Origin of the sequence: Pelistega indica (assembly GCF_000506865.1) — a bacterium.
Classification (GTDB): Bacteria; Pseudomonadota; Gammaproteobacteria; order Burkholderiales; family Burkholderiaceae_B; genus Taylorella; species Taylorella indica.
The window spans coordinates 1-53,560 of the sequence record NZ_AYSV01000100.1 but is presented as its reverse complement, the minus strand read 5'-3'; the positions used below and the strand labels follow the sequence as shown (position 1 = coordinate 53,560).

44 protein-coding genes and 9 pseudogenes are annotated in these 53,560 nt (G+C 39.3%); 22 read left to right on the top strand and 31 right to left on the bottom strand.

Going from position 1 to position 53,560, the window contains the following annotated elements; genetic code table 11:
- Positions 1 to 88 precede the first annotated feature (88 nt).
- The 5 genes and pseudogenes from ilvD to ispB all read right to left on the bottom strand — a co-directional run bounded on the left by ilvD (position 89) and on the right by ispB (position 5,374).
- A pseudogene (ilvD, locus tag V757_RS24475) lies at positions 89 to 1,955 on the bottom strand (dihydroxy-acid dehydratase).
- Positions 1,956 to 1,994: 39 nt separating this feature from the next.
- Complete coding sequence (gene glnQ / locus V757_RS24470) at positions 1,995 to 2,732, bottom strand: glutamine ABC transporter ATP-binding protein GlnQ (protein WP_023952160.1); 738 nt, start codon at positions 2,730 to 2,732, stop codon at positions 1,995 to 1,997.
- Positions 2,729 to 3,439 carry an ABC transporter permease subunit gene (locus tag V757_RS24465; RefSeq protein ID WP_023952158.1) on the bottom strand — a complete coding sequence of 237 codons (711 nt, stop codon included), beginning with the start codon at positions 3,437 to 3,439 and terminating at the stop codon, positions 2,729 to 2,731. Before V757_RS24465 ends, glnQ begins: the two co-directional genes overlap by 4 nt.
- A 93-nt stretch (positions 3,440 to 3,532) precedes the next feature.
- Positions 3,533 to 4,285, bottom strand: a complete 753-nt coding sequence (glnH, locus tag V757_RS24460; RefSeq protein ID WP_031274759.1) for a glutamine ABC transporter substrate-binding protein GlnH — start codon at positions 4,283 to 4,285, stop codon at positions 3,533 to 3,535.
- Between the two features lie 123 nt (positions 4,286 to 4,408).
- Positions 4,409 to 5,374 (bottom strand): octaprenyl diphosphate synthase, encoded by a 966-nt coding sequence (gene ispB, locus V757_RS24455; protein WP_023952155.1) that lies wholly within the window; start codon positions 5,372 to 5,374, stop codon positions 4,409 to 4,411.
- A 155-nt stretch (positions 5,375 to 5,529) separates the two neighbouring features.
- Between ispB and V757_RS24450 the strand changes: the two are divergent.
- Positions 5,530 to 6,393 (top strand): annotated as a pseudogene (locus V757_RS24450) (ATP-binding protein); the annotation flags it as partial.
- Between the two features lie 110 nt (positions 6,394 to 6,503).
- Positions 6,504 to 7,457, top strand: a complete 954-nt coding sequence (locus V757_RS24445; RefSeq protein WP_023952151.1) for a Nudix family hydrolase — start codon at positions 6,504 to 6,506, stop codon at positions 7,455 to 7,457.
- A 34-nt stretch (positions 7,458 to 7,491) separates the two neighbouring features.
- Here the strand turns inward: V757_RS24445 and epsC are convergent, their stop codons facing one another.
- From epsC to V757_RS24370, 15 genes and pseudogenes are all read right to left on the bottom strand, one after another.
- On the bottom strand, positions 7,492 to 8,433 hold the full coding sequence (gene epsC / locus V757_RS24440) for a serine O-acetyltransferase EpsC (protein WP_023952149.1): 942 nt from the start codon (positions 8,431 to 8,433) through the stop codon (positions 7,492 to 7,494).
- Between the two features lie 14 nt (positions 8,434 to 8,447).
- Positions 8,448 to 9,869: an efflux transporter outer membrane subunit gene (locus V757_RS24435; protein WP_023952147.1), complete on the bottom strand. Its 1,422-nt coding sequence runs from the start codon at positions 9,867 to 9,869 to the stop codon at positions 8,448 to 8,450.
- Positions 9,870 to 9,891: 22 nt separating this feature from the next.
- Positions 9,892 to 12,977: pseudogene (locus V757_RS24430) on the bottom strand (efflux RND transporter permease subunit).
- Positions 12,974 to 16,052, bottom strand: a pseudogene (locus tag V757_RS24425) (efflux RND transporter permease subunit). The pseudogenes V757_RS24430 and V757_RS24425 overlap by 4 nt, the downstream one beginning before the upstream one ends.
- Positions 16,049 to 17,284 carry an efflux RND transporter periplasmic adaptor subunit gene (locus tag V757_RS24420; RefSeq protein WP_023952145.1) on the bottom strand — a complete coding sequence of 412 codons (1,236 nt, stop codon included), beginning with the start codon at positions 17,282 to 17,284 and terminating at the stop codon, positions 16,049 to 16,051. The pseudogene V757_RS24425 and the gene V757_RS24420 overlap by 4 nt, the downstream one beginning before the upstream one ends.
- A 129-nt stretch (positions 17,285 to 17,413) precedes the next feature.
- Entirely contained in the window at positions 17,414 to 18,169 is a 756-nt protein-coding gene (gene zapD / locus V757_RS24415; RefSeq protein WP_031274757.1) for a cell division protein ZapD, read from the bottom strand.
- 33 nt (positions 18,170 to 18,202) lie between these two features.
- On the bottom strand, positions 18,203 to 18,823 hold the full coding sequence (gene coaE, locus V757_RS24410) for a dephospho-CoA kinase (RefSeq protein WP_023952140.1): 621 nt from the start codon (positions 18,821 to 18,823) through the stop codon (positions 18,203 to 18,205).
- A gap of 8 nt (positions 18,824 to 18,831) precedes the next feature.
- Complete coding sequence (locus V757_RS24405) at positions 18,832 to 19,494, bottom strand: prepilin peptidase (RefSeq protein WP_023952138.1); 663 nt, start codon at positions 19,492 to 19,494, stop codon at positions 18,832 to 18,834.
- Between the two features lie 82 nt (positions 19,495 to 19,576).
- The gene (locus tag V757_RS24400; protein WP_023952136.1) at positions 19,577 to 19,825 is read right to left on the bottom strand and encodes a response regulator transcription factor; all 249 of its coding nucleotides are present in this window, start codon (positions 19,823 to 19,825) and stop codon (positions 19,577 to 19,579) included.
- 95 nt (positions 19,826 to 19,920) lie between these two features.
- Positions 19,921 to 20,764, bottom strand: a pseudogene (panC, locus tag V757_RS24395) (pantoate--beta-alanine ligase).
- Positions 20,765 to 20,775: 11 nt separating this feature from the next.
- The gene (locus tag V757_RS24390) at positions 20,776 to 21,648 is read right to left on the bottom strand and encodes a segregation and condensation protein A (RefSeq protein WP_023952134.1); all 873 of its coding nucleotides are present in this window, start codon (positions 21,646 to 21,648) and stop codon (positions 20,776 to 20,778) included.
- A complete protein-coding gene (locus V757_RS24385; protein ID WP_023952132.1) occupies positions 21,648 to 21,836 on the bottom strand; it encodes a DUF3460 family protein in 189 nt (62 codons plus the stop codon). Before V757_RS24385 ends, V757_RS24390 begins: the two co-directional genes overlap by 1 nt.
- A 60-nt stretch (positions 21,837 to 21,896) precedes the next feature.
- Complete coding sequence (locus V757_RS24380) at positions 21,897 to 22,634, bottom strand: amino acid ABC transporter ATP-binding protein (protein WP_023952130.1); 738 nt, start codon at positions 22,632 to 22,634, stop codon at positions 21,897 to 21,899.
- 13 nt (positions 22,635 to 22,647) lie between these two features.
- Positions 22,648 to 23,740 (bottom strand): annotated as a pseudogene (locus tag V757_RS24375) (amino acid ABC transporter permease).
- Position 23,741: 1 nt separating this feature from the next.
- Positions 23,742 to 24,905, bottom strand: a complete 1,164-nt coding sequence (locus tag V757_RS24370; protein ID WP_023952128.1) for an amino acid ABC transporter permease — start codon at positions 24,903 to 24,905, stop codon at positions 23,742 to 23,744.
- A gap of 312 nt (positions 24,906 to 25,217) precedes the next feature.
- Here V757_RS24370 and V757_RS24365 point away from each other — a divergent pair, with 312 nt between their 5' ends.
- Genes V757_RS24365 through mutY form a run of 3 tightly spaced genes read left to right on the top strand, consistent with a single transcriptional unit; the run spans position 25,218 to position 27,897 of the window.
- Positions 25,218 to 25,883 carry a cell division ATP-binding protein FtsE gene (locus V757_RS24365; protein ID WP_023952126.1) on the top strand — a complete coding sequence of 222 codons (666 nt, stop codon included), beginning with the start codon at positions 25,218 to 25,220 and terminating at the stop codon, positions 25,881 to 25,883.
- A complete protein-coding gene (locus tag V757_RS24360) occupies positions 25,883 to 26,788 on the top strand; it encodes a cell division protein FtsX (protein ID WP_023952124.1) in 906 nt (301 codons plus the stop codon). Before V757_RS24365 ends, V757_RS24360 begins: the two co-directional genes overlap by 1 nt.
- A complete protein-coding gene (gene mutY / locus V757_RS24355) occupies positions 26,788 to 27,897 on the top strand; it encodes an A/G-specific adenine glycosylase (protein WP_023952122.1) in 1,110 nt (369 codons plus the stop codon). The genes V757_RS24360 and mutY overlap by 1 nt, the downstream gene beginning before the upstream one ends.
- Positions 27,898 to 27,934: 37 nt before the next feature.
- Here mutY and rodA read toward each other — a convergent pair whose 3' ends face one another.
- The 5 genes and pseudogenes from rodA to V757_RS24330 form a co-directional block, all read right to left on the bottom strand.
- Positions 27,935 to 29,080 carry a rod shape-determining protein RodA gene (gene rodA / locus V757_RS24350; RefSeq protein WP_023952120.1) on the bottom strand — a complete coding sequence of 382 codons (1,146 nt, stop codon included), beginning with the start codon at positions 29,078 to 29,080 and terminating at the stop codon, positions 27,935 to 27,937.
- Positions 29,081 to 29,086: 6 nt separating this feature from the next.
- A pseudogene (mrdA, locus tag V757_RS24345) lies at positions 29,087 to 31,160 on the bottom strand (penicillin-binding protein 2).
- Between the two features lie 65 nt (positions 31,161 to 31,225).
- Entirely contained in the window at positions 31,226 to 31,717 is a 492-nt protein-coding gene (gene mreD, locus V757_RS24340) for a rod shape-determining protein MreD (protein ID WP_245587034.1), read from the bottom strand.
- On the bottom strand, positions 31,707 to 32,600 hold the full coding sequence (gene mreC, locus V757_RS24335) for a rod shape-determining protein MreC (RefSeq protein ID WP_023952118.1): 894 nt from the start codon (positions 32,598 to 32,600) through the stop codon (positions 31,707 to 31,709). The genes mreD and mreC overlap by 11 nt, the downstream gene beginning before the upstream one ends.
- A 98-nt stretch (positions 32,601 to 32,698) precedes the next feature.
- Positions 32,699 to 33,739: a rod shape-determining protein gene (locus V757_RS24330; RefSeq protein WP_023952116.1), complete on the bottom strand. Its 1,041-nt coding sequence runs from the start codon at positions 33,737 to 33,739 to the stop codon at positions 32,699 to 32,701.
- Positions 33,740 to 33,926: 187 nt separating this feature from the next.
- Between V757_RS24330 and gatC the strand changes: the two genes are divergently transcribed.
- From gatC to xerC, 6 genes are read left to right on the top strand one after another with little or no spacing between them, the layout of a single operon-like run.
- Entirely contained in the window at positions 33,927 to 34,235 is a 309-nt protein-coding gene (gatC, locus tag V757_RS24325; protein ID WP_023952114.1) for an Asp-tRNA(Asn)/Glu-tRNA(Gln) amidotransferase subunit GatC, read from the top strand.
- A gap of 2 nt (positions 34,236 to 34,237) precedes the next feature.
- Positions 34,238 to 35,752, top strand: coding sequence for an Asp-tRNA(Asn)/Glu-tRNA(Gln) amidotransferase subunit GatA (gatA, locus tag V757_RS24320; protein ID WP_023952112.1), 1,515 nt, complete (start codon positions 34,238 to 34,240; stop codon positions 35,750 to 35,752).
- The gene (gene gatB, locus V757_RS24315; RefSeq protein WP_023952110.1) at positions 35,752 to 37,206 is read left to right on the top strand and encodes an Asp-tRNA(Asn)/Glu-tRNA(Gln) amidotransferase subunit GatB; all 1,455 of its coding nucleotides are present in this window, start codon (positions 35,752 to 35,754) and stop codon (positions 37,204 to 37,206) included. Before gatA ends, gatB begins: the two co-directional genes overlap by 1 nt.
- 11 nt (positions 37,207 to 37,217) lie before the next feature.
- Complete coding sequence (gene dapF, locus V757_RS24310; protein ID WP_023952108.1) at positions 37,218 to 38,108, top strand: diaminopimelate epimerase; 891 nt, start codon at positions 37,218 to 37,220, stop codon at positions 38,106 to 38,108.
- Positions 38,105 to 38,857 (top strand): DUF484 family protein, encoded by a 753-nt coding sequence (locus V757_RS24305; RefSeq protein ID WP_023952106.1) that lies wholly within the window; start codon positions 38,105 to 38,107, stop codon positions 38,855 to 38,857. Before dapF ends, V757_RS24305 begins: the two co-directional genes overlap by 4 nt.
- Before the next feature lie 24 nt (positions 38,858 to 38,881).
- The gene (gene xerC / locus V757_RS24300; protein WP_023952104.1) at positions 38,882 to 39,838 is read left to right on the top strand and encodes a tyrosine recombinase XerC; all 957 of its coding nucleotides are present in this window, start codon (positions 38,882 to 38,884) and stop codon (positions 39,836 to 39,838) included.
- Between the two features lie 140 nt (positions 39,839 to 39,978).
- Here xerC and V757_RS24295 read toward each other — a convergent pair whose 3' ends face one another.
- The 4 genes from V757_RS24295 to V757_RS24280 are packed head-to-tail and all read right to left on the bottom strand — an operon-like array spanning position 39,979 to position 42,789.
- The gene (locus V757_RS24295) at positions 39,979 to 41,022 is read right to left on the bottom strand and encodes a metal ABC transporter solute-binding protein, Zn/Mn family (RefSeq protein ID WP_023952102.1); all 1,044 of its coding nucleotides are present in this window, start codon (positions 41,020 to 41,022) and stop codon (positions 39,979 to 39,981) included.
- Between the two features lie 2 nt (positions 41,023 to 41,024).
- A complete protein-coding gene (locus V757_RS24290; RefSeq protein WP_023952100.1) occupies positions 41,025 to 41,879 on the bottom strand; it encodes a metal ABC transporter permease in 855 nt (284 codons plus the stop codon).
- 1 nt (position 41,880) lies between these two features.
- Positions 41,881 to 42,597 carry a metal ABC transporter ATP-binding protein gene (locus tag V757_RS24285; RefSeq protein WP_023952098.1) on the bottom strand — a complete coding sequence of 239 codons (717 nt, stop codon included), beginning with the start codon at positions 42,595 to 42,597 and terminating at the stop codon, positions 41,881 to 41,883.
- A complete protein-coding gene (locus V757_RS24280; protein ID WP_143000516.1) occupies positions 42,598 to 42,789 on the bottom strand; it encodes a hypothetical protein in 192 nt (63 codons plus the stop codon).
- 80 nt (positions 42,790 to 42,869) lie between these two features.
- Between V757_RS24280 and V757_RS24275 the strand changes: the two genes are divergently transcribed.
- The 9 genes and pseudogenes from V757_RS24275 to V757_RS24240 all read left to right on the top strand — a co-directional run bounded on the left by V757_RS24275 (position 42,870) and on the right by V757_RS24240 (position 51,595).
- A complete protein-coding gene (locus tag V757_RS24275) occupies positions 42,870 to 43,361 on the top strand; it encodes a Fur family transcriptional regulator (protein ID WP_023952094.1) in 492 nt (163 codons plus the stop codon).
- Positions 43,362 to 43,548: 187 nt separating this feature from the next.
- A complete protein-coding gene (locus V757_RS24270; protein ID WP_023952092.1) occupies positions 43,549 to 44,649 on the top strand; it encodes a CobW family GTP-binding protein in 1,101 nt (366 codons plus the stop codon).
- Between the two features lie 111 nt (positions 44,650 to 44,760).
- Complete coding sequence (dksA, locus tag V757_RS0114695; protein WP_245587035.1) at positions 44,761 to 45,147, top strand: RNA polymerase-binding protein DksA; 387 nt, start codon at positions 44,761 to 44,763, stop codon at positions 45,145 to 45,147.
- A gap of 190 nt (positions 45,148 to 45,337) precedes the next feature.
- On the top strand, positions 45,338 to 45,871 hold the full coding sequence (gene hslV / locus V757_RS24265; RefSeq protein WP_023952090.1) for an ATP-dependent protease subunit HslV: 534 nt from the start codon (positions 45,338 to 45,340) through the stop codon (positions 45,869 to 45,871).
- A gap of 16 nt (positions 45,872 to 45,887) precedes the next feature.
- A pseudogene (gene hslU / locus V757_RS24260) lies at positions 45,888 to 47,232 on the top strand (ATP-dependent protease ATPase subunit HslU).
- 216 nt (positions 47,233 to 47,448) lie between these two features.
- A pseudogene (locus tag V757_RS24255) lies at positions 47,449 to 48,457 on the top strand (TRAP transporter substrate-binding protein).
- Positions 48,458 to 48,599: 142 nt separating this feature from the next.
- Positions 48,600 to 49,595, top strand: coding sequence for a TRAP transporter substrate-binding protein (locus V757_RS24250; RefSeq protein ID WP_023952088.1), 996 nt, complete (start codon positions 48,600 to 48,602; stop codon positions 49,593 to 49,595).
- Between the two features lie 85 nt (positions 49,596 to 49,680).
- Complete coding sequence (locus V757_RS24245; protein ID WP_023952086.1) at positions 49,681 to 50,307, top strand: TRAP transporter small permease; 627 nt, start codon at positions 49,681 to 49,683, stop codon at positions 50,305 to 50,307.
- Between the two features lie 4 nt (positions 50,308 to 50,311).
- Complete coding sequence (locus tag V757_RS24240) at positions 50,312 to 51,595, top strand: TRAP transporter large permease (RefSeq protein ID WP_023952084.1); 1,284 nt, start codon at positions 50,312 to 50,314, stop codon at positions 51,593 to 51,595.
- 136 nt (positions 51,596 to 51,731) lie between these two features.
- Here V757_RS24240 and V757_RS24235 read toward each other — a convergent pair whose 3' ends face one another.
- Positions 51,732 to 52,025, bottom strand: coding sequence for a copper-binding protein (locus tag V757_RS24235; protein ID WP_023952082.1), 294 nt, complete (start codon positions 52,023 to 52,025; stop codon positions 51,732 to 51,734).
- A 194-nt stretch (positions 52,026 to 52,219) separates the two neighbouring features.
- On the opposite strand from V757_RS24235, the gene V757_RS24230 reads away from it, so the two are divergent.
- Both V757_RS24230 and V757_RS24225 read left to right on the top strand, forming a co-directional pair.
- A complete protein-coding gene (locus tag V757_RS24230) occupies positions 52,220 to 52,669 on the top strand; it encodes a universal stress protein (RefSeq protein ID WP_023952077.1) in 450 nt (149 codons plus the stop codon).
- A 130-nt stretch (positions 52,670 to 52,799) separates the two neighbouring features.
- Positions 52,800 to 53,276: a cob(I)yrinic acid a,c-diamide adenosyltransferase gene (locus V757_RS24225; protein WP_023952076.1), complete on the top strand. Its 477-nt coding sequence runs from the start codon at positions 52,800 to 52,802 to the stop codon at positions 53,274 to 53,276.
- A 69-nt stretch (positions 53,277 to 53,345) separates the two neighbouring features.
- Here the strand turns inward: V757_RS24225 and V757_RS24220 are convergent.
- Positions 53,346 to 53,560 (bottom strand): transposase domain-containing protein (locus tag V757_RS24220; protein WP_023952074.1); only part of this gene is annotated, 215 nt, incomplete at its 5' end.

The following is a 53,560-nucleotide window of genomic DNA, read 5'->3' as shown; positions in this document are numbered from 1 at the left end:
TCAGTYAGTATTTCTTGTATACCTTTACTAAAAAATGAACCTCCATTCCGAAGAATAGAGGTCAGGGCAAAACAGTCGTAAAGATAAATTATTTATGACGTTTTAATTGATTTAAATCACGCACAGCACCACGGTCAGCTGATGTAGCCATCGCAGCATAAGCTTGCAATGCTTGTGATACGTAGCGCTCACGATTAGCAGGCTGCCATGCTTTATTCACCCTTAGCCTGCATATCAGCACGGCGCTTGGCTAGCTCCTCCTCAGAAATCGCTAAATGAATCGTGCGATTGGGAATATCAATCTGGATCTCATCGCCATCTTGAACAAGCGCAATATTTCCACCCTCTGCTGCCTCTGGTGACGCATGACCAATCACAAGACCAGAAGATCCGCCTGAGAATCGACCATCTGTTAATAGTGCAGCTTTGGCACCCAAGCCTTTGGATTTTAAATAAGAGGTTGGGTAAAGCATCTCTTGCATACCAGGACCACCCTTAGGCCCCTCGTAGCGAATAATCACCACATCGCCTTCTTTAACCTTGTCACCTAGGATTCCTGCTGTTGCATCTTCTTGACTTTCAAATACAACAGCCTTACCTGTGAATGTTAAAATACTTTCATCAACACCTGCTGTTTTAACAATACAGCCATTGGTCGCCAAATTACCATAAAGAACAGCTAGACCACCGTCTTTAGAATAAGCATGCTCAATATCTCTGATACAGCCTGTTGCACGATCCAAATCATTTTCTGAATAAAAGCGATTTTGGCTAAACGCAGTTTGTGTACGTACGCCACCAGGTGCCGCACGGTAAAATGCTAATGTTTCTGGTTTTGTATGAGGAGAGTTAATATCCCAAGCTTCAATCGCTTTAGCCAATGTACCACTATGGATATTACCCACTTCGGTATGTAATAGCCCACCTCTGTTTAACTCAGCAAGGATACCTAAAATACCTCCTGCACGGTGTACATCCTCGATATGATATTTATTGGTCGCTGGCGCTACTTTAGACAAACAAGGAACCCGACGAGAGATGGTATCAATGTCTTTCATGGTAAAGTCCACACCAGCTTCTTGCGCAGCCGCTAATAAGTGCAATACTGTATTCGTTGAGCCACCCATTGACACATCTAATACCATCGCATTTTCAAAGGCTTTCTTAGAGGCAATACTACGAGGCAATACACTCTCATCACCTTGCTCATAATAGCGTTTAGTTAATTCAACAATTAAAGAACCAGCTTGTTCAAATAATGCTTTTCGACTCTCATGTGTCGCCACAATCGTACCATTTCCCGGTAACGATAGGCCTAATGCTTCTGTTAAGCAGTTCATTGAGTTTGCTGTAAACATACCAGAACAAGAACCACACGTTGGGCAAGCATTTTGCTCCACAATCTCCGTGTTTTCATCGGAAACATTAGGATCAGCAGCCATAATCATGGCATCCACAAGGTCTAATTTGACTACTTTTTCTTCACCCTGAAGATCCGCCTTACCTGCTTCCATTGGGCCACCAGAGACAAAAATCACTGGAATATTTAAACGCATCGCTGCCATGAGCATGCCTGGGGTAATCTTGTCGCAGTTAGATATACAAACCATTGCATCAGCACAATGTGCATTGACCATATATTCAACTGAGTCAGCAATTAAGTCTCGTGACGGTAGAGAATACAACATCCCTCCATGCCCCATCGCAATACCGTCATCAATCGCAATGGTATTGAACTCTTTGGCAACACCTCCTGCTTTTTCAATTTGACGTGCGACTAGCTGTCCCATATCTTTCAGATGCACATGACCTGGTACAAATTGAGTAAAAGAGTTCACCACGGCGATAATAGGCTTACCAAAATCTTTATCTGTCATCCCAGTAGCACGCCACAAAGCACGTGCTCCAGCCATATTACGACCATGTGTTGAGGTTTTTGAACGATATGCAGGCATACTATAGTTTCCGTCAAAAAAATTTAATAAAAGATTATTTTACTTCACATGCGTTAAGAAATCTTTTAAACGCTGACTTGGAGGATGGTTAATCAGTTCGGACGGAGGACCGTCATGCGCTATTTTACCTTTATCGATAAAAATCAATCTCGTACCTACTTTCTCTGCAAAGCTAATTTCATGCGTGACAACCACCATTGTCATTCCCTCTTGAGCCAAATCCTGCATAACCTTTAGTACTTCTTGACGCAACTCTGGATCTAATGCAGAAGTAGGCTCATCAAATAACATTAGCTTAGGTTTAATTGCCAAGGCACGTGCAATGGCTACACGTTGTTGCTGCCCTCCAGATAACTCACTTGGATAATGATTCATTCTTTCAGCCAAGCCTACTTTTTGCAATAAGGCCTCAGCCTCAACTTTCGCTTGTTGTCGTGAAACACCTCTGGTTTGACAAGGACCAAACATAACATTTTCTAACGCTGTTAGCTGAGGAAATAAATTAAACTGTTGGAACACCATACCGGCTTCACGGCGTAATTCACGAATTTCTTTTGGCTTAGATTTAACACTATGATGACCAACGATAATATCGCCCCCCTGAATGGACTCTAATGCGTTAATACAGCGTAAAAAGGTTGATTTACCCGATCCTGAAGGACCAATCACTACAACAACCTCTCCCTCGTTAATCGTGAGATCCACACCATCTAAAATGATGTTGTCGCCAAATTTTTTGGTCACATTTTTAAATTGAACAATTGGTGTTGTCGTCATAGGATTCTCATCCTTTTCTCAATTATTTTTAATGCAATTGCAAAGATACCCGTCATCACTAAATAAAAGAAAGCTACGGTCCCCCAAATCTCAATAGCTCTATAGTTAGTCGCCATAATTTCCTGACCTTGGCGTGTTAATTCAGCCACACCAATGACAATAAAAATGGAAGTGTCTTTTAAACTGATAATACATTGATTTCCTAGCGCAGGAATCATGCGGCGAAAAGCGATTGGGCCGATAATTTTCGACACAATCTTATGAAAAGGAAGCCCCATTGCCTGACCTGCCTCATATAAGCCTTTTGATACAGACAATAAACTGCCTCGAACAATTTCAGCAATATACGCCCCAGAATTAATTATTAACGTTGCAATAGCTGCTGTCGTACCATCCACTCTAATTTGAAAAATCAACGGGAAGGCAAAATAGATAAACATCACTTGTACCACCATTGGTGTCCCACGAATGAGCAATACATAAGCCTGTGCTATCCAAGATAATATTGGTAGCCACAAACTTTCTATTGGATGCTTTTGTCTAAACTCTTTGTCTGCCCAAGAGGGAACATAGGCTAAGATAACCCCTACTAATCCTCCTAAAAGGACACCACCTATTAACCCTAATAAGGTAATTTTTATCGTAAGTTGTGCCCCTTTCCATAAATCAGGTAAGGCATCTATAATAACTTGAAAATCAAAATCCATGCTAACAACCACATAAAATAAATAAAATCAGGTGATGAATCACTAAAACTCATCACCTGAGCAACATAAGAATAAATAAGATGATGTTAATGATTATTTAGCAGGATTTTCTCCAAACCATTTAGCGTGAATTTTATCGTACTCACCACTGGCTCTCACTTTTTTCAAGCCTTCATTCACTTTAGCAACAAGGTCACTACCTTTCGGGAAAGCAATACCATATTGATCATCACTGTTCAAAATCGCACTCACAGCCACTTTACCCTTACCTGCTGTTTTCGCATAATATTGCAAGTTTGGTGTGTCATAAACAACAGCATCAGAGTTGCCTGATTGTAGATCTAGGAATGAGTTATCACTATTAGGGAAAAGTTTGATTTTCGCACTAGGAACATTCTTTTTCACGAAATCCACAGGACCAGAGCCAGTTTTAATGGCAATGGTTTTATCTTTAAGATCATCTAGACTCTTAATTTTGTCCACATCCTCAGTACGTACCATGATCGCAATACCACTATTGTAATAAGGGTCCGAGAAATCTAAGATTTTTTTACGTTCTTCCTTAATTGAAATACCCGCAATAGCCGCATCTACATTACGTGTTTGTAAGCTAGGGATAATACCGTTAAAATCCATTGGTTGTAATTTGTATTGGATACCTGCTTCACGTGCAATAGCATCAAATAAGTCAATATCAAAACCTGTGTACTTGTCTCCTTCTTTAAATTGGAAAGGTACAAATGCTGTATCTGTAGCGACAATAATCTCTTTGGCAGATGCCACACCCACATTGAGTGCAAACACCGCTGTTAATCCTAATACTGCTGAAGCAAAACTCTTTTTCATTACAATTTTCTCCAAGTAGAAATACATAATTAAGTAAGAATATTTTCTTATAAAACCAATGTAATAAAAAAAGGGTATTCCCCTCTATTGGGAAATACCCTTGTTTTCTCAACGAAAAAAATCCTATCGATCTCTTTCTACCGCAAATTGGCAAAAATCAATCAATGATTTTTTATAAACAGACTCAGGAAAATCTTGTAACGCATCACGCGCCATTTGTGCTTCTTTAACTGCCATCTGGCGTGTATAGTCAAGAGCATCTGTCGAACGAATTGCAGTCGCAACAGCCTCAAAATCTGCTTCACCTGTTTCAATGGCTTGACGAATTAGCTGTTGTTGTTCTGGTGTACCTACTTCCATCACTCGAATAAGCGGCAAAGTTGGCTTACCTTCGCGTAAGTCATCGCCCACATTTTTGCCTAGACTTTCAACATTACCTGAATAATCCAATACATCATCAATTAATTGGAACGCTGTACCAATATGGCGACCATACGCTGCGGCTGGCAATTCTAATTCTTCACTGACACCAGCTAATACAGCACCCACTTGTGTAGCCGCCTCAAACAATTTGGCTGTTTTATAACGTACCACTTGTAAATAACGCTCAACCGTCACATCTGGATCATGGACATTAAGTAACTGTAAGACTTCTCCCTCAGCAATGACGGTTGTGGCTTGAGAAAGAATCTGCATCACACGCATTGAGTCAACTTCTACCATCATTTCAAATGAGCGTGAATATAAATAATCACCAACCAATACACTCGCCGCATTACCAAACACAGCATTAGCTGTCTCTCGCCCACGACGCATATCTGACTCATCCACCACATCGTCATGTAATAAGGTTGAGGTATGAATAAACTCAATAACGGCCGCTAAGATATGATGCAAATTACCCTTGTATCCAAGTGCATTTGCCATCATTAACACCATAGCGGGGCGCATACGTTTGCCACCAGCACTGATGATATATTCACCAATAGTGCGAATCATAACGACTTCAGAATTCAAACGAGAGCGAATCACCGCATCAACGGCTTTCATATCATCTGCAATTGGACTAATAATTTCTTGAATACTCACGGTAATCCCATGTTAAAAAAGTGACAATATTTCCTATATTCTACTATATATGGGTATATAAATTGGGAAAATAGCTTATGATTTATAGCACGATAGCCTTGTCCTTAAATAGGACATTTGTCATGGACTTTTAAACTTAACTTCTATTTTTACTTATGAGCCAATATAATTTAGACCTTTTAATTCAGAAAGCCATTGGTGTTCTCTCTCAGTTAGAGGCATGGCTCCCTCCAACTCCCGATCAAACAGATTGGAATGCCAAAGCTTTTCGTTGGCGTAAAAAAGGTGAGACCGCTTGGCTAGAAGCTATTAATGTTATTGACTCTATTGAACCCAGCGATTTGATGCACATCGAAAAACAAAAAGAAGCCATAGAACGCAATACTCGTTTTTTTGTCCAAGGAAAACCTGCCAATAATGTATTAATGACAGGGGCACGGGGTACAGGAAAAAGCTCTCTTGTAAAAGCGATGCTGGCACAATTTCATGCTGAAGGGTTGCGTTTAATTGAAGTGGATAAATCAGATCTTGGTGACTTAAGTGATATTGTGGACTTAATCCATACACGCCCAGAGCGTTTTATTATTTTCTGTGATGATTTATCTTTTGATGAGGGTGAAGTTAGTTATAAAGCGCTTAAGTCTATTCTTGATGGTTCAATCGCCGCTAGTAGTGATAATGTACTTATTTATGCAACCTCTAATCGTCGCCATTTAATGCCTGAATACATGAGCGAAAACTTGACCACTGCTTATCAAGATGACGGTGAAGTACATCCTGGTGAAGCTATTGAAGAGAAAATTTCTTTATCAGAGCGTTTTGGTTTGTGGCTATCTTTTTATCCTTTCCGTCAAGACGATTATCTTGCCATTGTCTATTACTGGTTAAGAGCTATGGGATGTCCAGAGCAATTTATTGAAGAAAGTCGCACTGAAGCATTGCAATGGGCGATTCAACGAGGCTCTCGCTCTGGTCGCGTGGCAAAACACTTTGCTCGTGATTGGGCGGCAAGACATATGGGCTTAAAAAATGAGCAATCAACATCTACCAGTCATGCACCAAAATCTACGGTAGTTACCAATACAACGTTAACGTCTCCCATTGATTCTGATCACACCCTGGAGTCACTATGAACAAGCCTTTTATTCGTGTCGCTGTCGGGGTAGTCCTCAATCCCCAAGGTCAAGTTCTGTTAGCACAGCGCCCAGAAGATAAACCCTGGGCTGGTTGGTGGGAATTTCCGGGGGGAAAAATTGAGAGCGGAGAAACAGAACATCAAGCACTAGCTCGTGAATTAAAAGAAGAACTAGATATTACCATTGGTGAGTCTTATCCTTGGGTACACTTTACCTATGAATATCCTAAAACAATTGTAGAGCTTTCTTTCCGGCGAGTATATACTTGGAATGGAGAAGTCCGTGGGCTAGAACAACAAGCGTTTGCATGGACAACACCAGAAAAAGCACATGACCTAGGTGAACTACTTCCTGCCTCTGTAGCTCCTCTTAAATGGCTTAACATTCCAGGAACCTATGCAATTAGTCATTTTGCCACCCCTGACCAACAAGAAGCTTATTGGCAACAATTTGACCAATTATTAGCACAAGGGGTGAAGCTATTTCAATTTAGAGAACCCACATGGCATGACGGTGTAGGTAGTACCTCACTTAAAGCTCTCTTTGACGCCATGCTAGTCAAATGTCATGCACATGGTGCAAAACTATTGGTCAATAGTATTCATCCTCGTGCATGGTGGACATTGGCTGACGGTGTGCAATTGCGTGCTCAAGATGCTGTTCAATTAGAGGAACGCCCTATTCCTGGCGATAAACTAATGGGGGTATCTTGTCATCATCTTGCCGATATTCTGTATGCAAATGTTCTCAATGCAGACTTTGTAGTACTAGGTCATGTAGAAGCCACTCCCTCACACCCTAATCAACCACCTCTAGGTTGGGAGCAATTTCAGCAATTTGCACAAGAAGCAGGACGACCTGTTTTTGCCATTGGAGGGCAATCTATTAAGCGCTTAGAAAAAGCACGTGAACATGGGGCACATGGTGTGGCGTTTATGAGAGGGTAGGTGGGCATAATTGCCACGCTCATGCTACTCTCAGCTAAAAATCACAATGCTTTGAATGTGAGCTCACAATACGCACAAACTCTCCTGCTGGCACGTCATTTGTTACCCATGTATTACCACCAACAACAGCTCCTTTACCTATCGTAATTCGTCCTAGAATCGTTGCTCCCGCATAAATAACGACATCATCTTCTACGATAGGATGACGAGCAAGCCCTTTATGAAGACTACCATCCTCATTTGCTGGGAAGCTCTTAGCCCCTAAGGTCACAGCTTGATATACCCTGACATTACGACCGATAATCGCCGTCTCACCAATAACAACTCCCGTACCATGATCGATAAAAAATCCCGCACCAATAGTTGCACCAGGGTGAATATCAATCCCTGTTGCACTATGTGATATTTCAGCAATGATACGCGCGGTAAGCGTAGCACCTAATTTATAAAATTCATGTGCAATACGATGGTAAATCATGGCTTGAATACCAGGATAGCAAAGCAATACCTCATCTACACTTTGTGCCGCAGGGTCACCTGCATAAGCGGCCAACACATCACTGTCTAAGAGCGAACGAATCTCTGGTAACTTTTTAGCAAACGCACGAACAATACAAGAGGCCTGATCCTTGATTTCTTCCGGAGTGTGATGTTGATCATCACGATAATGATGTCGTACTTCCAATTCAATTTGTGCCAATAAGGCACTCAATGCAAGACCAATAGTATAGCCCACATAAAAATCCTCATTTTCATGGACTAAATCATCTGGCCCTAGTCGCATCGGGAATAATGCACCACTTAGCTGTTTAACAGCATCATCAATCGCACTAGGAGACGGAAGGTGACGACCACCTTCTTCGTTCAAGCGATTTTGCGACGCACGCCATTTTTGACGTACCTCACGCAAGCCTTTCACAATTTCTTCTTGATCAAATGTTAGAGGCTGTTTTTCTTTGCATTTATAAAAAGGCATATTTTCTTCTCATTCTATTGTGTCGTTAATGATGTAGAGATGGTTCCCGGATTTGGTACAGACCATCCACCTCCTAGCGCCATTATCAGATCAACGGCAGCTTGTAAGCGCTGACTTTTTAATTCTAACGCACTAATTTCTGTATTATACGTACTCTGTTCTACCTGTGAAACACTGAGATAATCAACCAAACCTGCTTGGTATTGATTGCGTGTAATTTTTAGTGATTCTCTAGCCGCCACTAAGGCTCTTTGCTGAACAGCATCCTGATCTTTTAACACAGACATCAATGTTAAATTATCTTCCACTTCTTTTAATGCCGTCACTACTGTTTGTCGATAGTTAGCTACTGTTGCACGGTAATTGGCTTCACTTGTGGCAATAGCCGCTCTTCTAGCACCACCATCTAAAATACTTAACGCTAACTGGGGACCCAAAGACCAAAAATTCAAGGGTGCAGCAATCCAATCAGCAAAATTACTATGCTGCAATCCTCCACTCGCACTTAAACTTAATGTAGGAAACCATGCTGCTTTTGCTACACCAATTTCCGCATTTGCAGCAGCCACTGAACGCTCGGCTGAATAAATATCTGGGCGCTGTAGCAATAGAGCTGATGGTACAGATAATGGGATACTAGGCATAGTTAAGTTAAATGTTGTAGGACTTAAGGTAAATAACGTTGGTGCCTTTCCTAACAAAACCGCAATAGCACTTTCATATTGCTGCCTTGTTGAACGCAAACTAATCGCCTGAGCTCTAGCATTTTCCAATTGCGCCGTAGCAGCCACCACATCTGCCCTAGCCGCCACACCCTGATCATAACGATTTTGATTTGTTTTGACCGATTTTTCATAAGTAGCCACTATTTGATTAAGTAGTTTTTGCTGTTCATCCGTCATACGCAAGGCAATATATGCTTTAACGAGTTGAGCTTGTAAACTTAATTTTGTATCGGCAATATCGGCCGCACTGGCTTGGACAGAATACTGTTTAGACTCAACTTGGCGACGTACCTTTCCCCATAAATCAGCTTCCCAAGCAATTGTTCCTGTCGCTGAATAAGCATTAGTACTATTTTGCTGATTACCACCAGATTTGGTATAACTTGCACCGGAACTTACAGTAGGAAACAAAGAGGCTTGAGCACTTTTCATCGTTGCTAGCGCTGCATCATAATTTGCCAAAGCCTGTTCTAGTTGATAGTTATGGGTATTTAGCTCTTGAACTAATTGATTTAACTGAGTATCTTGAAAACGCTCCCACCAAGCGCCTCTGTTTAAACTATCCGTTGCCGTTTGTTGCCAGTCTTTAAAGGTAGTCGCTTTGTAATTTTCACCCATTTCAATTTCAGGGGCTTGTTTATAATCAGGTCCTACTGCACAGGCTGATAACAAACCACTTAGGAGAATAATACTGATTTTTTTCACTATCATTGATAAACCTTTACAAAAACAATTAGGTGCTTTTTTTGATAAAACGGTGGCGCATTTTATCTAATAATAAATAGATAACTGGTGTTGAATATAATGTTAATAATTGACTCAGAATTAATCCACCCACAATAGTGACACCTAAAGGTTGACGCATCTCCACACCAGCACCAGTAGCAATAATTAATGGAACAGCACCAAAGATGGCCGCTATTGTTGTCATCATAATAGGACGAAAACGCACTAAGCAAGCCTCATGAATCGCTTGTTCAGGTGACATAGCCAATTCCCTTTCTCGACTAACAGCAAAATCTACCATCATAATGGCATTTTTTTTCACAATCCCAATCAATAAGAATACCCCAATCAAGGCTATTAGAGAAAACTCCATATCAACTAGCATCAATGCCATCAGAGCTCCTAACCCTGCTGAAGGCAAAGTCGATAGAATCGTCAATGGCAACACGAAACTTTCATATAAAATTCCTAGCACCAAATACATTACAATAATCGCTGCCAAGAATAAGAACGGCTGTTGCTGTGTACTTTGTTGTAGCAATTGTGATGTACCACTCGCCTCAGCTTGAATAAGATTAGTAGGTAGCGATACTCTTTCCAACTCTTTATCAATGGCTTTCATGGCTGTTTCTAATTGAACCCCTTCTGCCAAATTATAGGAAACAGAATCAGATACCATCAACCCTTGATGTCGTACACCCAATGGTGCTGCACTAGTCGTAAACTCTGTCACAGCACTAAGTGGAACAGCCTTACCGTCTGCCGTGATTAAGGTAATTTCTTTAAGTACATTAGGGTCTTGTGAAAACTCTCTTGCTGCACTCATAATCACATAATACTGATTAAGTGATCCATAGAGAACCGAGACTTGAGCACTCCCAAATAAACTACCCAGTGTATTAGTAATCAAATTCATACTAACCCCTAGCCGTTGTGCCGCTTCACGATTAATTTTTAGCTCAACTCTACGTCCACTATCTTGTGTACCCTGCATCACATCAGTTAGCTCAGGTAGTGCTTCCAGTGCTGTTTTGACTTTGGGCGTCCATTCTCGTAAAACGATTAAATCACTCGCTTTTAGTAATAAATCATAAGAGCCTGTCGAACCACCAGGAGGTCCACCACCAGCACGAATATCCTGTTGTACCACCAAAGAAATTTGGGCTCCAGCCACTTTGCCAAATTTTTGTCGCAAGCCATTGATAACTTCTTGGGCTCCCTTTTCACGATCCTTAACTGGCTTAAGCTGAATCATTAAAAAACTACTATTTGTACCACCTCGTCCTCCAGCATAGCCCATTACTGTTTCGACATTAGGATCAGCTAGAATTATTTTACGGTAGTAATCTAATTTAGGCACCATCGCTTGGAACGATGTCCCTTGATCCACCCTAAAAAATCCCATAATCACCCCTGTATCTTGGGTCGGAAACATTCCTTTCGGGACTATCACAAACATATACACGTTTAGTGCTATCGTTCCTATAAATACAAAAAGGGTAATAAACTTGAACTTTAAAGCAATAGCTAGGGTTTTACCATAGAGCTTTTGAATAACATTAAAAAGCTTATCAAAGCTCATGAAAAAAAATAGGTTTAGCTCGTTCCTCTTCCTGAGCTGTTAGCCAACGCGCACATAGACTAGGTGTTAAGGTTAAAGAAATCAATAAAGAGACCAAAATAGATACGGATAACGTAACCGCAAACTCTTTAAATAACACCCCTAGCAAATTATTCATAAATAACAAAGGGATAAATACAGCAATCAATGAGAGACTCATACTGAGTACCGTAAAACCTACCTCCGCTGCGCCTTTTAATGAAGCAGATAATGGTTTTTCACCTGCTTCAATATGCCGCATAATATTTTCTAAAACAACAATAGAGTCATCCACCACAAAGCCTGTAGCGACAATCAATGCCATTAGCGAAATAGTATTTAATGAGTAACCTAAAAAATAAATCGCAATAAAGGTACCTAATAATGATACCGGGACACTGATAGCTGGAATAAGTGTAGCCCTCCATCTACCTAAAAATACCAAAACCACCAATATCACTAATATCACCGCAACGATTAAGGTCACCTCCGCCTCATGTAAAGTAGCACGGATACTCGGACTACGATCTTGCACAACCGTGAGATTTACTGTACTTGGTAATAAGGCCTGCAGTTCAGGTAAGCTTGCTTTAATGCTATCAACCGTTTTAATAATATTGGCACTAGACTCTCGTCGAATTAATACGTTAATGGCTTTTTGATCATTATAAAAACCGTTATTAAATTCGCTTTCAATATAGTCATATACATTAGCAATATCTTTTAATCTTAAAGCATTTTGATTTTGCCAACGAATAATCAAGTCTCTAAAGTCATTAGCTTTGCTTAACTTACCATTTGTTTTAATTTGCCAACGATACTGGTCATTTTCCAAAAGACCTGTTGGATTTAGTGTATTAGTTTGATTAATAGCCTCTCGTACTTCACTCAGACTAACCCCATACGCACTCATAGTAAAAGGATTTAAGTCAATACGCACCGCAGGTAGAGAACTTCCCCCTAAAGAGACCTCACCTACCCCTTCAATTTGCGCTAGTTTTTGTGTAAGAATAGTACTTGCCAAGTCATATAACTGCCCTTGGTCATGAGTTTCTGACGTTAATGCCAACGCCATAATAGGCATGGAAGATGGGTTTAATTTTTTAAATGACGGTGGCGTACGCATACTACTAGGCATTAATGGTCTAGCTGCATTAATCGCTCCTTGTACCTCTTGAGCTGCCTCATCAATATTTTTATTTAAAATCAAACTCTAGGAAAATTCTCATACTCCCTTCAGAACTATTAGAACTCATAGAGCTTAATCCAGAAATACCTCCCAAGGCCCTCTCCAAAGGCGTCGCAACACTGCTCGCCATAGTTTCTGCACTAGCACCAGATAAGGATGCTTGTACAAAAATCATAGGAATAGACATATTGGGCAAAGGAGCAACTGGCAAAAGAAAATAGCTCAGCACTCCCATCACACTTAATGCCAACGCTAAAAGTGTGGTAGCAATAGGTCTTTTGATGAAAGGCGTTGATATACTCATTCCTCTACCACTCTAGTTGACTCACTTTTTTGAAAACGATGGAAGAATAAATAAATAACTGGTGTTGTAAAAATAGTCAATAACTGACTGCAGAGTAACCCACCAACCATCACCAACCCTAATGGTGCTCGCAATTCTGCACCCATACCTGTTGATAGCATTAATGGCACAGCACCAAATAAAGCGGCTAAGGTTGTCATCATAATAGGTCTAAAACGCAATAGTGCGGCTTTATAAATCGCTTCTTGAGGTGATAAACCTTGCTCTCTTTCTGCATGTAAAGCAAAGTCAATCATCATAATTGCATTTTTCTTCACAATACCAATCAGCAAAATAATCCCTATAATGCCGATCATATCTAGCTCTTTGCCAGTAAATATCAACGCTAATAAAGCACCAACCGCGGCAGAAGGTAATGTTGATAAAATCGTAATAGGATGAATATAGCTTTCATACAATACGCCTAATACGATATACATCGTAAACACTGCTGCTAATAATAGCCATAGCGTATTGGTTAAAGAGCCTTCAAACGCTTGAGCTGCCCCTTGTAGCTGCAATTGAACACTAGCTGGCAAATGAATATCTGCTGCTTGTGCATAAATTTCATCTACCATTTCTGACAATGAATAACCGTCAGAGATATTAAATGAAATCAACGCTGAAGGGAATTGGTTAAGTCGTTGCTTTTCTAACTGTGCTTGACTTTGAGAAATCTTCGCTACCTTATCCAATTGGACAACACTATTAGTACCGGTCACATAGATTGATGCTAGGCTATCTGGAGATTGTCTAAACTCTGGTGCTACCTCCAGAATAACTCGATATTGTGCTGATTGGGTAAAAATTGTCGAAATTAAGCGCTGCCCATAAGCATTATAAAGCGCCTCCTCAATCTCTGACATAGAAATACCTAAGCGACTAGCAGCTTCTCTATCAACATCAACATTAACTTGTAAACCATTTGTCTGGAAATTATCCGTGACACCCCATAAACCAGGCAATCCTTTTAACCGCTCTACCAATATCGGCACCCACTCTTTGAGTAACTGCTCATCGACTGAACTCAAGGTCATTTGATATTGAGTCCTAGAGACCTGCGTATCAATCGTGAGATCTTGAACAGCTTGCATAAAAACTTGAATACCAGTATTTTGCTGCAATAATTGTTGGAACCGCGCCATCACCTCTTGCACAGAATCTCGCTCTTGATCTGTATGTAATTGCACTAAAATTCTGCCCGTATTCAATGTTGAATTATTGCTATCAACACCCACAAAAGAAGACACACTAGCCACATCAGGATCTTTTAATAACTGCTCTACTACTTTTAATTGTCGTTCGGACATTTGTTTAAATGAAGAAGATTGAGGTGCTTCAGTGACAATCTGTATCATTCCGGCATCTTGAGCAGGGAAAAAACCTTTGGGAACAACAATATACAATAATGCTGTAAATACTAAGGTAGCTATAGCAACTGCTAAAGTAATCAATTGATGGCGTAACACTACTTGTAAAGCCTTATCATACAGATGAATAAGCTTATCAATCATATTACTTAAAATTTTAGAAATAGACCCCTGTGCGTTTTCCGTATGTGACTTTAACAATCGCGCACATAGCATGGGGGTTAGTGTCAAAGAAATAGCTAATGAAATTAAAATAGCTACCGCTAAAGTAACCGCAAATTCTTTAAATAATCGACCAATAACATCGCCCATGAATAACAATGGAATTAATACCGCAATTAATGAAATCGTCAACGATACCAATGTAAAACCAATTTCCTGAGCCCCTTTTAGAGCAGCAGCAAGTGGATGCTCACCCTCTTCAATATGCCTAGCAATATTTTCAATCATCACAATCGCATCGTCCACCACAAAACCAGTAGCAATCGTAAGCGCCATCAATGATAAATTATTTAAGCTAAAGCCTAAAAAATACATAATGCCAAATGTACCAATAATAGAAAGCGGTACGACAACAGAAGGTATAAAGGTGGCGGTAAAGCTATGTAAAAACACAAATGTGACTAATACCACCAGTAAAATCGCCATTAGCATTTCGGTTTGTACATGCGAGATAGATTGTTTGACCGAAATAGTGCGATCCGACACAACAGCAATATCGATAGAAGGAGGTAAGCTTTTTTGTAAATCAGGTAACATTTCCTGTACTTTACTTGCTACCTCAATCACATTTGCATTTGGCTGACGTTGAATATTCAATAACAAAGCAGGCTCAGTACCATACCATGCTGCCTGACGAATATCCTCGGCCTCATTAACGATTTGTGCCACATCTTGTAGCCGCAAAGCAGCGCCGTCTTGATAGGTTAATATAATATTTTTATATTGCTCTGGACTTCTTAATTGTCCATCAGTATAAATCGTTGTAGATCGCTTTGGACCATCAAAATTACCTGTTGGTGAATTAATATTATTACTGGAAATTGCCGTTTTAATATCATTTAGGCTTAACCCATTACTTGCTAAAGCCTGAGGATTTACCTGAATGCGGATAGCAGGTTTTTGCCCACCAGAAATACTTAATAAGCCTACACCGTCAATCTGCGCAATCTTTTGAGCAATCCTAGTTTCTACTAAATCTCTCGCCTCGTATAGTGGCAAGCTATGAGAGGTAATCGCCAAAGTTAGCACCGGTGTATCCGCTGGATTCACCTTGTTGTATACTGGTGGACTCGGTAAGTCTGAGGGTAATAAATTACTCGCTGCATTAATCGCCGCCTGAACCTGTTGCTCTGCAACACTCATAGAGAGTGATCAAAGAAAACTGCAAGGTAATCACTGAGATACCCGCAGAGCTTGATGAGCGCATTAATGTAAGCCCTGGCATTTGCCCTAATTGTTTTTCTAATGGGCTACTCACTAGAGATTCCATCACCTCAGCGCTCGCACCAGGATACTGTGTCGTTACCTGAATAGTTGGATAATCAACTTGCGGTAAAGCGGAAACAGCTAAATTTTTATATGCCAAAAAACCACCAATCACAACGGCGATCATTAATAGAATGGTGGCTACTGGTCTTAAAATAAATTGACGAGAAATGTTCACGGGAGAATCTCAACTTTGGAACCATTACGTAAACGGTCAAGACCTTCTACAACAACTTGCTCATCAGCACTTAGCCCTGATTCCACTTGAGTAAAACCATTATCTACAATACCAAGTACAAGATTTTGAGTTTTAACGGTATTATCAGGCTGAACAACAAAGACAAAAGGACCAAAATTACCATACTGAATCGCATCATTACTAATCACCAATGCAGCTTCTTGCTCAGCAATAATAATTTTGGCATTGACAAATTGATTAGGAAATAGCTGAAAGTCTTTATTGTCGAAACGCGCTTTTAACTTAACACTTCCCGTTGTCGCATCTACCTGATTATCCATGGAAACGAGAACCCCTTCACCTAATTGTTTTGAGTTATCTCGATTAAAAATAAATACTTTTAGTGCTTTACCGTTATAAAACTGACTCGCTACCGCTGGAATGTAATTTTCAGCAATCGCAAAACTAACATCTATTGGTTGAGTCTCGGTAATTGTCACTAATCCATCTGTCGAACTAGCTGAGATTAAATTTCCCACGTCCACAGTACGTAACCCAAGACGTCCACTAATTGGAGCTTTAATCTGTGTATAGCTAAGATTCAAAGCCGCTTGATCTACAGCAGCTTGTAGGCTCTTTTGCGACCCCTCATACTCATTCACCAGTGCCTGTTGTGTCTCCACTTGTTGGCGAGCAATTGAATCTTGTTTAAATAATAGTTGATAACGTTTTAAGTCTTGTCTTGCATTATTTAATTTAGCCTGATTTTGAAGTAAAGACCCTTTTGCCTGATTAAGTGCTGCTTCATATTGACGTGGGTCAATCGTTGCTAACAAATCCCCTTTTTTGACTAATTGTCCTTCTTCAAAATGGATTTTCTGCAATGGTCCATCAACTTGGCTACGTACGATGACAGATTGAGATGGTACAACAGTACCTAAACTAGATACCGCTTGTGAAATTGACTTATGCTCTGCCTTGATGACTTTCACAGCAACACTCATTGCACCGGCACCTTGCATACCTTGACGAGCCTTACGCTCACCTGTTGCTGACGTTGTTTTGTTACCCACAGACGAGGAAGCTACTGAGGTTTTGTTATCCGCAGTAACGGTTGTGTTTGTTTGGGATTTCCCCAGCAATTTATTCCATACGTCAGGGTTATTTTGAAACCAAAAATAAGCTGCAATTACTGCTACTAATAAAAGTAAAATTTTAATTAAGGTACGCATACATAAAAACTGATTAGGCAGCTATTATATTTTTACCCATATTCACGTTTTTTTGTACAAAAAGCTATGTATTGAAACAAAATGCTTATAACTTTTTGTAAGTTCTATCAGTCTTGTAAAGTAAGTACACTAAATTTGGCACAATGCCATACGAAAACCTTGAGGTTCTGTAATAAGTTGTTGGCGGAAATTTTCACTAATCCTAAAAAAGCGAATCATAATAACGTGCTTATTACCACTAATCTCAGGATAAATGCGTTGTCCTTTGGGCAACCAAACTCGTGCCATTTGATAAACCTTACCACCAATGCTTTTTTCAAATACACCATTGTCTTTGCTACTTTCCATGCTAGGCAAAGCTGCTTCACGCAATACTCGCAACGATTGAGTAATCGCTTCATACATAGGCATAAATGGTGCAATCAACTGCTGAATGACTCGCACTCTTTCACTCTCATTACCATTTAACCAAGCGGTATAAGATGGAAAATCCATTGGCGAGGTTCCACCTGGCGTTAAAAAGCGATTTTTGAGTGATAGTAACCACTCATTCTCTCTTACATAAAAACCCAATTTGGTAGAGGTTTGGAGATTTTTGGCAACAGTGGTCAATTGTAAAAGCGTTTTATCCAAAGACTCTATATCTACTCCCGGTGTATGACGAAAAGACTCTAAGCTCGCTTTCTGTTTATCGATTTCTTGTAAAACCCAATTTCTTGAATCACCTCGATCGCACACATCCATAATTTCAAATAGCATAGAAAAAGTCACATGCTGGCTAGCAGGGGTTGGACTTTGACTATACGCAATAAGCTGTTGGAATAAATATTCCAAACGAATCATAAAACGTGTTCTTTCATTAAATGGGTGTTCATATAAAATCAAAACAGTACCTTGGCCTTACTTATATAGATATACTCACGGTTTCATGTTTAACCACTGGATATGAAAATTATATGCTTGTTCTTGCAATTTATCCAAACTTATCCCTTTTCCATTGTAAATTACATCATCTGCATATAAAAGTCTTGTTTCTCGACTCGCTTGAGTTTGAAGAATTTGACGAATAGTTTGCTCAGACAAACCATTCCTTTTTTTTACTCTCTCAATTTGTACTTCAGTCTCACAGTCCACCACACAAATTCTATTCAATAAAGGACGATAACGATTAATAGACTCAATTAATAGAGGAATATCAAAGATGATATAGGGACTATGATGCAACCTTAATGCCTGACTAATCATTTCTTGTTGAACCAAGGGATGAATAATTTGCTCCAATCTTTGTTTTACTTCTGGATTTGAAAAAACTAATGTGCGCATAGCATCCCTATCCAAAGCATTCTCTGGAGTAATTACCGTATCCCCAAAGACCTCTCGTATTTGATCCATCGCTAACCCATTTGGCGCGGTTAATTGTCGAGAGATTTGGTCGGCATCCAGTACTTCAATCCCTTGTTTAGCTAGATATTGCGACACTGTTGTCTTACCAGATCCTATCCCGCCTGTAAGACCAATAAAGAGAGAAGTCTGCGACATATTTGCTCCTAACCCACCAAAAACAAGCACCAAGCCGATGTACAAATCCATGGTGCAAAAGGAATAAATGGTTTTTTATATCCCAGTAATCTTAACACAAGCAAATGTATTAGCCCCAACACACAGGCGACCAAGATGAGTATCAACCATACTTTTACGGCAAAAAATAGCGTTAATACCGATAAAAAATAAATATCCCCTTGCCCAATGCCTTTACGAGTCAAAAAATAGGTCCCCCATAAAAGCACCATACACAACACTAAGTCCTGACCCCGTTGTCTGAGTAACAGCTGCCATTGACAATTATTTGCATAAGAATACTCACAAAGCCAATATAACTGCTGCCCCTCAAATAACAGTCCCAATAAAAATAAAATAATTAAAGGAGTAAACGGAATCAAATACAAATGGAAATCACAACAAAAAATCCAAATCAGTAAAAAACATAGAGGCAAGATAATAAATTGCTTATCGGTATAAATAATATTAATTCCAAATGCATCATAGGCTATAAGAATGCTGATGAATAGCACAAACAAGCCTTGAATCTTATAAGTAGAAAGTCGTCTAGCATATGTTTGGTGACTATAAAAATGCGAGTCTTTGGGGTAGTGCTTATAAAATGACCAGACTGTGTAGCGCATCAATGTGGGTAATAACATCATACCCATGATGACTACAATCCCCCCTTGAATTATTACATTATCTCTTATGAGATAATATAAAGCCTCTTGCATCACTATCATAAACTCATTAATGCGTAGTAGAGGCTTGTTGCATTAAGGTTTGTTGAAGTAAGGAAACTAATTCTATAGCATTACGTACTTTTAACTTACGAAATATCCTAGAACGATGGACTTCAATGGTTCTTGTAGAGCAGCCTAATTTTGTCGCACATAACTTATTCGGCATTCCTTTGGATACCAACCACATAACTTGTGTTTCTCTAGGCGTAAGTTGCTGAAAAGGATTGGTAGATAAGTTAACTGATGGCTCTAGCATAATGGTTCTCCTATTCACATAAAAGACTCATCATGCAAAAAAAGATAGGATACTTCAATTTGATAAAAGTATCCTATAAGACAGCTACATCACGTTTAGATTTCTAAATTATCAATCAAACGTGTGTTACCAAGTTTGGCGGCTGCTAGTACGACTAATGGCTCTTTATTTTGTAATTCTTCCATTGTAGGTACTAATAAATTACTTTGTTTACGTAAAGCAATATAATCCACTTTCCAACCACGATCATTCAGTAACTTAGTGGCATTGTACTCAAGCTCTTCACGATTCAAGTTACCTGCCATTAACTGATTTTTTACATCATTTAATGTGGCATATAACATTGGCGCCTCAGCATATTCACTTTGACTTAAATAACGATTCCGGGAAGATAAGGCTAGCCCATTTGCCTCACGTACAGTCTCATGCGCATAAATTTGTACAGGTAACTGAAACTGACGACACATACTACGCACAATCATTAATTGTTGATAGTCTTTTTTACCAAATACGGCCACTTTAGGCTGTACACAGGAAAATAGTTTCAGCACAACAGTACTTACGCCCTCGAAAAAGCCAGGGCGATACTCACCCTCTAAAATATTACCTAAATCGCTAGGAGGTTGTACACGATAATTTTGCGGCTCAGGATATCATTTCTTTTTCAGTAGGAGCAAATAGCACATACACATCACGGCGTTCTTCTAGCTTAGCAATATCATCTGCTAAAGTACGTGGATATTTATCAAAATCCTCGTTCGGACCGAACTGCAAGCGATTGACAAAAATACTCGCTACTACAGGATCACCATGCTGACGAGCCAAGCGCATCAACGATAAATGCCCTTCATGTAGATTCCCCATGGTAGGGACAAAGGCTGTTCGTAATTGACCTCTTAACTGGTCCCTTAATTCTTCAATAGTATGAACAACTTTCACGGTATATCCTTTTAAACAGTTGTATTACTGGTATACGCTAAACGTACATAAATAGGCGCGTAAGGCTCTGCCTGCGTAATTTCTACCAATAATTCGCGGCTTAGCTCTAACATAGCAATAAAATGCACCACAATAACAGCCTGTGGAGCACCATCTTCAATGCGCTCCATAAACAATTCAGTAAATTCCATAAAACGAACATCAGACAAGCGACGCAAAATATGTGTCATATGGTCTCGCACAGATAATTGTTCTCGACTAATATGATGTCGCTGATTTAACTTAGCTCGTTTTAAAATATCTAACCACGCCTGTCGCAAATCATCTGGATTGACATCAGGCAACATCCTTTCAACGCTAATATTGGCTTGTGCATTGGCTCGCTCAAAATCTTTTCCTAACTGCGGCATTTCATCTAATTGTTTAGCCGCAATTTTCATTTGCTCATAGGCCAATAAACGACGCACTAACTCTGCTCGGGGATCCTCAACCTCTTCACCAGTATCACTCTTCTTAACTGGTAGAAGCATTCTTGATTTGATCTCAATAAGCATAGCCGCCATCAATAAATACTCTCCTGCCAGCTCTAGATTCTTTTGCCTAATCTGTTCAACATAACTCATATACTGCATCGTTACTTCCGCCATAGGAATATCGAGCACATTAAAGTTTTGTTTGCGAATCAGATAAAGTAATAGATCCAAAGGTCCCTCAAATGCTTCCAAGAAAACTTCCAAAGCATCTGGGGGTATATAAAGGTCTTGGGGAATATTAAATAAAGGCTCACCATATAGACGTGCCAACGCCACCGAATCAATAACATTCGGTGTGGTATCTACGTTAGGATCTATCAATGAGTCTAACTCCGCCTGAACAGGAGACATTATTTGGTCAGGTATACATAAGGCTGCTGATAAACACGGGCAGCCTTATACTGCTCTTGTTGCTCAGTATCCACAACTTTATCCCACAATCTCGCACGGCCAGCAAGCTGCTTTTCCATCGTTTCTGGGTGGTCTTTTTTGTATTGTTTTAAAAACAATGTTGCTTCAGATTCGTAACTTTTCGACATAGTATTCTCGAAAATGGCTATTAAAACTCTGATTATAACAAAATCAGTTACAAAGTTAAGCTATAAAATTTGCGCTAAAAATTGACGCCCTCTTTCCGTACGAGGGTGAGTAAAAAACTCTGCCGGTGGTGTTTGTTCAATAATTTGCCCTTGATCCATAAACACAACTGAGTCTGCTACCTTCTGTGCAAAACCCATTTCATGGGTAACACAAAGCATAGTCATACCCTCTTTTTCGGCTAATTCCACCATTACTTCTAACACTTCTTTTACCATTTCAGGATCAAGTGCTGAAGTAGGCTCATCAAATAGCATGATTTTGGGTGCCATACATAGTGATCGAGCAATGGCAACCCGCTGTTGTTGTCCTCCTGATAACTGTCCCGGATATTTATCTGCCTGATCGGCAATACGCACTCTTTCTAGGTACTTTAGCGCTGTCTCATACGCTTGTTTTTCACTTTGCTTTAATACCCAAATTGGTCCTAAGGTAAGATTTTCAATCACTGTAAGATGGGGAAACAAATTAAAATGTTGAAATACCATACCAACATCACGGCGAATTTCTTCCAAATGTTTAAGGTTATGGTTTAACTCTACTCCATTAATCGTAATCGTACCAGTTTGATGAGTTTCTAAACCATTTAAACAGCGAATAAGCGTAGATTTCCCTGATCCTGAGGGTCCAGAAATCACTATTCTTTCACCTTCTTTGACCTGTAGATTGATATTTTTCAATACTTGAAAATTACCATACCATTTATTGACATCTTTTAAGTCAATCATTACTTTTGTCATGAATTAGGGGCTCCTAGTGTTGCTTTCCAAGCTCTGCTCTAGTTTCAAGAAAACGAGAGTATCGGGACATAGCATAGCAAAAAATAAAATAAATCAATCCTATAAAGACATAAGCTTCTATACTAAACCCTTGCCAAACAGGATCAGCTAAAGCAACTTTAGCGGATAAGGTTAAATCATAAATCCCAATAATAACCACCAATGAAGTATCTTTAAAAATGGAAATAAATATACTCACTAACGGCGGGATAGCTACTTTTAGTGCCTGTGGCAAAATGATGAGACGCATGGTCTGCCAGTAATTCAGCCCTAACGAGGCAGCTCCTTCAAACTGTCCTTTTGGAATGGATTGCAAACCTCCACGAACCACTTCTGCTATATAAGCTGAAACATAAATAATCACGGCAATTTGTGCGCGTAATAACTTATCAATAGAGACAACCTTCTGGAAAAAATAGTGGCACCATAACCGACGCCATAAACAATAAACTGATAAACGGCACTCCACGGACTATTTCAATATAAGCAATTGATAGTGACCTTATTAAAGGCATTTCTGATCGTCTACCTAATGCTAATAAAACCCCAAGCGGTGTCGCTATTAATATGCCAAAGATAGATAAAATCAAGGTGATGGGTAGTCCACCCCAACGTGCTGTTTCAATATAAGAAAGAGAGAAGAAACCTCCTCGCATTAGCAACCAAGCAATCGCTAACACAACAATCCAAATAGGGATAATAGTCTTATTCCAGGCTTTGGGTATGGCGGTATAAACAATTAATCCAATCAATAATAACGTAACTAAAAATGGGCGCCACTGCTCATCAAAAGGATAGACACCAAATAAAATTAAACGATATTTATGTTGAATAAAAGACCAACAGGCTCCCTGAGATTGGTGACATTGCTGACCATCACTCGCCGTGAAATTCGCTTGTACAAAAAACCATTCAATGACTGGTGGCAACAAAAACAATAACAACCAAAGGACTAAAATAGTTGTCAAACTATGAGCCGGTGTCGCAAATAAGTTTTCTTTAACCCATGTGAATGCTTTTGCTGATCGTGATGAGTTTGGCATTGTTTCAGAAGATAATTGTGTCATTTCATCTCTCCACTAATGCCATACGTTTGTTATACCATGCCATCAATATAGCGATACTCACACTAATCGTAAAATAAGCCAGCATAATAATCATTACTGCCTCAATCGCTTGTCCTGTTTGGCTAAGCATCGTATTTACAATAGAAACAATATCTGGGTAGCCAATAGCAACGGCTAATGAACTATTTTTAGTTAAGTTCATAAATGTATTACTCAGCGCAGGAATCATTACACGGATAGCTTGAGGCATGACAATTAGCCTTAATGTTTTTAGCCGTGAGAGCCCTAAAGACTCCCCTGCTTCCCATTGCCCTTTGCCAACACTTTGAATCCCTGAACGCACAATCTCAGCCACAAAAGCTGCTGTGTATAAAACTAACCCTATTATCAACGCAGCTAGTTCTGGACTAAAACTCCATCCATTCACAAAATTAAACCCTTTTAATGCCGGTTTGATCAGCTCCAATTGCCCCCCAGAAAGTAATACTCCCATCATAGGTAGCACAATAAATAAACCTAGACTTATCCAAAATACAGGTGTTGTTTGCCCAGTTTTTCGTTGTTTTTGCTTTGCTGCCACAGTAATGACATAAGTAAGGAGTATAGCTATCAGCAAACCGACAAATAACCATAGCAGTGATGCACCCTCTAATACAGGAATCTTGATACCCCTATTTGATAAAAATATACCGTCAATAGGCGATAATGCTTGACGAGGTGCAGGCAAATTTTCCGTCAGTAATGCATACCAAAAAAACAAATGTATCATCAAAGGAATATTGCGCATTAATTCTACATAAATGGATGCCAATCTATTGACTAGCCAGTTACTTGACAATCGACCAATACCGATCAAGGTTCCAAGTAATGTAGACAAAATAATACCGATAAAAGATACTAATAAGGTATTCAGTAAACCAACTTTAATCGCTCTGGCATAAGTATCAGTAAGTTGATAATCAATTAGCGACTCACCAATAGCAAATCCTGCCTCTTTGTGTAAAAATGCAAAACCTGTTTGAATATTTCTTGAGGATAGATTATCCATGGTATTACTTACTAAATACCATACCACCCATACCACTATCGCTAGGATAATAGCTTGATAGATCCATGAACGGACACGTTCATCATTCCAAGAAAAGGATATTTTTCGTTTTTGCATATACTTATAGTTGTTGTAAAAAATCTTTTCTTGACTATACCATTTAATAGCTTAGGAATTTCAAGTTTTCAGCCCTTACCATGATGAATCTAGTGCTAAAATAACAAAAACGTTATTTACTTATAATAGTCAGACTGTCATTAATGCGGTACTTTCGGTGAGTAGATTTTCATAATGAACAATAAGCCACTATTTGCTGGGTTACTCAATTTGAAAACCTGCCTATCAAAATTCAAACAAAAGCTTGATAACAATCTGACTATTATTTACCTATAATGTCTATCTATTATCTATAGCGTATAAAGTTGCAATATGATTGAATTTCAGCACGTTTTTAAATCCTATGGTCAAAGTGCCAATATCCTTGCCGATATTAACTTTACAATTAATAGTGGTGAGTTTGTGTTTATTTCTGGCCCTTCTGGTGCTGGCAAATCGACCTTATTAAAAATGATTGGCGGTTTAGAGCCACCGAGTAGAGGTGCTATTACTGTTAAGGGCGAACGCGTAGATAAAATCACCCCTAGAGCGATGCCATACTTACGCCGTGCTGTAGGAATTATTCTGCAAGACACTCACCTCCTCTATGATAGAAGTGCTTTTGAAAATGTGATGTTGCCTTTATCTGTGATGGGGCTTAACCCTGACAAAGCTGCCTCACGTGCGAGAGCAGCCATTGTAAAAGTTGGGCTTGGTGGCAAGGAAAAGTTAAATCCTATTGCCTTGTCTGGTGGTGAGCAACAACGCCTTGCCATTGCTAGAGCCATTGTGAATCGCCCTAGTATTCTTATTGCTGATGAGCCTACAGCAAATCTAGACCAAGAAAATGCTCATCTTATTTTAGATGTTTTTCGTGATTTTAATCGTGTTGGCGTGACTACGTTAATCGCCTCACATGATCGCCCTTTGCTACAATGCTATTCAAACCGTACTTTACTGATTGAGCCAGGACGCTTTACTGACTTGGGATACCACTAATGAAAACTTGGTTACATCATCATTCTTATGCATTTAAAACGGCTATTCGTCGTTTGAGTCTAACGCCATTCTCAACAATCACAAATATTATTGTGATTGCTTTTGTGCTTTCCCTCCCCTTAGTCGTGAGTGCTATTATTACCTCCCTAGCACCCGTTACTCAGGTAGTATCAGTTAATCCAGTCATTACTTTGTTTATGAAGAACACGACTAATCTGGATTCTACAAAAGAATTATCAGAGTCATTGCAAAAAGAATTTGCTAGTTCTATTGATAAAATTGAAGTAGTGTCTAAGCAAGAAGCGCTTGATTCATTACGCTCATCAAAACAATGGGCCGACTCTCTAAATGCCTTATCAAACAACCCTTTACCACATAGCATTATTATCACCCTAGCTTCTAATATTAATACCGAGCAGGCAAACCAATTAGCTAATCAATGGGGCGATTTAGAACCCGTTGATATGGTGCAGTTTGATAGCGATTGGCTCAAAAAGCTTGAAGGTATCTTGCATTTCTTCAAAGTCCTACTTGGTATTTTAGCTATTGGGGTAGGAATAATTGTCATCGCTACTATTTTTAATACTGTTCGTATGCAGGCACTTCTTCAACGAGATGAAATTGCTGTTGCTCGTTTGGTTGGGGCAACTGAATCATTTGTGCGTCGCCCTTTTCTCTACTTAGGTGCAATTACTGGTTTATTTGCTGGATTATTAGCCATTGTTTTAACAATCTTTGGTTTAAGCATGATGAATGATGCAATTTTGGTGTTATCTGAAAGTTATGGTCAGTCATTTTCATTAAACTTGCCTTCAGCATTTTGGCTAATTTTAGCGATTATTTTGGTGATGTTTATCGCTGCCCTATCAGCGCGTTGGTCAGTGACTAAGCACTCTAAATTCTAATGCCAAGTTTTGTTCAAAAAATCCAAGCCTGGCAACAACAGTCAGGCCGCCACAATTTGCCTTGGCAAGGCACCAAAGATCCGTACAGGGTTTGGCTATCAGAAATTATGCTGCAACAAACTCAAGTCACTACGGTCATTGATTATTACCAGCGTTTTTTACAACGATTCCCCACTATTGCTGATTTAGCCATGGCATCACAAGAAGAAGTGATGCCATATTGGGCAGGACTAGGTTACTATGCTAGAGCACGTAACTTACATCATTGTGCTGTTACCATCTGGCAAGACTATCAAGGCGAATTTCCGCACTCTCCCGATGAGCTCATCAAACTAAAAGGGATTGGTCAATCCACAGCCAATTCTATTGCCGCATTTTGCTTTGATGCAAAGACACCCATTATGGATGGTAATGTTAAACGAGTATTTAGCCGTTATTATGGAATTACTGGCTATGGTAGTGCCATTGATAAACAGTTATGGGAACAAGCCTACAAAAATGTTATTAATGAAACAAACATTGGGCAATATAATCAGGGATTAATGGACTTGGGTTCATTAATTTGTACCCGAACTCAAGCAAAATGTTCTCAGTGTCCAGTGCAAAAGGATTGTTTTGCTGCCAAACATAATATGCAAAATAGTTTGCCCACTAAAAAACCTAAAAAAACATTACCTACCAAAGAAACCTATTTATTGATATTCAAAGCACATCATCATGTCTTGTTACAACAACGTCCGCAACAAGGAATTTGGGGGGGACTCTTATCATTACCTGAACAAGAAAGTCTATCAGCTGTGAATAGTTATTTAAGTAAACATGGTTTTGGTCAGACGACAGAAAAACACTCTTCTACACAACTACTGGCTAGTTTTGAACATGTTTTTTCACACTATCGACTCATTATCCATCCGGTGATGATTACAGCTCAGCGAAATACGCTACAAGACAGTATCTTCATTGAGGATACTCAATGGTATGATATTCACCCTGAGAATCTAGACAAATTAGCTTTACCTCGTCCAATTCATAACCTTTTAAGTGGCTTAAGTCTTTTAGATACAGACTCAACCACAAGTACGCAAATGTGTTTACCCACTAAGTCCTAGAGCGAATTAAGGATTAAAAAGCACTATTGATATAGTGTTAATTAGATGGTTTTGACGGTTTATAGTTAGAAATACTCATTAGTAAACCGCTTGCTAAGCCCAAGGTAACAAGAGCTGTTCCCCCATAACTCATAAATGGTAATGGCACACCCACGACCGGTAAGATTCCCATAACCATACCCATATTGACGAAGATATAAACAAAAAACATCATCGTTAAAGCACCTGCTAATAACGCACCAAATTGTGTTTTTGCTTTGAGAACAATAACAAAACAACGAGCTAATAATAAGGTATATAAAATAAGTAAAAAGATACTACCATACATACCAAATTCTTCAGCATACACTGCATAAATAAAGTCCGTTGTTTGTTCTGGGATAAAGTCCAGATGTGTTTGAGTACCTTGCATATAGCCTTTACCATAAATGCCACCAGAACCAATCGCAATCATCCCTTGTAAGGTATGAAAGCCTTTACCTAGCGGATCTAAAGTAGGATCTAATAAGGTACATACTCTGGTTTTCTGATAGTCATGCAAGATAACCCAATCAAAATCGGGCTGACATAAAATAGGCTCATAATACAAGATTAAAGTAATTACAGTTACCCCAATAATAAATAAAGGAGTTAATAATTTGAAGGATAATCCAGCAAAATAAATCACACAAAACCCTGTGGTAAATACCAGAATAGCTGTTCCCAAATCAGGCTGCTTGATAATTAACACAAAGGGAATTAATAACAAAATGCCAGCAATAAAGAAATCAAAGATCTTTAAATCACTTCTATGCTTATCAAAATACCATGCCAACATCATTGGTACACATAGTTTCATCATTTCTGATGGCTGTATCCGTAAGAAACCAATATCAAGCCAACGTGTTGCACCTTTGCTGGTATAACCAAATAACAGTACAGCTAACAACGACAAACAACCAATGACATAAAATGGAATAACAATTTTCATTATTTGTGAAGGTGTCCATAATGCAACAAACCACATCACAAAAAAAGCAATGATAAAATTTCTTCCTTGTCCTAAAAAACGGCCCTCTGCCTCACCAACAGCAGAATGCATAACCAGCATACCCAGACCAGCAAATAGCAATAGAATAATCAACAAAGGCCAGTCAAACGCCTTTATCGCTCTTACTAAGAATTGAGTCAATATATTCTTCATCTCTCACTATCCCTGACTGGTTGTTTGCTCTTTTGAATCAGGTTGAGGATTTTGCCTATCTACACCTGACGGTATATTATCCAAAATATCTGGCAATGCATCTTGTGTTTTATCCTCAGGATTACTTGGCGTTTCTGAAGGAACCTCTACATCTGATGAAGTTTCATCATTAGGCTCATCTTCTTCCAAGAAAGCCGGTACATAATCAGGAACTTCCTGTCGATTCGGGGACAGCCAATAATCAAATACTTTTCTTGCCATTGGGGCAGCAACTTTCGCGCCCCAACCACCATTCTCAACAATCAATGCCACTGCAATTTTAGGATTATTCACAGGTGCGAAACCCATGTACAGTGCGTGATCATGTAACTTTTTATGCAATCCCCTAGCATTATAACGAGAACCTCGTAAGCTAAAGACTTGAGCGGTCCCCGTCTTACCAGCCGATAAATAATTTGCACCATAAAATATTTTTTTTTGCTGTACCAAAGCGAGTCACATCAGTCATTGCATTCTTAATCACTTTAATATCAGCAGGATTTAAAGGAATTGTATACTCTGGTTTTTTAACTACTTGTTCGGCCTTACGAGTAACTTCGTTTTCTAACCAATTAACAACATGGGGACGCATATACACACCATCTGCAGCCAGTACAGATGTTGCTTGAGCTAATTGCATAATTGTCAATGCATTATATCCTTGTCCTACAGCCACAGAAATAGTTTCCCCTGCTAACCAAGTTTGCTTTTTAGGATCTTTATAGGCTTGCTTTTTCCATTCCTTTGAGGGTAATATGCCACGTTTTTCATTGGGTAAATCAACACCTGTACGCTTTCCAAAACCAAACTGAATAGCAAAATCATGTAATCTATCCACGCCTAAGGCTGGTCCCAAACTAAAAAAATACGTATCGGAAGAGACGACTATTGCCTTATGCATATTAGTTGGACCATATACAGCTCTCCCAGCATTATGGAATCTCTGACCACCATATTCAAAATAGCCTGGATCAGGGTATCGAGTATCTGCATCACGCACCCCCAACGATAATGCTGCTAAAGCAACAAACGGTTTATATGTTGAACCGATAGGGAAGGTCCCTGAAATTGGACGATCAAGCAAAGGAGCATCTTCATTTTCAGATAATTTACGCCAATTCTCAACATCAATACCATCCACAAATAAATTAGGATCATAAGATGGTGCTGATACATAGGCCAAAACTTCACCTGATTCTGGCTCAATAGCAACTAACGCACCTTTTTCTGAATATTTGGAATGATTAAAAAGCCCCTCAGCCATTTTTTGTAATCCCATATCGATGGATAAACGTAGATTATCTCCGGGAATTGGGTCAATTTTACGCAATACACGAACAGGTCGACCAGAAGCAGAAATTTCTACTTCTTCCCAGCCTGGTTTACCCTTTAGCGACTGTTCATAACTCGCTTCAATACCCTTTTTACCAATAACTTCGGCACCTCGATACTCACCCTCAAGTCCATCTTTTTCTAATTTTTCTTTATCTTTTTCCGAGATTCTTCCCACATACCCCACTAAATGAGCAGCAGACTCACCTTGTGGATACTCTCTTACCCAACGAGCCTTAACACTCACCCCGGGGAACCGGTATGAATTAGCCGCAAATAATGCCGCCTCTTCATCGGTAATATTGTGTCGGAGCATTACGGATGAAAATCGGTTAGAACCAGCTAAACGACGTTTAAAGCGACGTAAATCAAGATCACTGATAGGAATAAATTCTTTAATTTGAGAAACTATTTCATCAATATTTTTATTAGCGTAAGCAGGAATAATTTCAATGGTATAGTCTCTATAACTACGAGCGAGTACAATACCATTCCTGTCGACAATATCGCCTCTTCTAGGCGTAATTGGTACTAAGGTAATACGATTTCTTTCTGCTCTTTCTGAAAAACCTTGATACCGCTCAACTTGAAGCACCCACAATCTATAAATCAATAGACTAAAGCACAACAAAATGAACATCGTCGCAACAATTATGCGGATCAACAATTTTCTTCTGTTAGGGCCTGTTTTCTGGCTAAACTCGAACATAGCAAGCCTATCAATTTAAGGTGTTGTCATCAATTGGCTGATAAAAGAAAAACTTAAACAGTAAATCAGCAATAAACCAAAGCAAGGCAGTAATCACGCCAGACCATAACCAGCCCCAACCAGCCCAAACACCCAGCCAGCCAAGACTCAAACAATCGACTAGGTATGGCAGCCAACACAAATACAGGTAACACAGCTGTAAAGTGGGCAAATACAGAGAACTGCGACATATGTTTTCTCATAAGAATGATGGCATATAAGACAAGTATATAGTACAGTGCATGCCGCCCGAGAATATTGGTATCATGTACATCCATCACGATACCAAAGAGAAAGGCTGTTACTAACCCAACACCTTTAACATTGTAAAAGCACCAAAATGCTAACACCAATAACAAAATATCAGGTGAACCTGGCCAATCTCGCCAAGGCAATAAAGAAGACAAAAATACAATAAAAATGCTCACCCACGCCAATGCTGTTGGAGGGTAAAAAGTATCATCTCCTGAATCAATAGGTCGTAAATTACCTATATGTTTAGATTGTTTACTCGCCATTATGCCCATCCTTACCCGTATCCTGATCGGAATCAGATGGTGTTTTTGCTACATCGGTTAATAATACTAAAAAATGCAAATAGCGTTCTGGGTGTGCTGTGGGCTCTACATAAGCACTAACAAACCCTTGTGCTGAATTTTTTTCAATTTTATTGACTTGACCTATTGCCAATCCTGCGGGGAAAACACCACCAATACCACTCGTAACAAGTTGATCGCCCTCTTTGATATCTGCACCCAACGCCAAATAACGCACTTCTACACGGCTAGGATGACCACTACCATAAACTACAACACGTAAGCCATTGCGCAAAATAATCGCTGGTAAAGACACTCTCTCATCGGTAATGAGTGCTGCCTCTGCTGTATTAGCAGTGACTCGTTGAATTTGCCCCACCAAACCACCTTCACCAATCACAGGCATCCCTGGTGCTATGCCATCATTAGCACCTTTGGTCAGAACTAAGGTTTGATGTAAAGGATTGGGTGCAGCATATAAAATTTGAACAGCAACAGATGGGATGTTGACTGATTTCTTAATCCCTAACAAGCGGCGTAATTGGATGTTTTCTTCAGCCATCTGCGATGCTTGCACAGACAACTGTGTTAAACCAATTCGCTGACGTTGAGATTCTTCGGTTTGTGTACGTACCAACTCAACAGCATTTGACCAATTATAAATTTGTACCACAACATCACGTGGCCATAAGGCAGCACGCTGCAATGGATGAATAACGCTAGCGACGACTTTTCTAACGGGTTCTATATAGTTTGTTTGAGAGTCTGCAATCATAAGAATGACACATAAAATTCCCAAAGCAACAAGTCGCAACCCAGAGACCTGACCCCGCTGAAAAAGGTTCAAGGAATTATTTTGTGGCATCTAATGTCCTGAAACACAAACTAGCACTACCCTACGAAACTTATCTTACGGCATTATGAGCAATCAATAAAGGCGTAGTATAGTGCTATTTAAAATAATTATTCATTAATAAAAACAGGACCTAGAAGCTCTAAGTGCTCTAATGCTTCACCACAACCTCGCACAACGCATGTTAATGGATTTTCAGCCACCATAACAGGCAACCCTGTTTCTTCCTGTAAAAGTCTATCTAAATCTCTTAGTAGTGCACCACCACCAGTTAAGGCAATTCCTTTTTCTGTAATATCCGAGCCTAACTCTGGAGGAGTTTGCTCTAAGGCGATTTTTACAGCAGACACTATTTGATTTAATGGATCAGTTAGTGATTCTAAAATCTCTGTAGAAGTCACTGTAAAACTACGTGGTGCACCTTCAGATAAATGACGACCTTTAACTTCTAACTCACGAACTTCACTACCAGGGAACGCCGAGCCAATTTCTTTTTTAATCATTTCAGCCGTTTGATCACCAATTAGCATTCCATGATGACGACGAACATAATTAACAATAGCTTCATCAAATTTATCGCCACCAACACGCACAGAACCTTTGTAAACCATACCACCTAAGGAGATAATCGCTACTTCGGTTGTACCACCACCGATATCAACCACCATAGATCCGCTGGCATCTGAGACATTTAGCCCGGCACCAATAGCTGCAGCCATAGGCTCTTCGATTAAAAATACTTGGCTAGCACCAGCCCCTAAAGCAGCCTCACGAATCGCACGGCGTTCCACTTGTGTGGATCCACAAGGTACACAAACAATAATTCGTGGACTAGGAGAGAAAAGTCCTCTCGGGTTTACGATGCGAATAAATTGCTTAATCATTTGCTCTGTTACAGAGAAATCAGCAATAACACCATCCTTCATAGGACGGATAGCATCAATATTGCCAGGAACACGTCCAAGCATTTGTTTTGCCGCTTGTCCTACGGCTTGAATAACTTTACGACCATTACCACCGTCATGTCTAATTGCCACTACTGATGGCTCGTCTAGCACGATTCCTTTGCCGCGTACATAAATTAAAGTATTCGCAGTACCGAGGTCAATTGCCATATCGGTAGATAAATAATTTCTTAAAAATCCAAACATTTGTCTTTTCTTTGGTGTGAGGTGAGCAAAAAGAGTTTTTTATTAAGGTGTTATAAATTGGATAACTCTTAATATTAACTTATAATGAAACATATTCCGAGATTTTATCATTTTTAAGCAGCATAAATATACGCTTTTAAGGTAAATTTCCTTTTTTTACATTTTATTTTTAAAAATTATACATTTTATGTCTCTTACACTTAACGATGTGAATCGAATTGCTCGTCTTTCTCGTCTTGAATTAGATGAACAAGAGCAAGCTCAAGCACTTCTTGAATTAAATAGCATGCTTGGCTTAATTGCCCAATTACAGTCTGTTGATACTAGCGGTGTAACTCCATTAGCTCACCCATTATCTGTGCATGAAGAAATTAGTTTACGTTTACGTGAAGACATCGTCACAGAAACATCTTCACTAGAAAAACGTGCTGAATTAATGGCGAATGCACCCGCTGAATCTAACGGTTTATTTTTAGTTCCTAAAGTTATCGAGTAATTATGACCTTATTTAACTCTATTCAAGAAGTTCGTGCTGCACTCGATAGCAAACAAATTAGTGCTGTTGAGCTCGCTCAAGATTCTTTAAACAAAGCAGAAAAGCTTTCTCACCTTAATGCTTTTTTACAGATTGATCCTGAACTAACCTTAGCCCAAGCAAAGCAAGCTGATGCTACTATTGCTAAGGGAGAACAAGGAATACTCACTGGTTTACCCATTGCACACAAAGATGTTTTTGTGACTAAAGGATGGAGAACGACAGCAGCAAGTAAGATGCTAGCAAATTATGTCAGCCCTTTTGATGCTACTGTTGTTGAAAAACTTGCCCAAGCAGGTTGCGTAAATATCGGCAAATTGAATTGTGATGAATTTGCAATGGGATCAGGCAACGAAAACTCTGCTTTTGGTGCTTGCCTTAACCCTTGGGATACAACTGCAGTACCGGGAGGATCATCTGGTGGCTCTGCCGCTGCTGTTGCCGCTGGTATTGTTCTAGGTACAACTGGTACAGATACAGGTGGCTCTGTACGCCAACCCTCAGCGCTTTGTGGTGTTTCTGGCATCAAACCAACTTATGGTACTGTTTCTCGTTTTGGTATGGTGGCTTTCGCTTCTAGTCTTGATCAAGCAGGTCCTATTGCACGCAACGCAAGAGATTTAATGGAGCTACTCAATATAATGAGTGGCTTTGATGACAAAGATTCAACTAGCGTAATGACCTGCGATGGCGTCAAAAACTGCCAACAACGCGTTAAAAATGCGTTTAATCACCAAGTTGCTTTATTTCAATCTAATGGTAGTCAACCATTAAAAGGCATCCGTATCGGTATTCCTGCAGAATATTTTGCTGAGGGTATTGCAACAGAGGTCAAAATAGCTGTAGAGCAAGCGATTGCTAAATTTGTTGAGCTAGGTGCAGAAAGAGTAGATATTTCACTTCCTCGTACTGCTTTAGCTATTCCTGCCTATTATGTTATTGCCCCAGCAGAAGCCTCAAGTAACTTATCGCGTTATGACGGTGTACGCTACGGTCATAGAGCACAAGACTATTCTGGTGTAGAACAAATGATTAGTCGCTCTCGTGCCGAAGGTTTTGGGCCAGAAGTACAACGCCGTATTTTAATCGGTACTTACGTTTTATCCCAAGGCTACTATGATGCCTATTATCTTCAAGCGCAACGTATTCGTCGTATGATTGCCAATGATTTCCAAGAAGCTTTAAACAACAAATGTGATGTTATCATGGGACCCGTCACACCAACTGTTGCTAAAAATATTGGCGACAACAAAGGTGATGTGACTGCCGACTGGTTAGCTGATATTTATACACTTGGCGTAAGCCTTGCTGGTCTTCCTGCAATGTCTATTCCTTGTGGATTTGGCGGCGAAAAACAAAATAGACCTATTGGTTTACAAATCATCGGTAATTATTTTAAAGAGGGTCAGCTTTTAGCTTTAAGTGATTGCTTCCAACAACATACTGATTGGCACCTACGCCAAGCGGAGGTGAAATAATGAGCTGGGAAATTGTTATTGGTTTAGAAACACACGTACAGCTTTCAACCAAATCTAAAATTTTCTCTGGTAGTAGCACAGCATTTGGTGCTGCGCCAAATACTCAAGCCAACCTTGTGGATATGGCATTACCTGGCAGTCTACCAGTAATGAACAAAGAAGCCGTTGCTAAAGCTATCGCCTTTGGTCTAGCTATTGGCGCCAAAGTTGCTCCTTTGTCTATTTTCGCACGTAAACACTATTTCTATCCTGACTCTCCCAAAAACTATCAGACTAGCCAATTTGAGCTACCTGTAGTACTTGGTGGTAAAGTAAGTTTTTTCGTCGGTGAAGAGGAAAAAACCTTAAATCTTACTCGTGCCCATCTTGAAGAGGATGCTGGTAAATCACTGCACGATGACTTCACTGGGCCACATGGTGAGTTATCAACAGGAATTGACCTGAATCGTGCTGGTACACCATTATTAGAAATCGTGACTGAACCAGAATTACGCTCTGCTGCTGAAGCTGTCGCCTATGCTCGAGCATTGCATGGCTTAGTTGTCTGGCTAGGCATTTGTGACGGTAATATGCAAGAAGGCTCTTTCCGTGTAGATGCAAACGTTTCCGTACGCCCCAAAGGAGCCAGTGAATTTGGAACGCGCACAGAAATTAAAAACGTTAACTCATTCCGTTTCTTGGAGAGAGCTATTTTATTTGAGGCTCGTCGCCAAATAGAACTGATTGAAGACGGTGGAAAAGTTGTTCAGGAAACTCGTCTATACGATGAAACAAAAGATGAAACTCGTAGTATGCGTAGCAAAGAAGACGCTCATGACTATCGTTACTTCCCTTGCCCTGATCTACCACCATTAATCATTTCACAAGAATGGATGGATAAAGTCAAAGCGGACATGCCTGAATTACCTGCGGCACGTCGTGCGCGTTATGAGCAAGATTTTAGTTTATCTGCTTATCATGCAGCACAATTAACGTTGAGTCGTCCTATTTCTGATTATTTTGAGCAAGTTGTTGATGCTTCTGGCAAAGAAAACGCCAAAATTGTAGCCAACTGGGTCATGGGCGATGTCATGGCAAGCTTAAATCGCGATGAAAAAGAATTTTCAGACTGTCCTGTTCAACCAGCTAATCTGGCTAAACTTATTCAGCGTATTAATGACAATACCATTTCCAATAAAATCGCTCGTGATGTATTCCAAGCAATGTGGGCTGGAGAGCATAACGCTGATGTAGATGCTATTATTGAGGCTAAAGGACTAAAACAAATTAGCGACACTGGGGCTATCAGTAAAATGATTGATGACGTATTGGCAGCTAACCCAGCTATTGTTGAAGAGTACCGTTCCGGCAAGGAAAAAGCCTTTAACTCTTTAGTTGGTCAAGTGATGAAAGCCGCTAAAGGCAAAGCTAACCCAGCCCAAGTCAATGAGTTACTCAAAAGCAAACTTGCTTAAGGATTAATGGCATGATTTGGAACTTTACAAAAATGCATGGCGTTGGTAATGATTTTGTGGTGCTTGATGGTGTACGTCAATCGATACAAATGACTCCTGAACGTGCAAGAGCCATCGCCCATCGACAATTTGGTATTGGCGCGGATCAGATCCTTTTAGTTGAAGAGCCTACTCATCCAGAAGCTGATTTTCGCTATCGTATTTTTAATGCAGATGGTAGCGAAGTGGAGCATTGCGGTAATGGGTCGCGTTGTTTTGTGCGTTTTGTACATGAGCAAAAATTATCTGGGCGTAATCCTCTAAAGGCTGAAATTGCGACAGGACTTATTATCCTTAAAGAACATGAGGATCACACGGTATCAGTAAAAATGGGGCAAACTCGTTTTACACCGGATGCCATTGCATTTGATACAACGGATTTAGCTAGTACTCAGCAAGGTGAAGATACCTTATGGGTATTACCTTTGCCTAACCATGATCAGGTAACATTATCTGTCGTTGGTATCTCTAATCCACATGTGGTTCAAGTAGTTGAAGATATCGCTACTGCACCCGTATTAGAACAAGGCCCATTAATTGAGTCTCATCCACGTTTTAAAAATCGAGTTAATGCGGGTTTTATGCAAATTGTAAATACCCATGAAATTAAGCTACGCGTTTATGAGCGTGGTGCCGGAGAAACATTGGCTTGTGGTACTGGTGCTTGTGCTGCCGCTGTCGCTGGTATTCGCCGTGGTCTTTTACAAAGCCCCGTAACCGTACACACTCAAGGTGGTGATTTAATCATTGATTATGACCATCAAGAAATTGAAATGACTGGACCAGCAACCACTGTTTATTCGGGCTCAATTGATATTGATAAACTAGTTGCCTCCATTCCAACACAGGTATTAAACCCATGACAAATGAACATCTATCTCCAGAGGTAATTGCAGAGTTTCTGCGTAATAACCCAAATTTTTTAACTGAACATGCTGATATTTTTTCTGAGATTCGTGTTCCTAACCCTGACGGACCTGGATCATTATCGTTACTGGAAAAACAAGTAAGCACCCTACGTGACCGCTTACACTCTACGCAAAATAATTTATATGAGTTAGGTGATATTGCTGTTGAAAATCAAGGAATTAATGACACTATCACAGATTGGTGTGCAACGCTATTAGCACAAAAAGAAGAGGAATTAATTCCAGCAGCTATTGTGACTGGTTTACAAGACGCTTTTCCTGAACTTGAAGTTGAATTATTACTTTGGGGGTTTGACCAACTAGAAGACTACCAGCTAGAAGAAAATGTTGAGGTTCAACAATATATCAAATCATTGGTTGCTCCTTATACAGGCTCAGATATCCACCCCGGCATCGCGGCTTGGTTAAGTAATCCCGCTGGTTCTATCGGTATTGCACCTTTGTATGTGAATGACATCGCCATTGGCGCCCTAGTATTTGCTAGTCAAGATGCGAAACATTTCTATCCTGACATGGGCGTATTCTTCCTTGAAAATCTTGGTTACCTAGCAAGTGCTGCCATTTCACGTCTTGCTCCTTCAATTATGGATGAAGAAGTTTCGATTACCACTCAAGAAGACGAGCAAGAACAAAATAGCCATAATGCTGAGGATGATGATTATCCTGAATTAGACCCAGCATAGAACATACATATACTTGAGGCAATGATGAATATTGAGGACAGCTCTACAGCTATCAATGAATGGCTTAACTATCTTTCAAAAGAAAGGCGCTATTCCTCTCATACACTTTCTGCTTATGAACGTGATATGGCTCAATTAGTAGAGCTGTACCCTCAGCATTCACTGCTACAAATTTCACCTACTCAAATTAGATCTGCTATTGCTAGATTACACTCTCAAGACTATAGTCCCCGATCATTAGCACGACTATTATCGACCTGGCGTAGTTTTTATAAATGGTATTGTTTGCAAGCACATCTTGCTATTAACCCAACCTTGGATATCAAAGCACCTAAAATTGCTCGCAGCCTACCAAAAGCACTGAGTACTGACCAAACCAAAACTTTGCTAGATACTGGTGAAGCCATCACAGGCAACGAAGTCATTGCAGCACGCGATCAAGCTATTTTTGAGTTGTTTTATTCGAGTGGCTTACGTCTATCTGAATTGATTAATATTGATATTCAATTTCATCAATCAGGTCATTATGAATCACAAGGCTGGCTAGATTTAAAAGAACGAGAAGTCACTGTTATTGGTAAAGGCAAAAAAACGCGTATTCTTCCTCTCGGTGAGAAAGCCGTCCAAGCCATTGAGTTCTGGCTTACCAAACGCCCCTTATTATTAAAGCCAAATACTTCTGAGAAAGATGCTTACGCCCTCTTCTTGGGCGAGCGAGGTGCACGAATTACGCCTCGAGTGATTCAACTACAACTCAAAAAACTAGGTATAAAAAGTAATATTCCTGCTAATATACATCCCCATGTCTTACGCCACAGCTTTGCCAGTCATTTATTACAATCCTCTCAAGACTTACGAGCTGTACAAGAATTATTGGGGCATGCAAATATTTCTACGACTCAAATTTACACTAAGCTAGACTTCCAGCATTTAGCTAAGGTGTATGATCAAACTCACCCTAGAGCCAAACTAAAAAAATAGGTCTTGGTAAAAAAAACAAAACCTATTTTTTAGCTTTGCCTACTAAAATATCCAAGCCATAAGTTAATTTTGACGCGCAGGTTTTCTAATGAATATAATTTATCGAATGCCTCTCTTACTTGAGAAAGCATGTTCTTATATTATTTCAAGCCCTCTAAAATCTTTTGTGCATTAGATTGCATCATGCCAAAATATGTACTACCTTCCCCACTTTTCGCTAAGGCGTCTGTGTATAAAGTGCCTCCAATTTTTGCACCTGTTTCACGTGAAATTTGCTCTAGCAATTTAGGATTTTTGACATTTTCCAAGAATACTGCGGGGATATTTTTCGCACGAATTTCTTTAATGACATTCGCTATATCTTTTGCTGATGGTTCCGACTCCGATGCAACACCTAAAGGAGTTAAGACTGTCAAACCATAAGCATCCGCAAAATAACCTAATGCTTCATGTGATGTCACTAAATAACGGTGATTAGCTGGTAAGGCTGCAAATGCTTTTTTTAATTCTTCATTCAAGGTTGTTAGTTTAGCTTTATACGCTTTGGCATTCTCTGCATAAAAAGTTGCATTTGCCTTATCTACTTCACTTAATGTTTTTTCAATATTATCTACATACACTACCGCATTTTCTAAACTTTGCCATGCGTGGGGATCAATATTTCCATGATGGTGATGGCCTTCATGTCCATGCTCATGGCCTTCATGTCCATGCTCATGTCCTTCATGCTCGTGATCATGATACTTATGATCATGTGTAGCATGCTCTTTGGCATGTTGATGATCATCATCGTGTTCATGTTCATGCTCTTCTTTTTTACTTTCCTCACCTATTATTTCTTCTTGGAGCTTACGAGCCTTGATACCATCTGATACAGCCACTAACTTACCAGAAAAATCAGCCGCCATCGCTAAATTATTAGCCCAAGAATCTAACTCTAAGCCATTTACAAAAAAAGCTTTAATATCACCATGAGAGGCAAAACGTTTAATATCCTCTGGACGCATTTCATATTGGTGCATATCTGCATCAGTACCGACAAGATTAATCACTTCAACCTTATCACCACCAACATTTTTAACCATGTCTTCAATAATAGAAAAACTCGTCGCTACTTTAATATTTTCTGCGTGAGCGAATGTACCCACACTTATACCTAATGCCAATGCCAAAAATAACTTCATCTTTATTTTCTCCTATTTAGCTTATGCTTTAATAACCCACCTTGTGGGCCAAAACTTAACGCCAGCAGATAAATAATGCCGGCAGTCAGAATAATACAAGCCGATGTTGGAAGGCTAATATGAAAGGAAATTACCATTCCAACATATACACTACAAATGCCTATCAACACTGAAGTAAAAATTTGTTGTTCTAAGGTTCTTCCAATAAACTTAGCCGCAATCGCAGGTAGAAGCATCATCCCCACTACCATTAACGTACCTAAGACCTGAAATCCCGACAATAAATTCATGACTAATAACAATAAAAACACAATATGCGTTTTGCCTTTTCCACCATCTACTTTAAAGAAGGTAGGATCCAAACAATCCATAATTAGTGGTCGATAAACTAATGCAAGCACAAGCAAAGATACGCTACTAATAATCATAATAAGTAATAAGGCTGTATCATCTAATGTCAGTACTGACCCAAACAGCACATGCAATAAATCCATATTGGTTCCACGAGCAGAGACAATGACTACCCCAAGTCCTAAAGAAATAAGGTACAAAGCCGCAAAGCTCGTATCTTCTTTAAGCATAGTTAACCTAGCAATAACGCCAGCAGCTATCGCCACAATAAGCCCAGTCACTAAACCACCTATAAACATTGCCATCATCGACATGCCAGCAAAAAGAAAGCCTAGTGCAACGCCAGGCAAAATAGCATGAGACATCGAATCCGCGACTAAACTCATTCTTCTAAGCACTAAAAAAACGCCTAATGAACTAGTAGATAAGGCGAGAAAGACACCACCAAACAACCCTCTCGCCATAAAACTAAAATCAACAAAAGGGGCTAAAAAAATTTCATACATCTTAGAACCCCTGTAATGCTAACCGTCGAGCTTTTTGCAAATTATCTTCAGTCAATATTGACTGTGTCTCCCCCCATGCAACCACTTCACGTGCTAATAGTAGGGTTTGAGGGAAAACTTGTCTTGCTAACTCAACATCATGTAGAACCACAATAACCGTTTTGCCTGTCGCATGCCAATCCAACATAATTTGCATCAACTCTGCACTAGTATGCTCATCTATCGCTGTAAATGGCTCATCTAAAATATAAACATCAGGGCGTCGAACAATCAACCGAGCAAATAAAGCACGCTGAAATTGTCCTCCCGACAAGGTGCCTATTAACTGATTAGCATTATGTTGAAGACCAACTGACGTTAATGCCTGATGAATATAGTCTCTTTCTTGGGAAGAATATGCTCTAAAGGCACCGACACGCTTCCATGCTCCCATAGCCACTAAGTCAAAAACAGTAATGGGAAATGCATGATCAATTTCATTTTTTTGGGGAAGTAATCCAATACCTGACGTTAAATCTGGCGCAATTTCTATACTGCCTGATGATGGCTGAATAACCCCTGTGATAGCTTTAATTAATGTTGACTTACCAGCTCCATTAGGGCCAAGTATTGCCGTCATCGAACCTTTTTCAAATTGTCCATTTATTTTTTTTAAAATTTCATTTTGAGAGTTGTCTCGTTGACCGACCGACAAATCAGACACCCTAATGGCAAACATTTAAATCCAACCTAAAACATTAGCCACCAATAGCCATAATAAAGCAATTAACAAGCTTAAAGGAAATACTCTAGAATAGGCTGACTGCAGCCATATAGTACTTGAACACTTGGATAAGTCAGTCGGACTCACTACCTCCGCTTGAGCATCCAAGGAATCGCCATAAGCACTCGTTTTCATTGTAAAATTCATAGATAATCATCAACTATTCGTTTTATTTTCATGCATTATAGCATAATGTTATAATATAACATTACATTTTAGGGTCGTAAATGCAAAGCTTATCACCACAATCAGTACAAAAAAGCCTGTCAGAAGCCGCAGCACTTTGTGACGCAAGGGGAAAACGCTTAACACCTATTAGAGCCCAAGTTCTTGCGCTAATGCTCCAAGATGGTCGTAGCCTAAAAGCTTACGAATTACTCAGCAAAATTCAGGCTATCATGCCTAACGCTAAGCCTGCTACGGTTTATCGTGCCTTAGATTTTTTAGCCGAAGAAGGGTTTATTCATAGGCTTGATGCTATTAATGGCTGGACTGCTTGTCAACATATTCATCAGGATCACGAAGGCCACGAACATCACCACGACTTGCTCGCCGTTTGTACCGAATGTGGTGCCGTAAAAGAAATCAGCGCCCCTGATATTAGTAAAAAGCTAAATGCTCTTTTAAATGATGTTGGCTTTAGCCCTAATACTCACGAAACAGAAATTCGAGCCACTTGTTCAAATTGTAAAAAAAATCATTTATCCAAAAATTTATAGACAAGTTTCCCTTATTGAGCACAGAAAATACATTTTTTGCACTTTCAGCCTTGTTATTTTTCATTTTGCCCATATTTAGGTGCGATATTTTGAAAACTATGCTAAAACCTATGATGTCATATACATGTAGTATTGACATGTTATGCTGTCTGGCTTGATAGCATTTTTACCTGCACTAGGAAATAAAATGAGCAATAAAATGGTTCCTGTCACTGTTTTGACTGGTTTTTTGGGTTCTGGAAAGACAACCCTTTTAAAACGTATTCTGACTGAATTTCATGGTCGTCGCATTGCTGTCATTGAAAACGAGTTTGGGCCCGAAAGTATTGATAACGAACTGTTGGTTCAAGACTCAGAAGAAGAAATCATTGAGTTAAACAATGGCTGCGTATGTTGTACCGTACGTGGAGATTTACAGCGTACATTACTAGACTTAAAAGAACGACGTGAAAAAGGCGAGCTTTCTTTTGAGCGCGTAATGATTGAAACAACTGGCGTAGCCAATCCTGGACCAGTTTGCCAAACATTTTTTATTGATGAAGAAGTCGCTAGCTACTATATGTTGGATGCGGTAATCACTGTTGTTGATGCCAAACATGGTATGGAAACACTTGATACCCAACCAGAAGCACAACAACAAGTAGGTTTTGCCGATCGTATTCTACTATCAAAACTTGACTTAGTCAGTGAGGAAGAACACAAAGCTCTTTATAAGCGCCTAGTCCATATGAATCCACGAGCCAAAATTACACCTGTTAATTTTGGAGAAGTAGATTTAAATAGCATTATTGATATTTCTGGCTTCAATCTCAATGCCGTCCTTGACATTGACCCAGAATTTCTCAAAGAAGATAATCACCACGACCATGAACATCACCACCACCATCATCATGACCATGAGTGTGACGAGCATTGCCATCATGACCACAAGCATGACCATGAGTGTGATGAACATTGTCACCACCATGACCATCACCATGCGCACCATGATGATGAAATTGGTGCTTTCTTATTTACCTCGGATAAACCATTTGACCCCATTAAACTAGATGATTTTTTAAGTGGTTTAGTCCAAGTGTATGGCCCTGATTTATACCGTTACAAAGGCATTCTTTATATAAAAGGTGCTCCAGTACGTTATTTACTGCAAGGGGTACACATGATTTTAGGCACCAACCCAGGTAAACCTTGGGGTAGCAATGAGAAAAAACATAACAAAATTGTGTTTATCGGCAGAAAATTACCACAAGAAATTTTCAAGCAAGGCTTGACTCAATGTCTCGCCTAAAATCACTTTTTTCTTTTTAATCTGTTTCAATATTTTAGGAGGCTAATAACATGGCCAAATCAGTAAAAAAGAACAACCACTACAGAAGAGCCATTATTAAGCGAAGAACAAATCTTAGCCATGCCTGAATCTGACTACATGAATGATGCTCAACTTGCCTTTTTCAAAAATCGCTTAAAAATGTTGGAGCATGATATTCTCAATAAGGCGGATAAAACCACAGAAAACCTTAGAGAGACTCAGTTTGTTCCTGATCCAGCCGATCGCGCTACTATTGAAGAAGAGCACGCTTTAGAGTTAAGAACGCGTGATCGTGAACGTAAACTACTGAAAAAAGTTCAGCATTCTTTGCAACTGATTGAATCGAAAGAATATGGCTGGTGTGAAGAAACAGGTGAGCCTATAGGCATAGGCCGTTTACTTGCTCGCCCAACAGCTACACTATCACTAGAAGCACAAGAGCGTCGCGAAAAACGTCAAAAGCTTTACGGTGATTAAACGCCTTTTTCATAAATTAGCAAACGTTTTATAAAACTGTTTGTAGTACACATAAGGTCATCCTCACGGTGGCCTTTTTTATTTCACCTTCTTTACGATTTTGACAGGTAGTCTTTCTTACCAGCACTTGAAAAATGATAACCATCCCCCACTTAGACAAAATCTTTTCCACTTTATTTAAGGAAAGCAAATGGAACAATTTCACGCAACTACCATTGTCTGCGTTCGTCGCGGTGATGAAGTCGCTATCGGGGGTGACGGACAAGTCACACTAGGCAATATCGTTATTAAAGGTACAGCTCGCAAGATTCGACGCCTATATCATGATAAGGTTCTCGCTGGTTTTGCTGGCGCTACAGCAGATGCCTTCACTTTACAAGAACGTTTTGAGGCAAAACTTGAAAAGCACCAAGGACATTTATTACGTGCAGCTGTTGAGTTAACTCGTGATTGGCGTACAGATAGAGTATTACGCCGTCTTGAAGCAATGCTCATCGTAGCGGATAAAGAGCACACACTTGTACTAACAGGTAATGGTGATGTACTAGAACCTGAGCATGGTATTGCCGCAATTGGCTCTGGTGGTGCCTATGCACAATCAGCAGCCCAAGCTCTTTTGCATAATACTAATCTTTCACCAGACGAAATCGTAAAAAAATCGTTAGAAATTGCTGGTGATCTATGTATCTATACAAACCAAAATCATATTATTGAAAAACTCTAATACAGAAGGAATAAAAATGAGTGACTTAAGCATTATGACACCAAAAGAAATCGTTTCTGAGTTAGATAAGCACATTGTTGGGCAACACAAAGCTAAAAAATCTGTCGACCGTTGCTCTCAGAAATCGCTGGCGTCGCCAACAAGTAGCAGAGCCTTTGCGCCATGAAATTCATCCTAAAAACATTTTAATGATTGGTCCGACTGGTGTGGGTAAAACAGAAATTGCACGCCGTTTAGCAAAATTAGCGAATGCCCCTTTTATTAAAGTAGAAGCAACCAAATTCACCGAAGTCGGTTATGTCGGTAGAGATGTTGATACCATTATTAGAGATTTGGTCGATATCTCTGTAAAACAGACTCGCGAATTAGAAATGCGTCGTGTACGTACTCAAGCAGAAGATGCTGCTGAAGATCGTATACTAGATATCCTAGTTACACCTGCTCGTGATGCTCATGGACAACCAATCCGTGAAGAAAATACAGCACGCCAAACTTTCCGCAAGAAACTACGTGAAGGTACCATTAATGACATGGAGATCGAAATTGAAGTAGCTCCTCCTACACCGCAAATGGAAATCGTTGGTATGGGTATTGCAGGCATGGAAGACTTAGGTGAGCAGCTACGTGGCATGTTCTCCAATATGGGTAAGGACAAAACTAAACCTAAGAAAATGACGATTGAAAATGCCTTTAAACTCTTAACAGAGGAAGAAGCAGCAAAACGTGTTAACGAAGAAGAAATTCGCAATACCGCTATTCGTAATGCAGAACAAAACGGCATCGTATTCCTAGATGAAGTCGACAAAATCGCTAACCGCTCTGACGGAGGCAGTGCCGATGTATCTCGCCAAGGCGTTCAACGCGACCTCTTGCCTTTAGTAGAAGGTACAACGGTTAATACTAAATACGGCATGATTAAAACTGACCATATTTTGTTTATTGCCTCTGGTGCTTTCCACTTATCGCGTCCTTCGGATCTGATTCCAGAATTACAAGGTCGTTTTCCTATTCGCGTTGAGCTTGATTCGTTAAGCTCTGAAGATTTTGTGCGTATTTTAAATGAAACAGATGCGTCACTCACCAAACAATATACCGCGCTTATGGAAACAGAAGGGGTTAAATTAGAGTTTACTGCTGAGGGGTTAAAACGTTTAGCTGACTTAGCCTTTGATGTAAATGAGAGAACAGAAAATATCGGAGCACGTCGTTTATATACAGTGATGGAAAAACTCCTTGAAGACTTATCATTCGATGCCACCTCTGTTCAAGATGGCACTACAGTTATTATTGACTCAGCCTACGTAGATAGTAAATTAGAAGAAGCAGCAAGTAGCCAAGACTTATCAAGATATGTTTTATAACGATTTGATAAATTTGCATTAACTTGAAAGCGAGTAAGTAACTATGATTAACTTACTCGCTTATTTTTTACTTAATTTAATAAAGCTAATTCATTGATTATTAGGGAATATCCTAGGCTTTTAATTTTTAAAAAACCTTCTTTTAAAAGTCCAAAACACAGCTTATTAGTTTTCTCATACACTCAATATTTATTAAAAAAACAAGGAGATAACTATATGCTTATATCTAAATTTATAAAAAACTTACTAGCAATTAGCGTGCTAGCTACAACGGCATTGACTCAAGTTCAAGCACAAACCACAGCACCTATCACTATTAAATTTTCACATGTAGTGGCTGATGATACCCCTAAAGGCAGAGGAGCCTTACTTTTTAAAAAATATGCAGAAGAAAAGTTTCCTGGACGGGTAGTTGTTGAAGTATATCCTAACTCATCTTTATATGGTGACGGTAAAGAGATGGAAGCACTGCTAACTGGTAATGTACAAATGCTAGCACCATCTTTAGCTAAATTTGATAAATACACACCAAAAATCCAATTATTCGATTTACCTTTTTTATTTGATGACCTTCATGCCGTTGAACGCTTTACAAAAAGTAATGCTGGCAAATCTCTACTAAATAGTATGGCTGATAAAGGTATTACTGGTTTGGCCTATTGGAATAATGACTTAAAACAGTTAACTGCTAACAAACCATTAGTATTACCAACAGATGCTCGTGGTCAAAAATTCCGTGTACAAAACTCTGAAGTACTAGATGCACAATTTAAGCAGTTATTGGCTATCCCTCGCAAAATGTCTTTTGCTGAAGTTTATCAAGCCTTACAAACAGGTACAGTAAACGGTACAGAAAATACCTATTCAAATATTTACTCGCAAAAAATGCATGAGGTACAAAAATACCTAACTGAAAGTAATCATGGCTTGATTGCTTACATGGTAATTGTCAATACAGATTTCTGGAATAAACTTCCCAAAGACATTCAAACAGGTCTAACGGAAGTATTAGATAAAGTAACGACTGAAGTAAATAAATTAGCTCTAGAAGATAATCTTCGTGATAAACAACGTATTCTTGATGCTAAAACTACTGAAATTATTGAGCTCACTAAAGATCAAAGAGATCAATGGAAAAAAGCGATGTCTCCTGTAATGGAAAAAATTTGAAAATCAAATTGGTAAAGATTTGATTGATGCGGCAATTCAGTCTAACCAAAACTAAACTATTATTCGCTTCTGCCCCATTCTCAATATAGGTAATTACCCTATATTGAGAGTAAGGACTCCCTATTAATCGGGTTTTTAGACTATTATAAATTTATTCTATTTTGTAAGTTTATTTTTCTTTTTTGGAGATTTATGCCATGAAAAGCACTATGTTAAAAATGCTTTCAGCTGCCGTTTTAGGTGCATTAGCCTCTAGCCAAGCACTAGCAGCAGACGCACCAATCGTTATCAAATTTTCTCACGTGGTTGCCGCTGAGACACCAAAAGGTCAAGGCGCTCAAATGTTTAAAGAAAAAGTAGAAGCGAAATTCCCTGGTCGCGTAACTGTTGAAGTGTATCCAAACTCATCTTTATACGGTGATGGCAAAGAGATGGAAGCGCTTTTAACTGGTAACGTGCAAATGTTAGCACCATCTTTAGCTAAATTTGATAAGTTCACACCCAAAGTCCAACTTTTCGATTTGCCTTTCTTATTTAACGATATTAATGCCGTTCAAAAATTCCAAGTTAGTGCAAAAGGTAAAGAGCTATTAAATAGCATGACTGACAAAGGTATTACTGGTTTAGCTTACTGGAACAATGACCTAAAACAATTGTCTGCTAACAAAGCATTACGTGTACCTGAGGATGCTCGTGGTCAAAAATTCCGTGTACAAAACTCTGAAGTGTTAGATGCTCAATTTAAACAAATCTTAGCTGTACCACGTAAAATGGCTTTTGCTGAGATGTACCAAGGTCTTCAAACTGGTGTTGTAAATGGTGCTGAGAACCCATACTCAAACATTTACTCTCAAAAAATTCACGAAGTACAAAAATACATTACCGAATCTAATCACGGTTTATTGTCTTACATGGTTATCGTAAATACGAAATTCTGGGAAGGTTTACCTGAAGACATTCGCAAAGGTCTACAAGAATCTTTAGATGAAGTAACTGTTGAAGTAAACAAAGTTTCTCATGAGTTGAACCTAAAAGACAAAGAGAAAATTGTTGCTGCAGGCACAACTGAAATTATTACCCTAACTGACGAAGAGCGTGCTAAATGGCGTGATGCTATGCGTCCAGTCTGGAAAAAATTTGAAAATCAAATCGGTGCTGATTTGATTTCTGCAGCCGAAGAAGCAAATAAATAATTATTCTATAATTAAATAAGATTAGGGGGTAATAGCATGCTTTATGCTGACTATTACCCTTTTTAACTTTTCAAAGGCATTACCCATGAAACTGCTGTCCAAATTCTGGGATAAGTTAGAAGAGATTCTTATCATTCTTTCCTTATCTCTTATGACACTTGTAACATTTATCTATGTTGTTCTCAACAATCTGTACCAGCCATTTCTGGATTTAGCAGATTATTTTGAATCTCTCAAATCCATTCTTGAACCCATTGGCATCTTTATCATGACGATGGCTATGGAGATGACATGGAGTGTTGCACTGACCAAATTATTTTTTGGTATGTTAATTTTCTTAGGTGCCTCTTATGGGGTGCGTACAGCGGGTCATATTGGGATTGATGTACTCGTTAAAAAATTCTCTAAAACAGGACAACGCAATATTAGCATTATTGCTTGTTTACTATGCCTGTTTTATGCTGCGCTCATTGCTTACGCCAGTCTTGAATGGATTCAGGCTATGTTTGTTGCTGACGTAGGCGCTGAAGATTTAAATACTTTTAATATCAAAGTATGGGAAATTGGTTTAATTATCCCTATCGGTTATACACTTATCTTTTTCCGTTTTATCGAAATTCTGATTCGTCTATTCCGTGGTCAACAAACAGATTTAGGATTAGCAGACGAAGCTAGTGACGCCCTCAAACTAAACGAAGAACATAAGGAATAACACAATGTCTATTATTTTATTATTTGGTGCCCTATTCCTCTTTATGCTTATAGGCGTGCCTATTGCCGTATCACTTGGTTTAGCAGGATCATTGGTTATTATCTTTTTCAGTAATGATTCTTTAAGTTCTGTTGCTGTTAAAATTTTTGAAACCTCTGAACATTATACCCTCTTAGCGATTCCATTTTTCCTACTCGCTGGTGCTTTTATGACCACTGGCGGTGTTGCCAAACGTCTTATTGACTTTGCTAATGCAACTGTTGGACATATTCGTGGAGGCTTAGCTATCGCTTCAGTATTGTCATGTATGCTTTTTGCTGCACTATCTGGTTCAAGTCCAGCAACTGTAGCAGCTGTTGGATCTATTGCTATTGCTGGTATGGTTCGTTCTGGCTATCCGATCGAATTTGGTACAGGTATTATTACCAATGCAGGTACATTAGGTATTCTAATTCCACCGTCAGTAGTAATGGTTGTTTATGCGGCAGCAACAGAACAGTCCGTAGGTCGCTTATTTATGGCTGGCGTTGTGCCTGGCGTTTTATTAGGCGTTATTCTTATGGTAGCGATTTATGTTGTTGCTCGTATGAAAAATTTACCTGCTTTACCACGCGCTACAGTTAAAGAGTGGTTTAAAGCTGCCCGTGAAGCACTATGGGGATTAATCCTAATGGTAATCATCCTCGGCGGTATTTATTCAGGAGCCTTTACAGCAACAGAAGCCGCCGCAGTAGCAGCTGCTTATTCATTTTTTGTCGCTGTATTCATTTATAAAGACATTTCCCTCAAAGAATGCCCTAAAGTATTACTAGAAGCTGGTAAATTAAGCGTTATGCTGATGTTTATTATTGCCAATGCTATGCTATTTGCTCATGTACTCACTACTGAACAAATTCCTCAGCAACTAACAGCGATTGTAGCGGAGATGAACTTAGCACCATGGCAATTCCTAATCATTGTTAACTTGGTGTTATTAGTGGCTGGTGCGTTTATGGAGCCATCTGCCATTATCTTAATTCTTGTACCTATTTTATTCCCTATCGCTATGCACTTAGGTATTGATCCTATCCATTTAGGTATCATTATGGTTGTAAATATGGAAATTGGCTTGATTACACCACCTGTAGGGTTGAATTTATTCGTTTCTTCAGCAATTACCAAACTTCCAGTCACCAAAGTTATTAAAGCCGCCACTCCTTGGCTAATGATTATGCTTGGTTTCCTTATCCTTATCACTTATGTCCCTGAAATCTCGCTTGGACTACCTGATATGTTAGGCCAAAAATAATCACTTTATTCAAGTATAAGTAACACAAAAAACCGAGACACTTTTAAAGTATCTCGGTTTTTTATACCTAAGCAGTCAAATCAACAATGTATAACCTTCTCTCTTAGCACCCACTGAAAAAAAGGTTAGACATATCTTATTTCACTTTAATCTCTTTGATAATATAATGATTATTCTCATGAATTGCTTTGAATTTCACTTGATCACCTGGTTTTACCGTTGACAATAGGCTTTTATCAATCTCATACACTAGTGTCATCGCAGGCAATTTAAAATCAGCAATTGCACCATGTTTGATAGCAATCTTACCTTTTGCCTCATCAATTCTACGAATTTCACCAGATGATGAAGCTTCCTCTTGGGCAAATACAGCCCCAGTCAACGACAGCCCTACCAAACCTGCCAATAAAGATTTACCAAGAACTTTCATTACAACTAACCTCACCTCTTTTCAACATTATCTTGTTACTAAGCATTTATTCATTATACCGTTAGCTAGCCATTATACTTTTTTTTCTAAGAACAATTATTTCTATTGCTTACAACCCTTTTTGAGGTGGTTCAAAATTGTAATTTGTTTTAGAATTAAAGCTATAGATAGATTTCTCAACTGGAGTGTACTTTATGTCTTTTACGTATCTTGTCCCCTACGATGCCTCAAATAATGCCAAACGTGCCTTAGAATGGGCAATCAACCATGGAAAGCTATCTGGAGCACATATCCGTGTAGTAAATATTCAACCAAGTTTTCGAACTATTCACTCTAAAGCGCTATTTAGTAAAAACGATATTGAAGAATATCAACAGCAGCTTTTTGGTGAATGCACAGAGGGCGTAAAAGCACTATTAGATGCTTCTGGCTTACAAACAAGTATGGAGATGGGTATTGGTGACCCGAAAGAAGTTATTGTAGATTTAGTTAAAAAAAGTAGAGAAACAGATGATCCTATTGATTTAATTGTCATGGGTTCCCGTGGTACTAATCCTATGTTCAGTGGTGTATTAGGCAGTGTTAGTTATGCCATTATCAACTCTGGCATATGTCCTGTAACGATTATTCCCCAAAGTAAATAATCACTTCTTATCCTTTTCTTTTTAATAATAGGATCAAGAAGAGTTACCTTTTTTGCTCTTCTTATTATATTTAAATCAGACCAAGTAGCATTTTTCTTGGTCTTTTTTATCCTATCATCAGATTTCTACTATGCAGACTAACCGTTTAGATCAAATTGTCACCAAATCTGGCGATCAAGGTACCACTTCTTTAGGTGATGGACAAAGAATCAAAAAAAATCATCACCGTATTGAATGTCTAGGTTGTCTCGATGAGCTTAATGCTACGATAGGATTGCTCATTAGTGCCTTTCTTAATGAAAAACACCCTTCTTCCATTCAGGCAGAATTACAATACGTCCAACATTGCTTATTCGATGCTGGTGCTGAAGTTTGTATTCCAGGCTATAACACCTTAACAATGCAACATATTCAACGTATAGAGGGTTTTATTAGTGTTTATTTAGAGAATTTACCCGCGCTCAAGGAATTTATCTTACCAGGTGGTTGCGCAGCAAGTGCTCAAGCCCATATATGTCGCACTGTTACGCGCCGTGCTGAACGACAGTTAGTCGCATTAAATGAACAAGAACCCATTAGTGATGTCAGCCTACAACTACTAAAGTAAGCGTCCGGTGAACTCCGATTGACTTCCGTTTTTAAACGTTCAATGCCCCGATTTTGTCGGGGCATTGTGTTAATTCTTGGTGTCGTTTGGCGCTTGCCAACGATGAGGCAGAAGCTCAGTAATGTCCTTCGCTTTCTGTGTCGGCAATCGTTCCAACACATCCTTAAGGTAAGCATAAGGGTCATGGCCATTGAGCTTAGCCGATTGAATTAACGACATCACCGCAGCCGCACGTCGACCCGCTTTCTCTGAACCTACAAAGAGCCAATTCTTGCGCTGACCAA

What these genes read in the sequence shown, in the direction of transcription:
- glnQ (WP_023952160.1), bottom strand. Translation starts at nt 2,732, where the DNA reads ATGACGACAACACCAATTGTTCAATTTAAAAATGTGACCAAAAAATTT.
- V757_RS24290 (WP_023952100.1), bottom strand. Translation starts at nt 41,879, where the DNA reads ATGTATGAAATTTTTTTAGCCCCTTTTGTTGATTTTAGTTTTATGGCG.
- V757_RS24390 (WP_023952134.1), bottom strand. Translation starts at nt 21,648, where the DNA reads ATGTCTCCTGTTCAGGCGGAGTTAGACTCATTGATAGATCCTAACGTA.
- gatC (WP_023952114.1), top strand. Translation starts at nt 33,927, where the DNA reads ATGTCTCTTACACTTAACGATGTGAATCGAATTGCTCGTCTTTCTCGT.
- V757_RS24380 (WP_023952130.1), bottom strand. Translation starts at nt 22,634, where the DNA reads ATGACAAAAGTAATGATTGACTTAAAAGATGTCAATAAATGGTATGGT.
- xerC (WP_023952104.1), top strand. Translation starts at nt 38,882, where the DNA reads ATGAATATTGAGGACAGCTCTACAGCTATCAATGAATGGCTTAACTAT.
- V757_RS24420 (WP_023952145.1), bottom strand. Translation starts at nt 17,284, where the DNA reads ATGCGTACCTTAATTAAAATTTTACTTTTATTAGTAGCAGTAATTGCA.
- V757_RS24435 (WP_023952147.1), bottom strand. Translation starts at nt 9,869, where the DNA reads ATGATAGTGAAAAAAATCAGTATTATTCTCCTAAGTGGTTTGTTATCA.
- mutY (WP_023952122.1), top strand. Translation starts at nt 26,788, where the DNA reads ATGCCAAGTTTTGTTCAAAAAATCCAAGCCTGGCAACAACAGTCAGGC.
- V757_RS24285 (WP_023952098.1), bottom strand. Translation starts at nt 42,597, where the DNA reads ATGTTTGCCATTAGGGTGTCTGATTTGTCGGTCGGTCAACGAGACAAC.
- V757_RS24275 (WP_023952094.1), top strand. Translation starts at nt 42,870, where the DNA reads ATGCAAAGCTTATCACCACAATCAGTACAAAAAAGCCTGTCAGAAGCC.
- V757_RS24385 (WP_023952132.1), bottom strand. Translation starts at nt 21,836, where the DNA reads ATGTCGAAAAGTTACGAATCTGAAGCAACATTGTTTTTAAAACAATAC.
- V757_RS24445 (WP_023952151.1), top strand. Translation starts at nt 6,504, where the DNA reads ATGAACAAGCCTTTTATTCGTGTCGCTGTCGGGGTAGTCCTCAATCCC.
- V757_RS24370 (WP_023952128.1), bottom strand. Translation starts at nt 24,905, where the DNA reads ATGCAAAAACGAAAAATATCCTTTTCTTGGAATGATGAACGTGTCCGT.
- V757_RS24245 (WP_023952086.1), top strand. Translation starts at nt 49,681, where the DNA reads ATGAAACTGCTGTCCAAATTCTGGGATAAGTTAGAAGAGATTCTTATC.
- V757_RS24240 (WP_023952084.1), top strand. Translation starts at nt 50,312, where the DNA reads ATGTCTATTATTTTATTATTTGGTGCCCTATTCCTCTTTATGCTTATA.
- V757_RS24365 (WP_023952126.1), top strand. Translation starts at nt 25,218, where the DNA reads ATGATTGAATTTCAGCACGTTTTTAAATCCTATGGTCAAAGTGCCAAT.
- gatA (WP_023952112.1), top strand. Translation starts at nt 34,238, where the DNA reads ATGACCTTATTTAACTCTATTCAAGAAGTTCGTGCTGCACTCGATAGC.
- V757_RS24465 (WP_023952158.1), bottom strand. Translation starts at nt 3,439, where the DNA reads ATGGATTTTGATTTTCAAGTTATTATAGATGCCTTACCTGATTTATGG.
- V757_RS24330 (WP_023952116.1), bottom strand. Translation starts at nt 33,739, where the DNA reads ATGTTTGGATTTTTAAGAAATTATTTATCTACCGATATGGCAATTGAC.
- V757_RS24250 (WP_023952088.1), top strand. Translation starts at nt 48,600, where the DNA reads ATGAAAAGCACTATGTTAAAAATGCTTTCAGCTGCCGTTTTAGGTGCA.
- V757_RS24280 (WP_143000516.1), bottom strand. Translation starts at nt 42,789, where the DNA reads ATGAATTTTACAATGAAAACGAGTGCTTATGGCGATTCCTTGGATGCT.
- coaE (WP_023952140.1), bottom strand. Translation starts at nt 18,823, where the DNA reads ATGTCGCAGACTTCTCTCTTTATTGGTCTTACAGGCGGGATAGGATCT.
- V757_RS24225 (WP_023952076.1), top strand. Translation starts at nt 52,800, where the DNA reads ATGCAGACTAACCGTTTAGATCAAATTGTCACCAAATCTGGCGATCAA.
- V757_RS24400 (WP_023952136.1), bottom strand. Translation starts at nt 19,825, where the DNA reads ATGCTAGAGCCATCAGTTAACTTATCTACCAATCCTTTTCAGCAACTT.
- V757_RS24405 (WP_023952138.1), bottom strand. Translation starts at nt 19,494, where the DNA reads ATGGGTATGATGTTATTACCCACATTGATGCGCTACACAGTCTGGTCA.
- glnH (WP_031274759.1), bottom strand. Translation starts at nt 4,285, where the DNA reads ATGAAAAAGAGTTTTGCTTCAGCAGTATTAGGATTAACAGCGGTGTTT.
- mreC (WP_023952118.1), bottom strand. Translation starts at nt 32,600, where the DNA reads ATGCCACAAAATAATTCCTTGAACCTTTTTCAGCGGGGTCAGGTCTCT.
- dapF (WP_023952108.1), top strand. Translation starts at nt 37,218, where the DNA reads ATGATTTGGAACTTTACAAAAATGCATGGCGTTGGTAATGATTTTGTG.
- V757_RS24305 (WP_023952106.1), top strand. Translation starts at nt 38,105, where the DNA reads ATGACAAATGAACATCTATCTCCAGAGGTAATTGCAGAGTTTCTGCGT.
- V757_RS24360 (WP_023952124.1), top strand. Translation starts at nt 25,883, where the DNA reads ATGAAAACTTGGTTACATCATCATTCTTATGCATTTAAAACGGCTATT.
- mreD (WP_245587034.1), bottom strand. Translation starts at nt 31,717, where the DNA reads ATGGCGAGTAAACAATCTAAACATATAGGTAATTTACGACCTATTGAT.
- rodA (WP_023952120.1), bottom strand. Translation starts at nt 29,080, where the DNA reads ATGAAGAATATATTGACTCAATTCTTAGTAAGAGCGATAAAGGCGTTT.
- V757_RS24270 (WP_023952092.1), top strand. Translation starts at nt 43,549, where the DNA reads ATGAGCAATAAAATGGTTCCTGTCACTGTTTTGACTGGTTTTTTGGGT.
- hslV (WP_023952090.1), top strand. Translation starts at nt 45,338, where the DNA reads ATGGAACAATTTCACGCAACTACCATTGTCTGCGTTCGTCGCGGTGAT.
- V757_RS24230 (WP_023952077.1), top strand. Translation starts at nt 52,220, where the DNA reads ATGTCTTTTACGTATCTTGTCCCCTACGATGCCTCAAATAATGCCAAA.
- gatB (WP_023952110.1), top strand. Translation starts at nt 35,752, where the DNA reads ATGAGCTGGGAAATTGTTATTGGTTTAGAAACACACGTACAGCTTTCA.
- epsC (WP_023952149.1), bottom strand. Translation starts at nt 8,433, where the DNA reads ATGCCTTTTTATAAATGCAAAGAAAAACAGCCTCTAACATTTGATCAA.
- V757_RS24295 (WP_023952102.1), bottom strand. Translation starts at nt 41,022, where the DNA reads ATGAAGTTATTTTTGGCATTGGCATTAGGTATAAGTGTGGGTACATTC.
- V757_RS24235 (WP_023952082.1), bottom strand. Translation starts at nt 52,025, where the DNA reads ATGAAAGTTCTTGGTAAATCTTTATTGGCAGGTTTGGTAGGGCTGTCG.